The organism is Streptomyces sp. CY-1, from assembly GCF_047218265.1.
GTDB classification, from domain to species: Bacteria; Actinomycetota; Actinomycetes; order Streptomycetales; family Streptomycetaceae; genus Streptomyces; species Streptomyces niphimycinicus.
Genome location: NZ_CP178393.1, coordinates 2572920 through 2630145, shown reverse-complemented (window position 1 = coordinate 2630145; position 57226 = coordinate 2572920). Strand labels below are relative to the sequence as shown.

Below are 57226 nucleotides of genomic sequence, written 5' to 3'. Positions count from 1 at the left end.
GGCGCGATCGGCTGGGAGGGAGACACCATTGTCGACGGGGTCGTCTGCGGCACCGATGTTCCGCAAGGACGGCCCGCGCCGTTCATGATCTTCCGAGCGATGGAACTCGCCGGGGTCTCCGACCGGTCACGGGTCCTCGCCGCCGGCGACACTCCCCGCGACCTCGCGGCCGGCGTCAACGCCGGTGTCGGATATGTTGTCGGCGTCCTCTCCGGCGCCGGCACAGCACAGGAACTCGGATCTCACCAGCACACCCACCTGCTGCGGTCCGTCGCGGACGTCCCCGCGCTCGTCTCGGCGAAGACCTTGGAACAGGCACGATGACGATCGCCAACCCGACAACGCCGCAGGCTGCTCCCGAGGGACGCGTTCCGAACGAGACCACCGCGGTCGTCTGGCGCGGCGGCGACCTGATCGGCCTCGAAACCTTTCCGATCCCAGCGCTCGGCGCCGGCGAGGCGCTCATCCAGATCGACCTGGCAACAGTGTGCGGCAGCGACCGCCACACGGTCAGCGGGCGACGCCAGCAGCCGTGCCCGTCGATCCTCGGACACGAGACCGTCGGAACCGTGGTCGCGAAACACGGCCGGATCGAAACGATCGACGGAACCGAGCTTCACGTCGGCCAACGAGTCATCTGGTCCGTCACGCTGCCGTGCGGCACCTGTGATCGCTGCGCAAGGGGCATCACGGCCAAGTGCCGCCACCTCAAAAAGGCAGGGCATGAAGCGCTGGAGTCGAGGTGGGCGCTCTCTGGCGGATATGCCGCCCACATCCTCCTGCCGCGCGGGATGCCCATCGCCGTCGTCGGCGACGACCTCCCAGACGAGCTCGCCGCGCCGGCGGCGTGCGCTACCGCGACCGTGATGGCCGTGACCGAGCGCGCCGGAGATCTTGCCGGCAAACGGATCGCCGTCATCGGAGCCGGCATGCTCGGGCTGACCGCAGCCGCCGTAGCGGCCGCCGCCGGCGCTGTTGCCGTTACGTCGATCGACATCAGCGCGGATCGGCGCGCCCTCGCCGAACGATTCGGTGCGACGCGCTCCGTTGACAGCGTTCCTGACGCAGGCACGATCGACGTCCTATTCGAATTCTCCGGATCGCGCTCGGCGCTCCAGCAGGGCCTTGCGTTCCTTGACGTCGGCGGCACCGCCGTCCTCGTTGGTACTGTCGCGCCCGACGGCCTGCTGGAGATCGACCCCGAGTCCATCGTCCGCAACCACACATCCATTCACGGGCAGCACAATTACGAACCCCGTCATCTCCTCGCCGCACTCGGATTCCTCTCCGGCAGCGCACAGACGTATCCATGGACGGAGCTTGTCGCTCCCGCGCAGCCAATGAGCGAGCTTCGCGGACTCCTCACCGGACCGCCTGGGCCCGCTCCCCGGGAAGCGGTCAGACCCTCCCGGTGACAGACCAGAGACGTCCCTGATCCATCCGCGCTGGCAGCCGCACAGGAGGTCTATCGGCAAACGCCGAATCCAAGCTGCATTACCAGCCCGGCACATCAGACAACTGGCTGTCCGGGACTACTCAAGGGAGATGATGATATCGATGGACCCAACCGTCGCAGTTGTGGGTCCGGGGGCGATCGGCACCACCGTGGCCGCGGCGCTGCATGAGGCCGGCCGTACGCCGAGGATTTTTGGCCGCACAGCACGTGAACGCCTCGAGCTGCACGTAGGCGAACGTCGCGTCGTCGTGCCGGGGCCTGTGCAGATCGACCCGGCACAGGCTGGCAGAGCGGTCGACCTTGTTTTCCTCGCCGTCAAGTCGACGCAAGTCGAGGCGGCGGCACCATGGTTGACGGCATTGTGCGGTGCAGACACCGTTGTCTGTGTTCTGCAGAACGGAGTCGAGCAAGGACCGATGGTCGCGCCTTACCTCCCCGACGCCCGGGCCATCCCCTCAGTCGTGTGGTTCCCCGCCCAAGCGCAGCCCGACGGTTCGGTATGGCTGCGCGGCGAAGCACGCCTCACCCTGCCGGACACACCAGCGTCTCGTGTGGTGCTCGAGGCTCTGCGTGGCACTCGGTGCTCGGTCGACCTGGCCACGGACTTCAAGTCCGTGGCGTGGCGCAAGCTGCTGCAGAACGCGGCTGCCGGATTGATGGTCCTTACGGGCCGCCGCGCCGGCATATTCGACAGGGACGATATCGTCGAACTGTCTCTGGCCTATCTACGGGAGTGCCTAGAGGTTGCCCGAGCCGAGGGCGCGGCACTGAGCGACGAGGTGCCGCGAGAGATCGTTGACAGCTTCCAGGCTTACCCGGCCGATATGGGCACCTCCATCCTCGCCGACCGCGAAGCCAACCGGCCGCTCGAATGGCACACCCGCAATGGTGTCGTGCTGCGCCGCGGACGGGCCCACGGCATCCCGACGCCGATCAGCGATCTGGTGGTACCACTCCTCGCGGCCGCCAGCGATGGACCCGGCTGACTCCTAGTGGGACGCGCCAGAAAACCCGAGGGTTAGTACTCCAGCAGCGTTTCGCTATCTGGCCTGGTCAGAGGCGTCGTCGGGAGTGTAGTGGGCTGGTGGTGTGTCAGGGGCGGTCTTGCCGGACCGCCCCTCCTACGAGTGGAGTCGTCGGCGGTAGTGGCAGGGGCGGGCGACGGCCTGGCGCTCGCGGTCCTTTGTCCATGACCTGGGCAAGTACAGCTCCCGGTCCACCAACGCCCGTCCGGTGCTGGTGGCGTAGGCGGCGAAGACACCGATCTGGCAGTTCTCGGTGCGGCCGACGGTGCCGGAGTATTGGCGCTGCACTCCGGCCGAGGTGGTGCCCTTCTTGATGAAGCCGGTGTCATCGATGACGAGCACCCCGCTGTCATCGCCGAGGTGCTTGGCGACATATGACTGCAGGTCGTCGCGGACGTCGTCGGCGTCCCAGGTTGCTCCATTCAGCAACCGCTGGAGGCCATCGGGGGTGCGATGCCCGGCGAACTCGGCCAGTTGCCAGCCGTTCGTGCGGCCGACAGGGGCGAGCAGGCTCCGCACATAGTCCCGCATCCGGCGCCGCAGGCCGGCACGGCCAAACCGGTGGCCGATGCAGAGGAAGAGGTCGTCGAGTTCTCGTTCCCCGGCCGCGTCCGCATGTTCGTCGATCACGTTGGGAGGCTGTCCGTATCACAGCCCAGCCATTTCCCCGATCCACTCGTTGGAGGGGCGGTCCGGCAAGACCGCCCCTGACACACCACCGGCCCACTACACTCCCGACAACGCCTCTGACCAGGCCAGATAGCGAAACGCTGCTGGAGTACTAAGCTGGAACCCTCCGACGCGCAAAGCACGTCGCTGACGCCGGAGTACCGTGCGTGGAGCTCCGGCTCTGGCAGCTCTGTCGTCCGCGGCCCGGTCTTGTACTTGGCCAAGGGGTCATGCCGACCCGAAAACTTTGCCAGGGTTGAGAATCCCGGCCGGGTCGAGAGCACGCTTCACCGCGCGATGCATCTCCAGGACGGCCGGGCCGAGTTCACGGGTGAGGCCGGGCCGCTTGAGCAGTCCCACACCGTGCTCACCAGTCACCGTCCCACCCAATTCAAGGGCGTCCGCGATGATGTCGTCGAACGCCGCGCGGGCCCGGACCTGAGCCGCCGCGTCACCGTGTTCCGTCACAAGCAGCGGATGCAAGTTGCCGTCGCCGACGTGCGCGATGTTAGCGATGGTGATCCGGTGCCTCTCCGCGGTCCGGTCGATGCGGGCCAGCATCTCGGCCACCGCCCCGATGGGCACACAGACGTCCTCCGTGAGTACCGGCCCCAGCCGCTCGAGCGCGGGGAAGGCCAGCCGGCGGGCCGCGAAGAGCATCTCGGCCTCTTCCTCTGTCTCCGACCGGTCCGCCCAAGTAGAGCCAGCCCCGCGGAAGCAGTCGACCATCCGGCGGGCGCCCTCCTCGGCCGCGCGGCCATCATCGTCGAAACGGGCCAGGAGGACCACGTCCGCCTCGGCGGAGAGCCCCATGTTCTTCCAGGCATCGACCGCGCGCAGACAGTGCCGGTCGACGAGTTCCAGCGCGGCCGGCCGCAGCCCGGCGGCAGCCGTCGCACGCACCGCGTCACCGGCCTGCCCGACGCTGTCGAAGTAGCCGACGGCGGTCACGCCGACCGGAGGCAGGCGTCGCAGCCGGACCGTGATCTCGGTGACGACACCAAGAGTGCCCTCGGCACCCACCATGAGGCCCACAAGGTCGTAGCCGGCGACCCCCTTCGACGTACGGCGCCCGAGCCGGACCACCTCGCCCGTGCCGGTCACGACCTCCAAACCGAGGACATAGTCGCGAGTGACGCCGTACTTGACACAGCACACTCCGCCAGCGTTCGTCGCGACATTTCCTCCAATGGTCGACCAGGGCGAACTGGCGGGGTCAGGCGGGTACCACAGGCCGAGCGCCGCTACATGGGCGCGCAGGTCGTCGTTGACCACACCGGGCTGCACGACGGCGAGGCGCTCCAGCTCGTCGACCTCCAGCACCCGATCCATGCCGTCCAGCGCGAGGATCACGCCGCCTTCGACGGCATTGGCGCCCCCCGACAATCCAGTACCGGCGCCGCGTGCAACCAACGGGACTCCTTGCTCCAGGCACGCACGAACCACGGTCCGGACCTCGTCGGTGCTCTTGGCGCGCACGACGGCCACCGCTCGGCCAACAGGCGCCCACACCGCCTGGTCGTGGGAGAGACCGGCGACGATGTCCGGATCAGTCACCACCCGGCCAGCGGGCAGCCGTCGCCTGAGTACTTCGGCGATACCCACGGCAGGGGGCGTCGTGCTGACGAAGTCCCGCTCGGCCACCCGCACACCTCCAGAGAAGTTGACTCAAATATGAATGCACCATTGATGGCACCACGCCGCCGGGCAGCCGGTTCATGGACGATACGTACGAAAGACCGATGGAAGTCTTGGGGCGCCTCTTGCTCCGTTCCGTTCCTCCCCCTGGGTGGCGCGCTTCCCGACGCGACCGGCTCGGGCTCGAAACACGTACCGGTCGGGTGCGGCGAGTGGTGCCAGGCACTCGGGGCGGCGGCACTGGCCAGGAGCGCCGCCGCCCAGCGCGGCGGTCAGGCAGAGCCGCGGCGTCCAGGCTTACTGGGCACGGCAGGTCCTGAGGTAGCTGAGGAACGATGCCTGCAGCCCAGTCACGTGCGTTTCGTGCATGAGTGCGCTGGTGACGGATCCGCTGCGTGAGGTGAGGCGGTGAAGGAACGTGGCCGTGTTCTGCGTGAGATTCTGGTAGACCGCCAGGTCTCCGAGGATCTCTCGGTCGTTGAAGGTCACGTGAAGCTTGGCAGCAGGCAGGGTGTCACCCATTGCTTGAAGACGAGCGAAGACCTGACTGTCTGTATTGACAATGCCGGGGCTGCCCGCGCCGATGCTCTCGAAGAAGGTGCTGTTGGTGAGCCAGGCGTAGAGACTGAAGAGTCCGCCGTAGGAATAGCCGAAGAGGCCGTGACCGCTCGGGGCTGTGCCGTAGTCGCGTTCGATCCGCGGGTGTAGGTCGTCGGTAAGGAAGTTCAGGAACATATCCCCGCGGCTGTCGCTCAATTCAGCGAGGAGGGCGTCGGCTTGCTCGCGAGTCGTCGTGCCCGCTTCGACCCCCATCTCCACCGCATCGATGTACTCCTTCGCGATGGGTTCGCCGGGAGGCACGAGGTCGCGGTTGCGCAACCGCTCCCAGTGCTCTGCTTCCTCGCCTGCGTAACCCACGCTGACTTGGATGTAGGGCTGAATCGACTGCATGGGGTCCAGTTGCGTGACGATGAGTGGGGCGGTCATGCCCACGGCCCAGTTGCCGTCGAGCACGTACACGACAGGCGCTTGCGCCGCGGCAGGGTCGTAGCGCGGTGGCGTGGTGACCCAGACGCCGTAGTCGTGCCCACCGCTGGAGCGCATCTCGAAGTAGTCGGTGTGGGCGAGGCAGCCCTGCCACATGGTGCTCATCTGAGGTCCTTCACGATTTGGCCAGCCTGGATTACGAGGACGGCGTTGGTGGGGTCGGAGAACAGTTCTGGGTCTTCGAGCGGGTTGCCGTTCCAAAGAACGAGGTCTGCCTGTGCGCCGGGAGTGATGACACCCACCTGGCCGGACAGGCCGAGGATCTCGGCGTTGGTCTTGGTCGCCGCCACGAGCGCTTCCATCGGCGTCTCGAGGGCTGCGCGCAGGCTGAGTTCTTTGCCGCGACGGTCCTGGGCCGGACCGATGAGGTCGGAACCCAGCCCGATCCGTACTCCTGCGTGCTTGGCGACAGCGAGCGCCTTCGTCATCTGCTCGCGTACGCCCTTGACTCGGTCGCGGGTCGACTCGGCGAGACCGGCTCCGGCGGTTTCGTGCAGCAGTTGCTCGACGACAGCGAACGTGGGCACGAGGGCAACCTGGCGAGCGGCCATCAGGGTCGCTGTGGATTCGTCGAGGCTGGTGCCGTGCTCGACACAGCGCACCCCGGCCTCGACCGCATTTCGTATGCCCTCGTTGTTGTGGGCGTGGACTGTCACGTAGGTGTTCCGTGCCGCAGCTTCTTGAACTGCAACAGCGATCTCTTCGACGGTGAACTGGGTGTCGGTCAGTCGATCATGTGCGCCCACCACTCCGCCGGTCACGCAGAGCTTCAGGAAGGAGGCTCCGCGACGGAAGGCTTCGCGGACGTTGTGTCGCAGCTCGTCCGCGTTGCCCGCCATCATGGAGAGGGCGCACAGGCCCGGGATGTGGTGGCTGCTCCACAGCTCGGTGGGTTCCCATTCGGCTCCGTAGTAGCCGTGCCCGCCGATCTGGCACTGAACAGGTCCGCACGACAGGACGCGCGGCCCTCTGACCTTGCCCTTCGCGATCGCGGTGACGACACCGCCGTCGATCCCGCCGGTGTCGCGAACGGTGGTGAAGCCGGCGTCGAGCGTCGCGCTGGCCGTGGCGAAGATGTCCGCCGCGATCTCGGCGGCGCTTATCTGAAACGAGAAGTGCGGCTGGATCGGGCTCGACAGGCCCAGGTGGACGTGAGCGTCGATCAGGCCGGGCGTCATCGTCAATCCCTCGGCATCGAGACGCTCGCCGTGCGCGCTGGAGGCACCGAGTTGGGTGATGCGGCCGTTCTCGATAGTGATGTCGAGGTTGCTGGGATCGCGCCCCGATCCGTCGATGACCGCCGCCCCGACTACATGAGCAGGTCCCATAGTCGATCCTCCGCCGTTGCGAGCTGACTGCGACCATGTGCGAAGCAACATGGAACCGCCAATCATTCTTTTCCAATGGATAAACTGTGGGAGTGATCCTGTCAACCTCGGAACGCAAGGGCAGCGCGCGCGAGCGACTCCTGGCACGACTTCTCGACGCCTTCGGCGAGGCCCTTCCCCCGCCGGAGATGTCGCTCCGTGAGATCGCCGCCCGGATCGAGACCAGCCACGCCCTGTTGCGATACCATTTCGGGTCACTCCCGGGCGTCTTGGCCGCCATGCTCAAGGCGCAGCGATCCCGTGACAACGAGGCACTTTTGGAGGCCGCCCAGCAGGGCACCTTCGACGATTTCGTTGTGGCGATCTGGCGTACTTACACCCGGCCAGAGCAGCTGTCGCGTGTCCGCGGCTTCTTCTACGTCGTCGGGCTGGCCGCGTACGGCCCCGAGGACTTCCGTGAGTTCGTAGAGTCGATCGGCGACCTGACCGTGATGCTGTCCTCACTCGCGGAACGCGAAGGGCTCGACGCGAAGGAAGCGCGGGATGTGGCCACCGTCACCGTTGCCGCGATTCGCGGCCTCCTCTTGCAGGAAGTCCTGACTCCCGGAACCCGCTCGGAGGACGCGGTCACCTTGATCCTGCGCATGAGAGAGGGCCGATCCGTTCCACGATCACGTCCGGAGCGCTGAGCAGGCCCTCGGCCCTTGCCGCCGCCTCACCTGGTCCTCGGACCCTGTCTGCGGACGCGCTGACAAGCAGCCTCGACCATTGGTTGCTTCACCTTTCCACGTGCTGACCGAATGTTCGGTTTGCACGAAGGGAGGGCTGCTCGTCATAGCTGCAGGGGGCAGTATGTGCGACGAGGACCGTGCTTCGCGACTGCTCGGAATTGACATGCTGGACGTGGGTAAGGCCAGCGCACGGCTGCACATGACCATGACGGCGAGCATGATCAACAGCCCTGGGATGGCGCACGGTGGCTACATCTTCCTGCCGGCAGAGTCGGTCTTCGCTCACGCCTGCAACAGCCACGGCCCCGTAGCTGTCGCGTCCGGAGCCGACCTCACCTTTGTGGCCCCGCCTATGACGGGGATGTCCTCACGGCGACCGCCGAGGAGCGCGCGACTTGGCTCTCGCGCGACAACTGTTGGGTACGACGACAGAAAGTGGCGACAACAGTCGCCGGAACATGGACTCTGACCTGCGTAATGTGCGGACAACGGGCGGAGCGGCGACCCTCCGCGCCGCCAGAGGAACCGTCTGGTCCGGCAACGAGAAGGTGGGTTGGAACATGGCTGAGAGCACAGACGTTGTCGTCGTCGGGGCCGGGGTAATCGGATCCTCTATCGCTCTCGAACTGGTGCGGAGCGGTCTGCGGGTCGTCGTGGTCGACAAGTTCGGCGGCGCAGGCAACGGCTCCACCAGCGCCTCGAGCGCCGTGGTCCGCTTCACCTATCCCACGATCGCGGGCGTCAATGCTGCTTGGGAGTCCCGTCACTGCTGGGAAGCATGGCGCGACCATCTCCAAGCACCCGCCCGTGAACCCCTCGCAGCGTTCAACCGCTGCGGCGTCACCATGCTGGACGTGGACTTCGCACCCTGCGGCATGTTCACGCGACACTTCGACAAGGTCGGTGTCCCGTACGAAAAATGGGGTGCACGAGAGCTGTCCAAGCGGTCGCCCGCCGTGGACACCGGCCGGTGCTTCCCGCCCCGCCCCGTGGATGACGACGAGTTCTTCGCCGACGCGTCCGCTCGGCTCGGTGCTCTCCACACACCCGACGGGGGCTTTATCGACGACCCGCAACTCGCCGCGCACAACCTTGCTACGGCGGCCCAGCGGCACGGAGCCGCCTTCCGGTGGAAGACCCCCGTCACCGCGGTGATGCGGCGCGGGGGACGCGTGCGCGGGGTGCGCCTCAAGGATGGAACCGAACTGTCCGCCGGGGTGGTCGTCAACGCGGCCGGCCCATGGTCGGGACAGCTGAACCGGCTCGCCGAAGTGGGCGGCGACTTCACCGTCGGTCTGCGGCCGCTGCGCCAGGAGGTGCACCACGTAGCGGCGCCCGCCGGCTACCACGACGCCGGCGGCGACGGGCACGCACCGGTGCTGGTCGATATGGACCTCGGCACGTATATACGGCCCGAGGGCAGGGAGTTCCTGCTCGTCGGCGGCACGGAACCCGAGTGCGACCCGCTGGAATGGCTCGACGATCCGGACGACGGGAGTCCCATTCCGACCGTGTCGCAGTTCAGGACGCAGGTGACGCGGGCGGCTCGCCGACTGCCCGGCCTGCGCGTTCCCAACAAGCCTCGTGGTGTGGCAGGCGTATACGACGTGACCGACGACTGGACCCCCGTATACGACCGAACCGAACTTGCCGGCTTCTACGTGGCCATAGGCACCAGCGGCAATCAGTTCAAGAACGCCCCTCTGGTAGGCCGCCTCATGACCACCCTGATCCACGGTGTCGAAGGCGGGCACGACCACGACCGGAGTGCGCTCACGCACACCTGCGAACACACCGGCCAAACCATCGACCTCGGTGCGTTCTCACGTCGACGTCGGCCGGCCCCATCCACGGGCACAGTCCTCGGCTGACGCTGGCCGCTGAGCCGAGTTCCCCGTCGAAGAGGATGGCCTCGTACCCGGCGGTCGACCACCTGTGCAAACCTGGCGAGCCGGAGCTGGGCAACCCCACGCACGGTGCGAAGCGCACATCAGCGTCACCAGCGACGTCTTCGACGAGCTAGCGGATCCTGCTCGCCGTTGCCGCCCCGAAAGCGTCAACAGCGGTTCTCTTCTCTGCTGGAGTCAACGACCGGTGTGGTGGGGGTGTCACCTGTCTCCCGGTCGTGGTCCGGGCCGCCGGGGGGCCGGTCAGGCGCGCTCGCGGCCATCCGGCAGCGCATCAGCCGCCTGACGGGCGAGAAAGCACACCCTGCTGAAGGAGCCCACCCGCATGGAGCACTACATCGTCTCGGCCGACCTGGTGCCGGGTAACCGATCAACGATGCTACGCATCATGGCGACTTTGCACAGCCGCAACGCCGACCTCCACGAGGTGAGCTTCCGGCGCAGGCCCGCAGGCACGTCCGTCTTCAGCGCCGTAGTATGCGCAGCTCCCGAGCGCCTTGACCATCTCGTTGCGGCACTGGGCAGGCTCGTGCACGTCACGGGGGTGACGGCACGGCGAACGCCGCAGGTTCTGCGGCAACCGTAGCAACGTTGCCTAGTGCCGCATCAGGCAACGTTCGCCCTGTTCACGACCTCGCGGAGGCGTTCGTCGGCGGCGTGCTTGTTTCACCAGATGAGGTAGCGACGGATCATGCTGCCCTGCTCAAGTTGTCGAGCACGATCGCGATGCGGATCTCGGGCGGGTAGAGGCTGCGCAGGTAACGGCAGAACTCCAGGAACCTGGTCCGCTTCTTCTTCGGCTTGACGCGGCCCCGTAGAGCTTGCCCTTGGCCAGGTCGTAGGCGGCGAACAGGTGCCGGACCCCGTGCGGGCGGGTGTAGGTCGCCCGCCGGCGGGGCCTCGGTTCCCGGGCGGGGTCCTTGTGGCGGCCGCCGCGTTCGGTCCACTGCCGCCCGGGGTGGGGCTGGAGGTTGAGCGGCCCGAACTCGTCCATGCAGAAGACGACTTCGGGCTCGCCTTCCTCGGGTACGACCTCACCGTCGGCGATCGCGTAGAGATGTTCGACCTGGGCCTTCTTGGCCGCGTAGTCGTGTGAGGTCTTCCAGGTCTTTATGCATTGAAATCAGACGCCTTCCTCGCGGAGCAGGGCCCGAAGGCCCTCGTGGCTGATGTCGTCGAACGCCCCCTCGGCTACCAGGAAACCGGCCAGCTTGGCCGGGCTCCAGGTCGAGCACGGCAGGCCGTGCTCGGCCGGCTTGGGCTTGGCGATCTTCTTGATCTCCCGGCCGGTCCGGGCGAACAGGGTCTGGTCCATGGAAGATTCAACGGAGGCGAGACGGGTCCGGCGGACACGGTGGGAAAGACATTCCGCTCGGCCCGGACCAGGTCGCGGTGAGCATCCGCCAACGCCGCGCGGGTGCGTCGAGGAGATCGCCGTCGCGCCCGCCGGCCGGGAGAGGGTGACGCTCGCCGCGGGCGTGGAGGTGCTGCCGCTGATCACCCAGGGCTGGCAGATATATTTCGTAGCTCGATATATGCTCGATGCATGACCAGACAGAATCCGCCCTTGACGGAATCGCAGTACTTCATCCTTGCTGCACTCATGGATGGTCCGTTGCACGGTTACGGCATCATCAAGGCTGCCGAGCAGGCCACCCACGGGCGGCTCCGGATCGCTGTCGGCACTCTCTACGGCGCGCTGGAGCGGATGGAGCGGGCCGGGCTGGTGGCCGCCGGCCATGAGGAGATCGTGGACGGGCGGGCGCGGCGCTACTACCGGCTCACCGAGGACGGCGCCGAGGCGCTCGGCCGGGAGGCGCTGCGGATGCAGCAGGCGGCGGCCGTCGTCATCGGACACTCGCGGGATGCCGGAGCGGCCCCGGCATGAATCGTCTGCTGCTTGCGGCCTATCCCGAGCCCTACCGTTCCCGGCAGGGAGAGGAGGTGCTGGCCTGCCTGTCCGAGGCGTATCCCGGCCGCTCCTGGCCCCCGCCGCGGGAAGTTGCCGCCCTGGTGTGCGCCGGGGTGCAGGCCCGCGCCCGTGCCGTCGTCGACGACACGGCCCGGCCGTGGTGGCTGGACGGCATCCATCTGGCCGCCCTGGCCCTCGCCGCGCTGGCGCTGGTTCCGTACTTGCAGGATGTGTGGCACTGGGCACTGCACATCGACCCCGGACAGCACGCCATCGCCTTCCACTTCTCCGGCTGGTACCCGTGGGCCGAAGGTCCCACGCGGATACGGCTGCTGCCCTACGGGCTGCTCCCGCTGGGCTGCCTGATCGCCCTGCTGCGCGGCAGACCGTGGATCGCGCTGCCGGCCGCGGCAGCCATGATCTGGGCCGGCGCCACGTCCCACGGCCGCACCCTCTTCGGCGACGAGGGCAAGGCGGGCCTGGGCTACTACGGTCTTGGCGCCCCGATAACGGCCCGTGACCTGGTGCTGTCGGGGGCACTGTGCGCCGCGTGCGCCGTGCTGGCGCTCTGCCGTCCCAGCCGTCTGCGACGCCGCTCGTACCGCTGGCTGGCCCCCGTCGTGCTCGCCATGTTCGTGGCCGGGGGCCTGCACATCATCTCCGTCAGTCCGGCTTTCCAGCGCGGTTTGTTCGTCCTCGAAGTCGCCGCGCTGATCGCCGCGTGGGTGGCGACGGCCGCCACCGGCGACCACCGGTGGCTGATCCCCGTCGCGGCGTTCGCGATCGTCCGCACGCAGGCGATCGTCGTCCGGCCGGACGCGTTCATGCAGTCCTTTCCGGACCTGGTCGTCCTCATCCTGCTGATCGCACCTCTCCCCGCCGTGGCGATCGCCGCCCAGCGCCGACAGGGGCAGGCACTCGCCGAATAGGAGCGGACCCCCGGTGGGCCGGCCGAGCCCGGCGGCCCACGTCGTGCCGGAAGACGTGCGTGACCGAACTCCCCCCAACGGAAGAAACAGAGCGATGACTCAGCACGATTCTCAGTCCCTGCCCGCGCACCGTCCGGGGGCCTCAAGCCAGGCCCCCGAGGCCCCCGACGACCCCAGCCCGTCGCGTACGACACGGCCGTGGATGCCGACTCTGCTGTACACCCTGGGGTTCCTGGCGGTCTACCTGCTCGCCATCTGCACCCCGTGGGGGCAACGAGCTGAGAACCCCTGGTTTTATCTCGGTAAACAGGGCGGCGAAGAAGCATGGATCTACCCCCTGTCAGGAGCGGCCTACGGCTCGACGCCCCTGCCGCCGATGGAATTGAGTGCCAAGCCCACGCTGATGGTGGGCCTGGCCGTCATCGTGGTCCTCACCCTGGTGCGGCGGTGCTGGCGGCAGGGGTGCGCGGCGCTCGGGGTCGTCATTCTCACGGCCGGAGGCAACGATGTGCTCAAATCGACCATCCTGCCCCGCCCCGATCTGGTGGGCGCGCCCGAGAATCTCCTTGATCAGGGTTTCCCCAGCGGGCACTCGGCCATCCCCGCCGCGCTGACCCTCGCCGCCGTCCTCGTGGTGTCCCCCCGCATCCGCCCCTACGTCGCCATGGCCGGTGTGCTGTGGCTCGCCTGCATCGCCGCCGCCAGCGCGACCATGGGCGGCCACCGGCCCAGCGAAGTGCTGGGAGCCACACTGTTGGCCTGTGCCTGTTACGGCCTCGCAACCTGGCTGCTGCCGCCGGCCGCCGTGCCAGGCGCCACGCGGAGCCCCCGTGCGCTGCCCGTCATCACCCTGACGCTGGCACTGGCCGTCGCCCTCGTTTCCGGCGCACGGGACGACACCCTCACAAGGTCACTGGTCTCCGCGGCGACGGGCTTCATATGCGCGGCCCTGGTCTGGTACGCCGCAGTCGGGTGGCCCGCACACACCGCACGCCGCACACGCCCCGCACTGGACTGACCACCCGGCCGGCTCCGGGCGGGAACCGGCATCCTGGCAAAGCGGCGGTCCGACGCCACCGCCCAGTCGTAGAAGCCGTCGACGCCCGAGCGGGGATGCGCTACCGCCCGGCGTGTCCTCCCGTAGTCCGGTCAACAGGCCGGTGTCGCCCGGCGCGGCAACCGGACGGCCAGAATGATCACGTGGCTGAACGAGTGCAGGTCCGGGAGATCGACGATGACGAGGGCCGGCGGACTTCCTGGTCGCAGAGGGGGTGATCGACGACATCAGCCACGAGGGCCTGCGCATCCTGCTCCGCGAGGAAGGCGTCTCCTTTCAACGCCTGAAGACCTGGAAGACCTCCCGCGACCCGGACTACGCGGCCAAGAAGGCCCGCGTCGAGCACCTCTACGCGATCGCCGACGGGGAGGTCCTGCCCGAGGAAGGCGAGCCCGAAGTCATCTTCTGCATGGACGAGTTCGGCCCGCTCAACCTCATGCCCCATCCCGGGAAGCAGTGGGCCGAGCGTGGCGGCAAGCACAAGGACCCCGGCCGTGAGCCGCGCCGCAGGCGGCGGGCGACCTACAACCGCTACGGCGGAGTACGGCACCTGTTCGCCGCCCTGGACCTGGCCAAGGACAAGCTCTACGGCCACATCAAACCGGTCAAGCGGCGGACGCAGTTCCTGGAGTTCCGCCGCTACCTGCGCACCCTCTACCCGGACAAGGCCCGTATCGCGATCGTCTGCGACAACTTCTCCCCGCACCTGACCATGAAGAAGTGCCAGCGGGTCGGCACCTGGGCCGCGGCGAACAACGTCGAGATCGCCTACACCCCGACGAACTCCTCCTGGCTCAACCGCATCGAGGCCCAGTTCACCGCCCTGCGCTACTTCACCCTCGACGGCACCGACCACGCCACCCACAAAGAGCAGGGCAGCATGATCCGCCGCTACATCATCTGGCGAAACCGCCATGCCGAGGACCGGCACCTGCGCGCCGTCCTCGACAGGGCGAACGTTGCCTGATGCGGCACTGGCTGCTGCCCGTGCTCAGAACACCACGTCCGGCGCTTTCATCGATGTCGGCAAGCGGGGGTGCAAATCTCCTATCTTCAGGCCGATATGCGCGGCCAGTCGGTCATCGCCGACGTCCAGTTGCAGTCCAGTGAGCTGCTCAACGCGGTGCAGCCGTTTGTAGAGTGTGGAGCGGTGGATATGTAGGGCGGTGGCGGCATGCTGAGCATCGCCGGCGTGATCGAGATACACCCGCAGGGTTTCAACCAGCCCACGGTGCGCGGGGTTTGAAAGCAGGGAGCGCAGCCCCGGGTGGATGCCCTCGGCAAGCTCGTCGGGGGTGAGCTTGCCCAATAGCGCGTACACGCCCAGCTGTGTATGAGCCACCACTTGACCCAGGGTGCCCGTGATGCGGGCGACCTCGGCAGCGCGGCGGGCCTCCTCGTAGGAAGAGTGGGCCTCCGTGAGGCGTGGGCGTGGCCCGCCTACGCCTACCCAGCACAGGGCGGCCCGGCCCAGGCCGAGTTCTGCGACCAGCTTTTCGCGCAGCACCTCGGCAAGCTCGGCGGCATTGCGCTCGATGACCTGGGAACGTGCCCCAGGCCAGATCGTCAGCAGAAGCGCGTGATCCGGACGCGTCAGGGCCAATCCGCGCGAGGGGGGAAGCCGTCGTCGACAGCGGTCGACGGCGAGCTCCAGGGCCAGACGGCGTTCTTCAGCCAGAGGCTCGCCCTCTTCGCGCGCCACCATGGCTACCAGGACGGTGACCGGGCCGGCCACGGCGTGTTCCTCCTCGACGAGCGCGGCACCCGCCTCCGTCCGGAGTGCCTGGTCCGGGGCGATCAGGTCGCGGACTAGCTCCCTAACGTGGCTGCGAGTCACTTCGACGCCAAGGTGGCCGCGGTGCAGGACCAGGGCGGCTTGCGTAGCCGCCTCGCGCAGCAACTCGACGGCCCGGTCGCCGATAGGGCCATCGGAGCCGATCAGCCATACGTAGCCGAGCAGGGCATCGTCGTAGCGGATCGGCATGCCGACCCGTTCCATCGTGATGCCGATCTGGGGGCACGGCGGAAGAGTGAAGACATCGGAAGCCTGGGCAGCGCCCTGCTCGCAGACGTGCGCGACCAGCGCGGCCGACACACCACGGTGCATGACCGATTCGATCCGGGCGTCGTCCACGTCGCCAGTGTGCGCGTTGTACGCGAGCAGCTTGAGTCGCGTGTCGTCGATGGCGATCGACCGACCAAGGCGGGCACCGAACGCGTCGACAAGTCGCTGCAGCTCCGAAACCATCTCGGCACTGTATAGGGGGCATGAACTTTCCACAGATCGACATACGGCGCCAGCCATCCATCAGGGACGCGACATACGAAGCGGGGCATCAGGACCGCGTGTTCCTAAAGTCTTGAACGACAGCCCGCCGATCGGTGGAGGCGGGCCCCTGTGGGTGCCGGATTTATGTCACCTGGGCTGACCTGCTGATTCGGATCTGCCAGACCTCAGGAGCAACGAGCCGTTCTGAGGGAGCATGCCGGTCGTGGTGATACGCCTCATCTACCTGCTCGCCTGCCAAGCCTTCCGATGGCTTGCCCTACTCGCCCGTTCGGATGCCTCGAAGGACACAGAGATCTTGATGCTCCGGCATCAACTGGCCATCGCACGCCGTGCCCAGCCACGGCCCCGCTTCTCCTGGAGCGACAGGGCCGTCATGGCGGCACTGCTCCCACTCGTCAGCGCAAAGCGGCGATCACAACTGGCCTTGCTCCAGGTCAGCCGACGATGGCCTCCATCGATGCCGTGACGAAGCGACCGTGTGCCCCGGCGGCGGTCCACCACCGACCCAGGTGCTGCCGACGGGGAACGCTCACTCAGGGCGCAGCACGGGCCGCAGCGCGTCCAGCACCGACGGGTCCTCGATCGTCGACGGCACCGGTTCGTCGCGCCCGTCGGCGATCCCGCGCCTCGTAGCGCCGGACCGCACCCGTCACCGGGGAATCGTAGATCAGCGCGGTCCGGTCGCCGTGGCCGTTCTCGACATGCCGGTCCAACGCGTTGTACGAGGTGTTGAGTTCACCGTCGGGAAACCACCGCACAAGCGGCGCACGGGAGTCGTCCAGCGCCCGGGTCGGCGTCCGGGTCCAGTCGATCGCCGCCGCGTCCAGCCAGAACCCTTCGACCTCCTCCAGGCTGCGGTGGTAAGTCTCGTCGTACGCGCCCATCAGCGCCCCTTGCGTCACTCGGCCTTGCAAAACTGTGAGCAGTGTGGCCCATCGACCGGACGGCGGCCAGCCCCGCCAGTGTGGTGCCCTTCACCTGGACACCAGAGGTCATCGGCGTGGCGTGGCGAGTGCACAGGTGAACCACACGCGCTTCCCCCGGCCGTGTCGACCGTTCACCGGCGACCAGCCCCAGGAGTGCGTGCAGGCGGCGACCAACGAGAGCCCGCGGCCGTTTTCGCGCTCGTTCGGCGGCTCGCAGGAAGTCGGCGGCCTTGCCCGGCAGGCCTGCCAACTCCGAGCGGTTGACCGTTTCCCGCGACATGCCGCAGGGCACAGGGGTGGCGGACAACAACATCTGACGGCCACGGCAGGCACGGGATAGGGCGACGTGATCGTTGATCAACACGTAGAGTGCCACCAGAAGGGTGTTCAGTTCTTCGTTCACACGTCAACCTTGAACGCCCTCCTCCCACGCCTGCGGACCGACCTCAGTTCACGCGATCTTCACGCGATCAACCGCCTAGTTCGACCTTGAGCGCACGTGGTTCGCGATCGCCGCGTCGTCGTTCGCGCCGTACATGTCGTCGATCAACGTGGCGAACGAGCTCACGACGGCATTGCGCTTGATCTTGCCGTTCGCGGTCCGTTCGCCGCGCTCGACTTCCAGGGACCGCGGCAGAACGCGAAAGTCCTTCAACTGCTCCACCCGCGCGAGGTCCGCGTTGACCCGAGCGACCTCCGCCCGCAGGCGTTCGGCCAGCACCTCTGCCGACCGGGCGGCTGCGGTTGTGCTCGGCTCGAGCAGGACGGTGAGGTACTTACGGGAGTCGCCGACGATGATCGCTTCGTTGATCAGTGAGCTCTCCTTCAATCGGGTTTCGATGGGCTGAGGATTGATCGTTTTGCCGCCTCGGGTGATGATCACGTCCTTCTTCCGGCCGATGAGCCGGATGTCGCCGCGGGGTGTGCGCTCTATCAGGTCACCGGTGCGGAACCAGCCATCCTGGTAAGCAGCCTCGGTCTCCGCCGGGTTGCGCCAGTATCCGTCGAAGAGCAACGGCGCGCGGAGCAGCATTTCGCCATCGTCCGCGACTTTCACCTGGAACCGTGGGTCCGGGAATTCCCTGCCGATGGAGCCCGGACGGGGGAACGGATGGTTGAAATGAGCTATCGGACACCCGGCGGTCTCGGTGAGACCGTAGTTCTCGCGAAGATCGAGCCCCCAGATCTGCCAAATCGCGATGACGCTTTCGGGCATCGCGGCAGACGCGGTGTAGGCAACCCGGATGCGATCCATTCCGACGGTTGCCCGCAGTGGCAAGAACACCCAACGAAGTGCGGCAGCGTACGCGATCCGCAGCGGTACCGAGGGCCGGCGGTGGGACCAACGGCGTTCGGCTACTCTGCGGCCGACCCACATGGCGGCGCCATAGGCGTAGCGACGAAGTCGCGGCCAGACCTCCGTCTGTGCGATCAGTTCGCTGGCGATCTTCTCGTAGAACCGCGGCGGCCAGAGCACTGCTGTCGGCCGCACCGAGCGCAACACGTCTTCGTAGTCACCAATGGGGCAGTATGTGACCACCAGCCGTGAGAGCAGTGGCGCGAACACCGACACCAACGCCGGCGCCACATGGGCCAACGGCAGGAAGCCCACGGCATCGTGCTCGTGGCGGAGGAGCTGCGGGTAGAGGCCGACGAAGGTCTGAACCGCGTGCTGAAGCGTGCGGTGCGAGTGGGTGACGCCTTTCGGAGCTCCCGTGGATCCCGACGTGTAGAACAGCACGGCGGCATCGTCGAGGGAGCCGCCGTCGACCAGCTCGGACAGAGGATCGGCGCTGTCGTCGGCGTACTGTGTTCCTTCTTCGCACAGCGCTTCCCACGGTGTCCCTCTGATCACCTCGGGTAGCTCCGGCGGAGTGGCGTCGATTCCGACCACGAGCCGCAGCTTCGGCGTGTGTGCGGCGACCTTCGCCACCTTGCTGAGCTCCGTCGTCGTCTCGCCGATGAAGGCGACGGCCTCGCTGTGTACGAGGAGTTGCTCGATCTCGGCAGGTGAGTTGGTCGGATAGACGCCGATCACGACGCCGCCGACACTCTGCACGGCCAGCGCGGCGAACACCCACTCCGGGCGTGCGCTGCTCATCACCGCGACGCGATCGCCGTGCCGCACACCTCGCGCGACAAGGCCGAGCGCGAGATCTTGCACGCGATCCCGGTACGTCCGCCACGTGATCGTCTGCATCACCCCGTCACGCCAGTAGCGCAGCGCGAGGGCGTCGGGTTCCTTGTTCGCGCGATCGAGCAGCAGCCCCGGTAGCGTCCGGGTTGGCTCGAAACTGGTCAGATCCATGACACGGCCTCTCTTCCAGAGCCGACAATCCCGGGCCCGATGAGATTCATGCGGCACTCTCCCCGAGATGCAGGAAGCCACCTCGGTACCACGTCACCGGCTTGCCGCTACCTGTCCGCGCGTCGTGTACACGGCCGATGAGGATGACGTGATCTCCGCCGGGTGCGACGTTCTCCAGTTCACAATGGATGACTGCCGCCGCATCGGGCAGTAGCGGGTGACCGCTTTCGTCGAATTCGAAGGCTCCGTTCGCGAACTTGTTTTCACCCTTTGTCGCGAACTTGATCGCCAACTCGGCGTGCCCGGGAGTCACGATGTTGACGATGAACCGCTCGGCCGCAGTGAAGACGGGGGAGCAGTCCGCTCCTCGGTCCAGGCACACCAGGACGAGCGGTGGATCGAGCGACAGCGCGGCGAAGGAACTCGCGGTGAACCCGTGCAGCGTGCCTGACGCGCTTCGCGTCGTCACGATCGTCACGCCTGAGGGGAAGCGGGCCAACGCCGAACGGAAGGCGTCCGGGTCCAGCCCTTGAAATCGATCAACCATGAAATCCCTCGCGGGCGGCTCGGGCGGCAGGGTCGTCGAAGACCGTGCGCGCGTCGGCGACCGTGACGCGGAGCTGCTCTTCGACCGGCCAACGGGAAGTTCCTGAGTGCAGGGCCCGTTTCAGCGCCGCGAACACGGCAGGTGGTTTCGCCGCTGCCGCCCGCGCGTCCGCCATCGCGATCGCGAGCAGGTCGCCCTGCTCGACCACCTGGTCGACGATGCCCATCCGCTCCGCGTCGAACGCGTCGACGGGCTCTCCGCCCAGCAGGAGGCGCCGGGCCGCGCGGTCGCCCAGGACCCCGCGCACCCGAGTGATCCCCTTCACGGCCGGCAGCATCCCGTGGTTGATCTCGGGGAAGACGAAACGCGCCTCAGTCGACGCGTACACCGTGTCGGCGAACAGGGCCATTTCGATGCCGCCACCGACGCACCAGCCGTTGACCGCACACACCAGCGGCCGGGGAAAGTCCTCCAGAGCGCAGAGCAGCGCGTGAAACGACGCCATCCGTTCGACCATCGAATCGGCGCCGAAGCCGATGGCTTCCTTGATGTCGCCACCCGCGCAGAAGAAGCGCTCACCAGCTCCCGTCAAGACCACTGCGGGGGTGCCGGGGCCGCTGGCAAGGGTTTCCAGCGTCGTTGTCAGCTCGCTGACGAGCGAGTTGCTGAGCGCGTTCGCCGGCGGGTGGTTCAGAGTGAGTACAACCACGCCGTCCACTTCGTCGGACGCGTGCACAGCGCTGGGCGCTGTGTTGTGCGAGGCAATGCTCATGCTCGCCTTCCCTCAGTTCGCCGGTCCGCCGGCGGTGCGAGCGGAGGGGAAGTCCACGGGGCGCTTCTCCCGGAAAGCCTGGCGTGCTTCGGCGTAGTCGGCACCGGCGAAGTCGAGGATCTCGAGTGCCGCGGACAGCTCGTGCTGAGGCACCGCGTTGGTGAGCCAGGAGTTGAGCGCACGCTTGGTGAAACGGAGCGCCTGCTGGGAACCGCGGGCCAGATGGGACGCGACCTCGAGCGCGCGGGGCAGCACCTGCTCGCGGGGAACGGACAGGCTCACGAGCCCGATCCGCTCGGCCTCGGCGCCCGTCAGCTTCTCGGAGGTGAGCACGTAGTACTTGGTCTTGGCCATGCCGACAAGCAACGGCCAGATGAGCGCGGCGTGGTCGCCGGCGGTCACGCCGACCTTGGTATGGCCTTCGATCAGCACCGCGTCGTCCGCGGCGATGCTGATGTCGGCGAGAAGCGCGGTCGACAGCCCGTAGCCGACCGCGGGGCCGTTGATCGCGGAGATGATCGGCTTCTCGATGCGCAACATCGTCGCGACCCGCTTGCGTTCGGTCTCCAGCATCGCGAGCGCGTCCTGGGGCGTGGGATCGGGCTGAGCGACGTCCATCCCGGTACAGAAGGCCTTGCCGGCCCCGGTGATGACGACGACCCGGGTCTGGTCGTCGCGCTCGACGTCGGCCCAGATCCGGTTCATCTCCTCGAACATCGGCAGGGTGAGCGAGTTGTACCGGTGGGGTCGATTGATCGTGATCTGGAGGATGCCATTGTCGTGGCGTTCGGTGAGGATGTCGCCGGTGCCGTGGTTGTAGAGGTCGGTCATCGGCTGGTCTCCTTGTGGTGTGTGGGGTTGTGCTGGGAGTGGAACTGGTGAAGTGCTTCTTGGTGGGCGGGGCGTGCGGCTCGGATGTCGGCGAGTACGTCGTCGGCGGGGCGGACGACGTTGCGGGGGTTTTTGAAGTGGGGGATGACGTACTTGCCGAAGAGTTCGATCGAGCGCAGTAGCTGGTGGTGGGGGAGGCTGTCGACGCGTAGGACGAGTGCGTCGACGCCCATGTCGGCGTATCGCTGTACGTGTTCGATGCAGTGGTCCGGGTCGCCGACCATGAAGCCTTGGGAGCGTTCGAACATGTACTCCTCGTCGTTGAAGTCGATGTCTTTGACGGCGCCCATGTAGGCGTAGTCCTGTGAGAGCTTGGACAGCCGTTCGTAGGCGTCGGTGGAGAGTTTGGCCATGTCGAAGAGGGGTTTGGCCTCGGTGCGGGCCTGTGCTGTTGTCTCGGCGCAGTGCATGCCGCCTGAGATCGCGACCATCTTGCGTGGTGTGATCGGGTAGGGGTGGTCGGTGGCGGCGAGTGTCTTGTCGTAGAGCTTCACCATGTTCTCGACGAGGTCGAATCCGAGGTAGAGGCCGCCCATGATGGCGCCGATGCCCATGGTGGCCGCGGTTTCGACCGAGCTGGGGCTGCCGGCGGCGGCCGAGATGGGCGGGTAGGGCGTTTGGAGGGGCTTGGGGACCAGGCTGCGCGGCGGAACCTTGTAGTGCTCGCCCACGTACGAGAATACGTCGTTGAGGAACGCGCTCCGGATCAGCTCGATGCCCTCACGCCACTGAGCCTTGTTCTCGGAAGGGTCCACCTCAAACGCGCGCAGGGCGAGGGTGGTGTTGCCGCGTCCGGTGCCGAGTTCGACGCGGCCGTTGGAGAGGATGTCCTCGGTCGCGACGCGCTCGGCCACGCGCAGTGCGTGGTTCATCCGTGTCGGCAGCAGTGTCACCAGGTGGATGAAGCGGATCCGGCTGGTGAGAGCCATCAGGTACGGGTAGAGCACCTCCGGAGCCGAGACCGAGGCCGTCCCGAGGGCGACGTGCTGCTCGGAACTGCCGAAGGCGTCGAAGCCGACGCGCTCGGCGAGCAGTACCTCCTCGACCAGTTCCCGGTAGCGGTGCTCATGTGTGAGCCCGACCGGGGTGTCCCCCTCGGTCATGAGGATGAAGTCCATACCGACCCTTCCGTCGAATGTTATTCGCCGATAACGTAGGACCTAGCCCAGCCCAGGTCAAGGCCCCAGAAAGAGCAACAGGCGTTAGTTTCAATTAACGTGCGCGGGCTTGGGCTGCGGGCCGTCCGTCGAGTAGTGACGCATCCGCGAGGTACTGGCCGAGCAGGCACAGAAGGAGGAGTGACCACACGTGAGCGAGTTGCGGATTGAGCGTTTGACCTCGCCCGACATCGCGAGCGCCATCGCGAGCGGTATGCGTACGGCGGTCTTGCCGCTGGGCGCCACGGAGCAGCATGGCGCGCACCTGCCGATGTCGGTCGACAGTGATCACGCCGATCGACTAGGTGTTCTTGTCGCCGAGCGGCTTGGCGACGCGCTCGTGCTACCGACGGTGCGGATCGGCTGCTCGTCGCACCACCTCGGCTTCGCCGGAACGCTCTCGGTGCAGGCCGAGACGCTCGAGGCGATCTGCGCCGACTGCTGCGCGAGCCTTGCTGCGCACGGCTTCCGCCGGGTGCTGATCTTCTCGGCGCATATCGGCAACTACCCGGTGCTCAGTGACATCGAGCCGAAGCTCGCCGCGCGGCTTCCCTCCGACCTGGATGTCATCGCGTTCGCAGACTCGGCAGCGGTCCTCCGCGCGTGGCGCGATGCTGCTCAACGCGTCGCCGGCCTCGCGGACCACGTCGGGGGCCATGCCGACGTCGCCGAAAGTTCGATCATGCTAGCCGTGCGGCCGGACGCCGTGCGGAACGATCGCGCCGCCGCGGGTTTCACCGGGTCCATGGATGACGCGTTGCTGGCCCGCGTATTCACTGACGGTGTCAAGGCAGTCGCACCCAGCGGGGTGCTCGGTGATCCGCGCGGCATGTCGTCTGAGCTGGGCTTCGCCTGTCTGTCCGCGGTGGCCGACCTGCTCGCGGAACACGCAATGGCACGTTATCGGCCGCTCACCTAGACTAGACTTTACATGTGTCGAGCTCACCTACCCCCCGTACCGCGTCTCCCCGCGCCACCCGTCGGCAGGTGCTGATCAAGGTCGCCGGAGAGTTGTTCAACGAGCGTGCCTTCGATGCGGTCACCACTGAGATGATCGGCGCGCGTGCCGGCGTGACCGGCCCCGCGCTCTACCGGCACTTCCCGAGCAAGCAGGCGTTGTTGATCGCCGTGCTCGAGGATCCGCTGAACGAGCTGCTGGCTCATGCCCGGAAGACGGCAGCCGAGGTGACGGATCCACGCAAGGCACTCGAGGAGATGATCGATTACCACGTCAAACGCAGTCTCCAGAACGTTCCGTCCACGCTGGTGTTCCTGAAGAACGAACACAACGTCCCCGAGGACGAACGCCATCGTATGCGACGCATGATGCGCCTCTACGCCGAAGAGTGGAGCGGACTGGTCACCCGGCTGCGGCCCGACCTGTCAGACGCGCAGACCCGCGTTCTCACCCACGCCGTCTTCTCGATGATCAACGCGCTACCCCAGTTCAACAGCGGCCTTGATCCCGACATCGTCGCGACGACCATCCGCACCGCCGCGATCAACGCGCTGCTCATCCCCGCGGACGCGATCTGACAAGAAAAGCGGTCTTCAAGGGCGCGGCTCGTAGCCGCTGACCTGATCCAGGCCGGGGCTGGTGCCCGGGAGGTGACCCGGCGCTTCGGGGTGACCCGGATGTCGGCGAACCGCTGGCGGCGAGCGTTGGCTCCGCGTCGTCGGCGGCGGTCCAGGGTGGACCGCGTGCCGGTGCAGGGAGAAGTTGTCCAGGACCGCGAACAGCATCTCCCCAAGCCAACGCTCGCGCAGTGTCGTGGGTGAGGTGATGTCCTTGACCGCCTAGGCCTGGGCAGACTCGGCCGGATGTCGAAGGATCCGGTGTGCTGCGGAGGGCGATCGAGCCGTACTCTTCTTGTCAGATCGCGTCCGCGGGGATGAGCAGCGCGTTGATCGCGGCGGTGCGGATGGTCGTCGCGACGATGTCGGGATCAAGGCCGCTGTTGAACTCTGCGAGCCGATGACGTGGTACCGCGGTGATTTCCTCCACCTCGGGCAGGGTGTTACATGGATGACATCACCTGGCTCGTCAGCTCTCGTGGATCTGCGGAGAGGCCGTGTGATGGATCTGATGAATTTTGAACCGATCCGGACGCATCCGCAGCTCTTGCTTGATCGTGCGCGCTCTGAGCCCAACATCGTTGCGCTGCGCCACTGGCGCGATGGGGTTGTGCACGCGATCACGTGGCGGACGTACCGAGATCGAGTACGCGAGATCGCGCTCGGCCTTGTCGAGCACGGTGTGCAGCACGGCGATCACGTCGCGGTGATGAGCAGCGCACGCCCGGAATGGGCCTTCGTCGCACTGGCCGTGCAGAGTGTCGGCGGCGTGGTGGTCGGCGTCTACCCCACCAACTCGCCCGCCGAGATCGAGCAGATCCTGGCGCACAGCGAGGCAGTGGCCTTTATGGGCGAGACAACCACGGAGCTCAACAAGGTGGCGAAGATCGCAGCCCGCGCACCGAAGCTGCGGCTCGTCGTCGGCATGGACACCGCCCCGCCGGCGCTACCTGAGGCAATCACCGGGACAACGTGGGAGGAGCTGCGCACAGAAGGAGCGCGGCATCCAAGCGCCGTATCCGACTGTCTGGTCGAGATGGTCGCTGCCACGACACTCGACGACCCCGCCGTTGTCTTCTACACGTCGGGCTCCACAGGAGCTCCGAAAGGCGTCACGCACTCGCACCGTACGCTTCAGCACTCGGTCCAGACCGTCGTCGGCCTCTATCCGGAACTCGACAGCCGTGAGCACGACATCGTCGGCTTCCTGCCGCTGGCCCACGTGGCGCCGGCGCTGCTGCTGATCTTCACTCCGCTGCTCTCACGTCTCGTGGTGACGTACTGCCGCATCGAGGACTACGAGGACGCGTTGCGCACCGTGCGACCGACGGCACTGCTGTGGCCCCCGCGCTTCTACGAGAAGGTCGCCGGCGAGCTGATCGCACGAACGCAGGCTTGGCCCCGGGTGCGCCGGTACGCCTACAAAGGCGCGATGTGGGTCGGTCGCCGAATGGCCGAGCGCCGTTGGTCCAGTGGTCAGCCCTCGGTATTGCTGCGGATCGCATACACCACTGCGCTTCACCGCGTCTTCCTGCCGTTGCGGGCAAGCGTCGGATTGGACCGCCTTCGCGTCGCTTTCACCGCCTCTGCCGCGACGCCCGAGAACGTCATTGCGCTGTGGCAGATCTGGGGGCTGGATCTACGCGAAAGCTACGGCCTCACCGAAACAGCTGGCTGCCCCGTCGCTCATTTCGACCAGACGTTTCCTCGCCCGGGATATATTGGTCGCGAATTCCCGGACCCACGCTTCGAGGTCGAGGTCGCGCATGATGGTGAGATGCTGGTCCGCGCACCACTGCTGTTCCGCGGATACTTGCGCAACCCGGAAGAGACTGATGCCGTTCTGCAGGACGGTTGGCTCCGTACCGGCGACCTGATTGAGCGTACCGCGCACGGTGAGATCCGCCTCATCGGCCGAAAGAAGGACCTGATCATCACCAGCGGCGGCAAAACGATCAATCCGCAGCCGATCGAAACCCGGCTGAAGGAGAGCTCGCTGATCAGCGAAGCGATCGTCGTGGGCGACGCGCGCAAGTGCCTCACCGTGCTGCTCGAGCCGAGCGCGCAGGCCAAGGCGCTGACTACGACGGCGCTGTCCGAACGCCTGCGAGCTGAGCTCGGGCGAGTCAACACGGACCTCGCGCGCGCGCAACAGCTGAAGGACTTCCGCGTGCTGCCTCGGCCCCTCGAGGCCGAACGCGGCGAGCGGACCGCGAACGGCAAGGTCAAGCGGAACGCGGTAGTGAGTTCATTCGCCACGTTGATCGATGAAATGTACGGCGGGAATGACGACACAGTGATCGCGAACCACCTACGGTAGCGGTCGCATTAGCGAAGAACCTTGATGGGTTGGCCATGGCCCCTACGTCTGCCGACGCGTGTACAGCAATGGGTGGACTCATGCAGCTCCCGACCTGACACGGCAACAGATCCAAGCAGCGCGAGTCGGCGCCGCGACGCAGACTCGGTGAGCGCGCCAAAGACACGACGACCACAGATCATCTCGGGCTTCTGTCCTGGGCCGAGCAGCTCGGTTCCCCGGACCGCCCTGCGGCTTGAGTCGTTCGGCAATGCTGACCTAATTCCATTCCTGCGCGCCACTCCCGGACCATGTCGCTTCTGCATCCATGCTTGTGGAATTTGAATTAGTCCAGTCGTATCAGTGCATTGCGCGTCTGTGTACGACGGGTCAGAGTCAGCACATGCGAAGTGCATCGAGTGTGTGCGTACGCAGTTCTTGCTGACCCACGAGGTATGGCATGCGATCGGCGGCGCTCCATCAATGCGCCCCATCATCCGATGGTCATCCCGCAGTCGTCGAATCAGCAGTCACCGACGAGGGAGCCCTGACGACTGCGCGGCTCGAACCCAGAGAGATGGGGGCTTCAGCCCCCTGAGGCAGCACCGGGCACCGGCAACTATCGACCTCGCCACAGTGCCTCGGAGCCTGACCCGACGGAAGGGTCCAGTCAGGACCCACCCCCTGATCGCGCCGAGCAACGTGACGGAGCCGACCTCGCGCGGCGAGGGCGGCCGAACGGCGCATCTCCCATCCTGGTGTGACAAGGAGAGCCAATGACGACGGCACAACATTCCGAAAAGACGATCAGCTTGAGGTCCGCCCGGCGTGCATCGCTGGCGGGCGGCGTCGGGACACTGATCGAGTACTACGACTTCAGTGTCTATGGGTTTCTGACGCTCACCATCGGACCGTTGTTCTTCCCCAGCGACAATCCGACGGTCTCAACCCTGTCCGCGCTCGCGGTGTTCGCGTCGTCCTACCTCATCCGTCCGCTCGGTGGCTGGTTCTTCAGTCGCCTCGGCGACCGCCGCGGCCGCCGGACAGCCCTCGTCGCGACGATCGTGATGATGGGCGTGGCGTGCGGCGTGATGGGCCTGCTGCCCACCTACGGACAGATTGGAGTCGCCGGGACGATCGCAATCATCGTTGTGCGACTCGCCCAAGGGTTCGCTGCCGGTGGTGAGATCGGTGGCGCTGCCACCTACATCGCCGAGCTGGCGCCGCCCGGCAAGCGGGGCTTCTACGGATCGACGGTTTCCATGGGGTCTACTCTCGGGTTCGCCGTGGCCGCTGGCGTCGTAGGGCTGGTCCGGCTGCTGGTTCCGGCCGACCAGATGGCAACGTGGGGCTGGCGGATTCCGTTCCTCCTCTCGCTGGTCCTCACTGTGGTGTGTCTGCAGGCTCGGCTGCGGGTCGAGGAGTCGCCTCAATTCCAAGAGCTGAAGGAGAAGGCCGCGATCGTACGCAGCCCGATGCTGGCCGCTCTGCGTAGCCACCCGCTGTCGGTTGCCCGTGTGGCGGGCCTGGCTATCGCGTTCAACGGCACCGGCTACTTCGGCGTTGCCTACTTCGCCATCTTCCTGCAGGAGGAAGGATTCTCCGCCACAGGCGTCGCCTGGACCTCAGCGTTGTGCATCGCCCTGGCCACCTTCACCTACCCATGGGCGGGCAAGTTGACGGATCGCTACGACCGCAAGCCCATCCTGCTGGCGTCCTACATCATCTTCGCCGTCATCGCCTGGCCGGTCTTCGCACTCCTCATCGCGGCAACCAACCTCTGGGCCGTCGGGGCCGTCTATCTGGTCTTCATGTTCTTCACCGGGTGGGCGCAGGTGCCTACGTGGCCGTTGGCCACCGAGCTGTTTCCGGCAAGCGTGCGCTACTCAGGTATCGCGATCGGCTACAACCTGGGCGTGATCATCGGCGGCATCACGCCACTCGTCGCCGCTGCCCTCGTGGCCGGTACCGGAAGCAGAACCAGTCCCGTCTACTGGATCCTCGCCGTAACGCTCATCGGAGTGATCACCGTCGCGCGACTGCCGAAGACCGCGTCGAAGCCGCTACCCGCCTAAGCGGACGGCCAGATCCACGATCTCCTGCACCCGCGCGGAAGCCGCCCGGGTGCAGGAGATCGTCGAGCCTGCGGATACCACGACCGCGGCGAATCAGCCCGCATGCCGACCGCGTGCTGTCCGCGGGCGGGCTGTGCTCCTCCGCCCGACGTCCTTTCCCGTCGTACGCACCGCACCGGCGACCGGTTGAGAACTCTCTGGTGAGGTGAGGCTGCCGATCCACCCGAGGAAGAGTGCCGCCGGCACGGACACCATGCCCGCGTTGTAGTACGGATACCAGTTGAGACTCAACTCCGGCCATAGTGAGTTCTCGGTACCGGTGACGACGGGTGAGGAGGCCGTGAGCACGAGGGACAGCAGCAGTCCCCCGTAGACGGACCAGAGAAGCCCCCGGCGATTGAACTTGGGCCAGAAGAAAGTGTAGGTCAGCGCCGGGAACACACTCGAGGCGGCAACGCAGAGAGCGAGGATGACCAGGGACTCGACCGGGTACCGGCTGATGGCTGTGGACAGCGACAGGCTCACGGCGACCAGGACGACGAGGGTCAGACGCAGTACTCGCGCTTCTCCGGTTCGGGTGCGCGGGCCCTTGCCCTGAGGGAACACATCACGCGCGAAGGTGACAGCGGCAGCGAAGGCCACACTTGACACGGTCGTGAGCGCGGTGAGGAAGGCCACGGACGCCATGGCCGTGATGAGTGCGACGCGCGCCACTGAGCCGTGCGGGAGTACTTCCGAAGCCAGCAGAATCGGGGACCCCTGCCCAACGTCGTCAACCGCTCGGATGACGTCGCCTCCCACCACGGCCGCGGCCGCGAAGCCCGCCGCGCTCAGGAGGACGACAAAGGCTGCACCCAGTCCCGAGGCAATGCTCATGGACCGGCGTGCCGAGCGCCCGGTGCGGGAGGCGCTCACCCGCAGGATCAGGTTCGGTAGCACGGCCGTACCGAGGATGACGACGATGTGTTCGCCGATCGCGTTGAGCGATCCGAGGTTCGCGATGCGCGGCCAGAGTCCGGGGCTCAGATATCCGCTCGGCGACACGCTCTTCTCCGCCGCCGCGGAGAGCAGATACCCCGGGTTCCACTCGAATCTGCTGAGGGCCAGCAGCGTGATCAGCGAAAGCGTGATCAGGGTGACGACCACCTTGACGACCTGCATGAAACTGGTGCCTCGCAGATCTGCCACGACGGCGAAGAAGCCGACGAGAAGCCCCATCAGCACCGTGCAGACCACTTGGGTTCCATGGTTCGACCGGCCGATCAGGAGGGCCACGCTGATGCCGGTGGCCCGCAGTTGGACCATGAGAAGGGGAATGGCGATCGCGAGTGTCACCAGAGCCGCGGCAGTCCGCGACGCGCGCCCCGCGGCACGCACGGAGAAGAGGTCACCGAGCGTATAAAGCCCGCTGTCGCGTATTTTTTGCGCAAGGAGCAGCAGTACACCGAGGGCGAGCATGAGGTCGATGGCGATGCTGAATCCGTCGTAGCCGTACAGAGCGATGAACCCGGACATCACCAGCAGGGTGACGACCGTGATCTGCTCGCCCGCCATGGCGAATCCGTTGAAGACCGGAGAGAGTGACCGATCCGCGAGGTAGAGCCTCTCCGGCTCGTGTTCCTGACTCGAGGCAAGCGTGAAAAGCCACAGCAGAGACAGCCCGATGAAGACCAGGAAGGCGACGATCACGGGGCCTCTGGCGTCTGAACCGATCGGGTCGAGTACACCTGCTCCCACGATGTGCACGGTCACCGCTTCACCGCCAGGGATCATCGAAGGGGGGCGCACCCGGCGCCTCGGCCTGGGGTACGCCGGAGGTCCGGGGCCGCTCGACGGGATCGCAGGCTGTGCATCGCGTCTCGTACACCCACACGGTGGCGACGAAGAGGCCGCATTGCAGGATGCCCCAGACGAGGCCGAGGGTGATGTGCCCGTACACATGAACTGCGGGAAGGGCGGTCAGCAAGGACAGCGCGATGCCGACGGCAAAAGGGACGGCGTTGGCGGCGACGAACGCACGCCGGGCACGACGCGTGGTTCCGCGGAGACCTTCACCGTGTCGCGGTCGGAGGGTGTCGAGCGATGGGTCCGGTGCCGGTGGGTGATCCGGTGAGGGCGAGGAGAAGGCGGGGCGCACGGAATCCTTCCGGGCTTCGAGGGCGGGTGACTCGGCCGACGCGTTTTGGTGCCTCGGACACGCGGCTTGTTCCGGCGCGCGAAAGGCTGAGGATCTGGCCGACGGCCGGGAGGGACACGAACAGGAATCTCATGGGCATCAGACGGCGTCTCGGTCCGGGACACGGCGGAGGCCGACCCGCTACCGGACTGACCGCTACCGCGGCCCGTAGATCACTACGGTGTTGCCCCATGGGTCCCGGGCCACGGCCCGGACCTCGTGCGGGCCCTGCTCGGCCTCCCGGACCACGGATCCGCCGCCTTGTACGAGGGCGGTGAGCGCCGAGGCCACGTCGGGGACCTTGAACGATGCCGCGGGCACCCCACCGGTGACGTCCTCGGCCGGGCCGGTCAGGGCCAACGTGGTGCTGCCGGCGTCGAGGGCGGCGTAGCGGTCGCCATCGACGAACTTCGTCGCCAGGCCAAAGGTGTCGGCGTAGAAGCGCACGGCGGCGTCGATGTCGGCCACCGGGTGCAGCACGTTTCCGATCTTCACGAGGTCGACCTCCACGGAATCACTCACCGGACGGCCCCGCAGTACGGCCCGAGCGGAGGGTTCCACCACACCGCGCGCCGCGCGTGGATGAACCACTCGTGCGATCCACCGGAGCTGACGAGCCGGGTCCGATGTCAGTCATGTGACGCTCTGCCCGAGGTGGAGGAAATCACCGCGGTACCACATCACCGGATTGCCGCTGCCAGCGCGCGCGTCGTGCACACGACCGATGAGAATGACGTGATCTCCGCCGGGGATGGCTTGCTCCAGCTCGCAGCGGATGACCGCCGCGGCGTCGGGCAGTATCGGGTGCCCGCCCTCGTCGTACTCGAAGCTTCCGTGTGCGAACTTGTCCTCGCCCTTCGTGGCGAACCTCATGGCCAACTTCGCATGCGCGGGCGTCACGATGTTCACGACGAACCGCTCAGCCGCTATAAAAGCTGGGAAGCAGTCCGCTCCTTGGTCCAGGCACACCAGAACAAGTGGTGGATCGAGCGACAGCGACGCGAAGGAACTCGCGGTGAACCCATGCGGGGTGCCCCCGGCACTTCGGGTCGTCACGATCGTCACGCCGGCAGGGAATTGGGCCAACGCCGAACGGAAGGCAGCGGCGTCCAGCCCCTGGACTTGATCAGCCATTCCACACCTCGCGGACAGCTCGGACTGCGGGGTCGTGGTAGCCGCCGAAGGCATCCACGTCGACGTGCGCCGCGAGTGGCGCCTCCTCGACCGGCCCTCGGTAACGGTGCTCACGTGCGAGCCCGGTCGGGATGTCCCCCTCAGTCATGACGATGACGTCCATGTCGATCCTCCCTCGAATGTTATTGACGAATAACATATGGCGTGGCTTGGGCGCGGTCAAGTCCCCGGATGGAGAGGTGAATTCGTTAGTGCGCAGTAACGAAGCGGGAGTCGCGTCAGTCCGCGGCCGCCTGTGCGACCCTGTGTGGCTGTCGGTCGCGATGTGACCGGGGCGGCTCTGGTCGCGGCCCCTCCCGTGCGCGCCCGGTCAACCTCTGTTGTTATCACAAAGTAACGCCCGTCGCTCTTCCTGGGGCCTTGACCTGGGCTGAGCCACGTCCTACGTTATCGCTCACTAACATTCGACGGAAGGGTCGGTATGGACTTCATCCTCATGACCGAGGGGGACACCCCGGTCGGGCTCACGCATGAGCACCGCTACCGGGAACTGGTCGAGGAGGTTCTGCTCGCGGAGCGCGTCGGCTTCGACGCCTTCGGCAGTTCCGAGCAGCACGTCGCCCTCGGGACGGCCTCGGTCTCGGCTCCGGAGGTGCTCTACCCGTACCTGATGGCTCTCACCAGCCGGATCCGCTTCATCCACCTGGTGACACTGCTGCCGACACGGATGAACCACGCACTGCGCGTGGCCGAGCGCGTCGCGACCGAGGACATCCTCTCCAACGGCCGCGTCGAACTCGGCACCGGACGCGGCAACACCACCCTCGCCCTGCGCGCGTTTGAGGTGGACCCTTCCGAGAACAAGGCTCAGTGGCGTGAGGGCATCGAGCTGATCCGGAGCGCGTTCCTCAACGACGTATTCTCGTACGTGGGCGAGCACTACAAGGTTCCGCCGCGCAGCCTGGTCCCCAAGCCCCTCCAAACGCCCTACCCGCCCATCTCGGCCGCCGCCGGCAGCCCCAGCTCGGTCGAAACCGCGGCCACCATGGGCATCGGCGCCATCATGGGCGGCCTCTACCTCGGATTCGACCTCGTCGAGAACATGGTCAAGCTCTACGACGACACTCTCGCCGCCACCAACCACCCCTACCCGATCACGCCGCGCAAGATGGTCGCGGTCGCCGGTGGTATGCACTGCGCCGAGACCACCGCCCAGGCCCGCCTCGAGGCGAAGCCCCTGTTCGAGATGGCCAAGCTGTCCACCGACGCATATGAGCGCCTGTCGAAGCTGTCGAAGGACTACGCCTACATGGGCGCTGTCAAGGACATCGACTTCAACGACGAAGAGTACATGTTCGAACGCTCCCAGGGCTTCATGGTCGGCGACCCCGAGCACTGCATCGAACACGTACAGCGCTACGCGGACATGGGCGTCGACGCACTCGTCCTGCGTGTCGACAGCCTCCCCCACGACCAGCTGATGCGCTCGATCGAACTCTTCGGCAAGTACGTCATCCCCCGCTTCAAGCACCCCCGCAACGTCGTGCGCTCGGCCGACGACGTACTCGCCGAGATCCGAGCCGCCCGCCCCGCCCACGAAGAAGCACTCCGCCAGTTCCAGTCCCAGCACACCCCCACCCACCACTAAGGAGACCAACCGATGACCAACCTCTACCACCACGGAACCGGCGACACCCTCACCGAACGCCACCCCAACGGCGTCCTCCAGATCACGATCGGCGTCCCGCCACACGGAGCGGTGCGATGACCCGCGACCCGGGGTCCTTGTCCTTCGAGCCGTTGACTCCGACGTCGTATCTGGATCGTGCGGCGGCGGCGCACGGAGATCGGGTCGCGGTGGTGGATGGGCGGTCCCGGTGGACCTACGCGGAGCTGCGTGATCGGTGTCAGCGGTTGGCGGGCGGGCTGGCCTCGTTGGCCGGAGGGCGTCCGGTGGCGGTGCTGGCGCCGAACACGCATGTGTCGCTGGAGGCGCACTACGGGGTGCCGTGGGCGGGGGTGCCGCTGGTCGCGGTGAACACCCGGCTGTCGGTGGGCGAGGTCGCCTACATCCTGGAGCACTCCAAGGCGTCCGTGCTGGTCCACGACCCGTCGTTCGACGCGTTGGTGGACGAGGCCCTCGCCCGGCTGGACGCCCCACCGCACCGGATCAGGGCGGGGCGGGAATACGAGGATCTGCTGGCCGCGGCGGAGCCGCTGCACCTGACCCCGGCCGACGAACGGGCGCTGCTGTCGATCAACTACACCTCGGGGACCACGGGCCGCCCGAAGGGCGTGATGTACCACCACCGGGGCGCGTTCCTCCAGGCCGTGGCGATGGTGGGGCACACCGGACTGACGCCGTCGAGCGTGCACCTGTGGACGCTGCCGATGTTCCACTGCAACGGATGGACGTTCCCGTGGGCGGTGACCGCGGCGGCTGGGACGCACGTCTGTCTGCCGAAGGCGGATCCGGTGGAGATCTGGCGACTGCTCCGGGAGGAGGGCGTCACGCACCTCAACGGGGCGCCGACGGTGCTGTCGATGATCGCCTACGCCCAGGAGGCCGCGCCACTGGACCGCACGGTGCGGATCGCCACCGGTGGGGCGCCGCCGTCGCCGGCGATCCTGCGGCGGACGGCGGAGCTGGGGTTCGAGGTCACGCACCTGTACGGGCTGACCGAGACTTACGGCCCAGCGATGCTGTGCGACTGGCGCCCGGAGTGGGACGACCGCGACGCCGCGGCACAAGCGCGGCTCAAGGCGCGCCAGGGCGTCGGGAACATGATCTCGTGCGTGCCGCGGGTGATCGCGGACGACGGCACGGACGTCCCCGCGGACGGTGTCACCACGGGGCAGATCGCGTTGCGCGGCAACAACCTCATGCTCGGCTACCTCGACGATCCGGAGGCCACCCAGGCAGCGGTGCCGGACGGATGGTTCCGGACCGGGGACATCGGCATCCTGCACCCCGACGGGTACGTGGAGCTGCGTGACCGCTCGAAGGACGTGATCATCTCGGGTGGGGAGAACATCGCGTCGGTCGAGGTGGAGCAGGCGATCATGGATCATCCGGCGGTACTGGAGGCGGCGGTGATCGCGGTGCCGGACGAGCGCTGGGGTGAGGTCCCCGCCGCCTATGTGAGCCTGCGGGAAGGCGCTACGGCCACCGAGGCGGAGATCATCGAGCATGTGCGGGGCAGGCTGGCCCGGTTCAAAGCGCCGAAGACGGTCACGTTCACCGAGTTGCCGAAGACCTCCACCGGGAAGATCCAGAAGTTCGTGTTGCGGGACAAGGCATGGGCCGGGAGCGAGAGCCGCATCCGGTGAACGACGCCGAACGGACCGGTGGCACGCGAGGTCGTCGGCAGGGAGTGCCATGCCGCGTGCTTCCACGCGGCAGGGCGTCCGGCGGGTGTTCGGGAACACCAAGAGCTCCTGCTCGCACGGGGACTTTTCCTTGGCCAGGCCGTCGCATGAAGGAGGCACCAGATGAAGAAGCGCGTCGGGTCCTCCCCGGGTGTCCGTACCGAAGGCGGTGGTCGCGGGGTGGTCTCCCGGGATTCACCAGGGGCCCAGGCCCCGAAGGAGCCCGGTCGCCCCGGGTCTCAGGGCCCGCGGCAGGTAGTCGCTGTCATCCTCATGTGGCGGGGGCGCATCGGGTTGTTCAAGCGCAGTGGATCTGTCCAGCATGATGCGGGCTTGTGGCACTGCATCACCGGATACCTGGACGCTGACAGCGACCCGGTACGGCAAGCCATCCAGGAGATCTGGGAGGAGACTCTGCTCCCCGCCCGCGCTCTGGAGCGGCTGGCTGCGGGCCCCACGCTGCGTCTGGCCGACCCTCGTGGCGGGCCGGACTGGACCGTGCACACTTTTTTGGCCTGCACCAGTCAACGCCGGCTCACTCTCAACTGGGAGCACAAGGCATACCGGTGGGTACGGCCCTGGAAGCTGTCACAGTTCGACGGGCAGGTCGCATGGCTGACAGATGTCCTGCGAGCAGTCGCCTCTCTGCCGTCGGCCAAGGCGTGTGGGTCGCGTCTTGAGGCCGGTGCGAACCGGCCCAGCGCCCCGGGCCGGCCGACCAGGTAGTCCGAATCCGGGCAGAACGCTCGATCTATAAGAAACATCTTGTGTAGCCGCAGAGATACCCGTCTTCTGGCGGAGCATAACGCGAAATTCCTCAGGCATGGTGCCGAAAGCGGAGGTGGTCTGTGATGAACGCGGAACTGAGGTCGGCCGGCGGCAACGGCGGTCCTGCCCAGGCGGAGGAGCTTGCCGCGCTGGAGTCGGTCGAACAGCGGGTGCTGTGGCTCTCCACCGCGATCATCGACCACGCCAACCGGGTGCGGCCGAACCCTTCGGGGCTGAAGGTGGGCGGTCACCAGGCATCCAGTGCCTCGATGACCTCGATCATGACGGCGCTGTGGTTTCATGCGCTGACTGCCGAGGACCGGGTGTCGGTCAAGCCTCACGCCTCGCCGGTGTTGCATGCGATCAACTACTTGCTGGACGAGTTGGACGAGTCCTATCTGACCACGCTGCGTGCCTTCGGCGGTCTGCAGAGCTACCCCAGTCGTTCCAAGGACCCCGACCCGGTCGACTACTCCACCGGTTCGGTCGGTATCGGCGCCACCGCTCCCCTGTGGGGCGCTCTCGCCCGGCGCTACGTGGAGGGGCGCTTCGGTGGCGCCGGGAGGGGGCGCCAGTACTCCCTGCTCGGCGACGCCGAGCTGGACGAAGGCGCGATCTGGGAAGCCATCCAGGATCCGACGGTGCCGGGTCTGGGCGAAGTGGTGTGGGTCGTCGACCTCAACCGGCAGTCTCTCGACCGAGTCATCCCCGGCATCGCCGCGGACAAGCTGCAGGGCATGTTCGCCGCGGCCGGCTGGCAGGTGATCTCCCTCAAGTACGGGCGTCTCCTGCAGGAGTTGTTCACCCGGCCCGGCGGAGAGGCCCTGCGCGCTCGTATCGATGCCATGGGCAACCCCGAATACCAGCGCCTGCTGCGCTGCTCCGCCGACGAGCTGCGCGAGCGCTTGCCCGGCACCGGCTCGACCGCCGGGCCGATCGCCGGCCTCATCGCCCCCCTGGACGACGCCTCGCTCCTGGCGGCGCTGCGCAACCTGGGCGGCCACGACATCGGCGCGCTGTCGGATGCGTTCGCCGGTGTCGACGACACCCGCCCGACCGTGATCTTCGCCTACACGGTCAAGGGCTACGGGCTCCCCACCGAGGGTCACCCGCAAAACCACTCCTCGCTCCTGACGGCCGACCAGATGAGTGCACTGGCCGACCGCCTGGGAACCGATCTCGACCACCCGTGGACGCGTTTCGGTGAGGGTTCGGCGGAAGCGGCCCTGTGCGCGGCGGCCGCCCAGCGGCTGCGCCGCCCCGAACAGGCGCCCCAAGAGCCCCCTGCGGTCCCCGCCGACCTAGCGCGCCCGGCCCCTTCCGGCATCGGGAACACTCAGCAGGCTCTCGGCCGCGTCCTGCTGGATCTCACCCGGCGGGCGCCGGAGGCGGCCGCCCGGATCGTCACCGTCAGCCCGGACGTCAGCTCCTCCACCAACCTGGGCGGCTGGCTCAACAAGGTGGGCGTGTGGTCGCCCACCGAGCGCACCGACTGGTTCGCCGACGACGCCGAGACCATCCTGCACTGGCGCGAGCAGCCGGCCGGTCAGCACGTGGAGCTGGGCATCGCGGAGACCAACCTGGTCGGTCTCCTCGGCGAGCTGGGCGCCACCTGGAGCCGCTGGGGCCAGCCGCTGCTGCCGATCGGCGTCGTCTACGATCCCTTCGTCAACCGGGCACTGGAGCCTTGGTCGTTCGGCATCTATGCCGGTGGCCAGTCGATCCTGGTCGGCACCCCTTCCGGTGTCACCCTCGCCCCGGAAGGCGGTGCGCATCAGTCGATCACCACCCCCTCGCTGGGCATTGAACAGCCCGGCTGCGTCACCTATGAGCCGGCGTTCGCCATCGACACCGAATGGTGCCTGCTCGCCGCACTCGGCAACTTGGCCAGTCCAGGGGGCAGTTCGGCGTATCTGCGGCTGTCGACCCGACCCATCGACCAGTCGACAGCCGCCGTGCCCAGCGACCCGGCCGCTCGCGAACGCCGTCGCCGACAGGTGACCGCCGGGGCCTACCGGCTGCGGCAGCACGAGAAGCCCGTGGTGACACTCGCCGCGATGGGCGCTTTGGTCCCGGAGGCACTGGCCGCCGCCGACCGGCTCGCCGCCCTCGGGTATGGCGCCGACGTTGTGTGCGTGACCAGCCCGGACCTCCTCTTCCGTGCGCTCCAGGCCCGTCGCGGCCTGTCGGACGACCCGGCCTGGATCCTCGACCAGGTCTTCCCCCCAGGCCGGGCCACCCCGCTGGTCACCGTCCTGGACGGGCATCCCCACACCTTGGCTTTCCTGAGCACGATCCAGAACGTTCCCGTCAGCACCCTCGGCGTGACCCGGTTCGGCCAGTCCGGGGCGATCGAGGACGTCTACCGCTACCACCGCATCGACACAGACAGCATCGTCACCACCGCCCTCGACCTCATCGATTGAGCGAGAACTCGGCAGCCTCTGCGTGCAGGGGCCGGTACAAAAGAGCAAACCGCACTCACCGTGCGCGCCGGCCGCGTCCCACATCATCGACGTCGCCCCTCGACAACACCGTGCTGGGTCGCACCAGGAGTTGACTGCGGCAGCCACCATGCACAACCGTCCGCCGCGCCGTCCCCTCGCCGGGGATTCGCCTCTCATACCCCGTCCGGCGGCACGCCCCTGTCCTGCCGAAAAGACGTACCGCCGGACGGTCCCGGCGCAGCCGACCCGTACCACCACCCCATGGGGCAACAGCTCCCCATCCACTCCGTCCAGCGGCACGGCGCGGCACCCGCCCTGACAAGCCGCGCCGTGCCGCTGGACGGTCGCAACCAACCTGTCCGCCCTTCCCACGGCGAGCCGAGCAGACGCACCACCCAGACGATTGGACATGTGATGAAGGCTCTGAGCGGAATCGAACGAAAGTGGTCCGGGGCTCCGGCCGTTCCCCGACCAGCCGCACCGTCAGCCAGTCGTCCGCATCTGGCCGTGGGTGGCAGGATCGGCGAGGTCGTCTCCAAGCCGTCGGCAAGCGCCTCCGCCGCCGATGAGCTCCAGCAGCGCAAGGACGAAGGGTTCCTCCGCTGATGCGCATCATCCTCGTCGGGCCGCCGGGTGCTGGAAAGGGCACTCAGGCCACACGCCTGGCCGGGAAGCTGTCGATCCCGCACATCTCTACGGGCGATCTGTTCCGGGCCAACATCAGTCGGCAGACCGAGCTCGGGAAACTCGCGAAGGTCTCCATGGACGCCGGCAACCTCGTCCCCGACGAGCTCACCATCGCGATGGCGAAGGACCGCATGCAACAGCAGGATGCCGAGAACGGCTTCCTGCTCGACGGTTTCCCGCGCAACGTCTCGCAGGCCGAGGCGCTCGACGAGCTGCTGAAGACCGAGGCCATCAAGCTGGACGCGGTTCTTGACCTCGAAGTTCCCGAGGGAGAGGTCATCAAGCGCATCGCCGGCCGGCGCATCTGCCGCAGCCGGTCGGCACACGTGTTCCACGTGTCGTACAGCCCGCCGAAGAAGCAGGGCGTGTGCGACGTCTGCGGCGGTGAGCTCTACCAGCGCGACGACGACTCCGAGGAGACCGTCCGCAAGCGGCTCGAGGTCTACCACACGCAGACCGAGCCGATCATCGAGTACTACAAGACGCAGGGCCTTGCGGTCACGATCTCCTCCCTGGGCCCGGTGGACGAGGTCACGCGGCAGGCGCTGGAAGCCCTCGAGCACGAGGACGACGGCAAGTAGCCGCCAGCACGTCTTCCACCACCACAATGGCGACGGCGGGCGTATGACCAGAGCGGAGTGCCCTTTGACGTCCGAGGAGACCTGACCGGCAAGAACGTCGCAAAGCATCCATCGAGGGGAGGACCGGGTGTGGTCCAGCGTCTTCATCTTGGCGGCGAAGCCGGTGCCCTCCTCACCGATCACGCGGTCCGCGGGGATGCGGACGTTGTCCAGGTAGACCTCGTACGTCGGGGAGCCCTTGATGCCGAGCTTCTTCTCCGGGGCGCCGAAGGAGACGCCCTCGTCGGACTTCTCGACGACGAATGCGCTGATGTCCTTGGAGCGCTTGGTGGGGTCGGTGACGGCCATCACCGTGTAGTACTCGGAGACGCCCGCGTAGGTGATCCAGCGCTTGACGCCGTTGAGCACCCAGTGGTCGCCGTCGCGGACCGCCTTGGTCTTCATGCCGGCCACGTCGGAGCCGGCGTCCACGATCACGGTGGCGAGGGCGTCCGCGCACGCCCCGCCGTACTCCTCGGGCACGTGCACCGCGTGCAGGTCATTCGCGACGAGGGCCTCAAGGGCCTCCTCGTCCACCGCGGCGGCGTCTGAGACCCCTCCTCCGCACCTGGGGTGATACGGGGGAATCGCTCATCCTGGTCGGCAGAAGCAGCACGCCGATGTGGCAGATCGTCCAACGCATCGAAGATGCCCGGGTGGAAGCGCCTACCGATGGTCTCTAGGAGGGAACTGAGCTCCCTGGTATCTGATAATCAGTACCCTCCCAGGACGTGCTTCCTTCGAGTGCCTCGCCATCACGGACTGTCCGCATGGGTGACGATGGCTCGCTAGACGAGTTGTTCCGAATATCGGCGTGTCAGGTCATACACGTCATGCTCGAAGGGCGGCGTGAGCGTGCGATAGTTGGGCCGCTACTGTCGGGGTTATCTGAAGTTGGTTCAGGCACGTCTTGCGGGACATGGCGGAGCGTCATGCTCCGGGCTTCGTCATCTATGTGTGACAACCCGGTGCTTTGCCGACTTACGAGGCCGGATGAGGCGCCGCCAGCGGCTCCAGCATGGTTTCCAGGTTCTTCCGGGCGATCTGCTTGCGGAACTCCCCCTCGTAGTTGGGGTCACCGGAGTCGTGCATGGCCTGGGTCATCGAGACCGCGGAAGCCTGGCGCTCCCATGTGTGGTTCAGGCAGGCGTCGGAGTAGCCGGCGAGCAGGTATGAGTCGTTCTTCTCCACGTGCTGGATGATCCCGCGGGCGAGTACATCGGCGTCGTGGAGGGCGAGGCTCATGCCTTGCGCGCTCATCGGAGAGATGAGGTGGGCCGCGTCTCCGAGAAGGTAGAGCCGACCGTAGCTCATGGGGCTGAAGACCACCCCGCGCAGCGGCACGACCTGCTTGCTCGTGATCGGGCCCTTGGGGTCTACGGGGTCACCGAAACGTGCTTCCAGCTCGTTCCAGACGCGCTCGTCAGGCCACTGCTCGACGGTGTCGGTGAGCGGGCACTGCAGGTAGAGGCGACTGGCGTTCGGGCCGCGCGTGATCTGCGCGGCGAAGCCGCGTGAGTGCACGGCCAGCACCGCCAGGGGATCCGCCGGTGCTTCCGTCATCACGGTCAGCCAGGCGTAGCCGAACTCATGAGTGGAGCAAGTGAGGATGTCCTCGGGGATGGCCGTCCTGCTGACGCCACGGTAGCCGTCAGCTCCTGCGACGAAGTCGCACGTGACCGTCCGTGTCGAGCCGTTGGCGTCCCGGTAGCGAACCAGCGGCTGCTCGGTGTCGATGTCGTGCAGCGATATGTCCTGCGCCTCGAAGCGCAGGTCACCGCCATCGCGCAGGAAGACCCTGATCAGGTTGCGAACGAGGACCTGCTGCGGGCAGAACGCTCCGTCGACATCGTCCTCGTCGTCATCGCCCATCTTCCACTGCCGTTTCACTCCGTCTATCAGCAGCGGCATCCCCGAGTCGGAGTCGCCGTGGCTGTAGCCCTCCACAGCCTCGCCCACCCCCCACTCGTTCAGCACCCGCACGCCGCCGGCATCGAGAGCGCCCGCCCTCTGCCGCTGCTCCACGTATTCACGGCTGTGCTTTTCGAGGACGATGCACCCGACCCCCTTCTGCAGGAGGAAATTGCCAAGCGCGAGTCCAGCGACTCCGCCCCCTACGATCACGACGGTCGTGTCCTTGCCGGTGTCGGTCATGTCTTCGAGCTCCTTGCAGAAAGTGGGGCCGCACGTGCCAGAGCGTGAATGGCCCATGCCGTTCGGATGGCGCAGCGTCGTACTGACACCACTGTGGAACCCGCCCCTAGCTGCCGCCAACCGGTGAATGGACAGGCAATACCGAAAACCCGCCAAATAAGAGCTGCTTAGCGTGGGCCTCGGGCGAGGCTGCTACGGCGCTGCAGGGCTGTTGCGCAAGTCCGCCTGGTAGCTGCCCGGGGTCTGGCCGACGACGTCATTGAACGCGTCGATGAAGCTGGACGGGTTCGACCAGCCGCACGCCATCGCGGTATCGGTGACCGACATGCCGGACGTCAGGCAGGCCAGAGCGTGGTGGATACGCAAGACGGTGCGCCACCGGTGGAAGCTCATACCGAGCTCGGTGTGGAACAGCCGGCTCAGGGTGCGCTCGCTGGCCCCTGCGGCGCGTCCGAGATCCGCCAGGGTCGCGGGCCGGGCGGGATCGGTGTGCAGGAGGTCGGTGACGGCGCGCAGCCGGTCGTCCTTGGGTTCGGGCAGATGCAGGGACTGTTCAGGGGTGTCGGACAGCTCGTCGATGACTACGGCGAGCAGTCGCTGGTGGGCACCGGGACGCCGCTCGGGCCGGTCGCCAGTCAGGGCCAGTACGGCCTCGCGCAGCAGCGGGCTGACCGCGAACACGCTGGGACGTTCGCTGAGTTCGCCGCACAGTTCGACCGGAATCGTCAGCAGGCGCGCGTCAGTGCGGCCGTAGAAGCGGTGGGAGTGGGCGAAGCCGGGAGGTGTCCAGGTCACACGGTTTGCCGGGGCAACCCAGGTGCCTCGCTCCGTTGTTGTGGCCAGTGTTCCGGCTGCTGCGTAGACGAGCTGACCCGCCACGTGAGCGTGGGGGTCCAGCGAGTAGCCGTGCGGCATCCACCCAGCACCGCTGGGCACGTCCTGCGGCTCCGAGGGCCCCGATGAACGTTGGCGGCTTTTCAGCATCACGCGTCAGCTTACCGGTGGTGCGCGAGTCGGTGCAGGCCGGACAGTACTCGCATGAGCACCGAAACCCCGGCGCCGAGCGGAGGAGACCGACAGCGAGGGCACCCGCAGCCCAGCGCCCACATCAGCGGCGGATGCTGGCCCTCACCGTCCAGGCCAACGAACAGGTCAGCCGCACTTTCAGCGCGTCTCGCTGGGCGGCGGCGACGTCCAGTACCTGGAACAGTCCGGCTTCGACCAGTCCGGCCGCCTGTTCTTCGCCGATCCCGGCAACGAAACGACGTCGTCCTGCCGATGGCCAGCTCAGTCGTTGGTGTGGTTATGGGTGGGGACCTTGCTGATGTCAGGTTGTGGGCCGGGGAACTGAGGTTGGTGCACGAGCGGTTCATGCACCGGCTCTGATCGTCGATGACACCGGCTTCCTCAAGAAGGGCATCCGCTCGGCCGGCGTGCAAAGGCAGTACTCCGGCACCGCCGGACGCACCGAGAACAGCCAGATCGGTGTGTTCCTCGCTTACGCCGCCGACCGCGGACGCACGCTGATCGACCGCCGCTTGTATCTGCCTACGTCATGGACGGACGACGGGGAAAGGTGCCGGCGGGCCGGCATCGATGACAGCGTTCGTATTCGAGACGAAGGTGACCATGGCCAAGGCGATGATCAGGCGAGCGATCAGGGACAAGATCCCGTTCGGACCCCATCTGAGCTCGCCAGCTTCTACGAGAGCCTGCTGTCGCTGCCACGAGTGGAGGACTCGTCTGACTATGTGGTGCTCGCCAACACGACGGGCACGGAGACCGTGACCTTTCAGCGTGTCGGCGGCTTCCGGCCGCCCCAGTGGTCCGATCCCGATCGTCCGGCCCAGATGCATGTTGATGTGATGGTCGATGACCTGGATGTGGCAGAGGCGAAGGTACTCGATCTGGGAGCCACGTTGCTTGAAGGATCGGACAAGCCAATCAGCTACCGCGTGTACGCCGACTCAGTTGGACACCCCTTCTGCCTCATCACACGCGAAAGTCTGACGCCCAGCAAGTAGTAGCGGCGACCACGGGGCCTCCGGCCGCCGCACACGGGCCAGAGGCTGATTCTGAAACGAGCAGTTAGTCGCATCGGTCGCTGACGGGGGAGGAGGGTGCCTGCTGAGCTGCAGCTTTCCCGCAGCGGCTCAGGGAGGCTGACTCCGAGTCCTCTGCATCCGGTCCGATGCGTTCTGGACGGCGTTAGTCTGTTTCGTGGTCAGGCCGGGTGCGAACGTGGCGGTCGCGTCCAGCGCCATAACCGGCAGCGGCCATGACCAGGCTCAATGCGGTGAGGAGAAGGAGAGCACCAGTCCAGCTGCCGGTGGTGTCGTGGAGGACGCCCAGAAGAAGGGGTCCGGCTGCGGCGACGAGATAGCCGATGGACTGAGCCATCCCGGCCAGGGCTGTGGTCTCGCTGGGACCAGTGGCACGTTGGCTTTGGAAGCTCAGGGCGAGCACGAGACAGACACCGGCGCCCAACCCGAGAAGAGTGCACGCCGCGAGTGCGAGCGCTGGAAAGAGGAGCAGAAGCGCGAAGCCTGCGGCGACGATCGCTGAGCCCGCGGCCGCAGCGAAGCGCTGGTCGTGGCGGCCTCGAGTGATCAAAGGCAGCAACATGCTCGTGACCAGTGCGACGAGCTGGTAGTAGAACAGCATCCAGCCGGCGGCTGTGGTGCTCGTGCCCTGCTGACTGAGGATGCTGGGCAGCCAAGCGACGGCGGTGTAGAAGGCAAGGGATTGCAGGCCCATGAAGAAGGACACCTGCCACGCCAGCCAGGATCGCCATGGGGTTCGAGCGTGTGTCCCATGAGACCGCACGCTGCCGTCCGGCCGGGACCCGCGTAGCCGAGGCAGCCACACGGCGAGAGCGGCGACGGCGACGACTACTCCCCAGGCCAGGGCGGAATGCCAGGTTCCGGGTAGGGTCTCGGCAAGCGGGACGGAGATGCCGGACGACAGAGCAGCGACTACTCCCATAGCGGTGACGTAGAGAGCGCTGACGGTATGAACCCGCGAGCCGGGCACGTGGGTGCGAATCACCGTAGGCAGCAGGACGTTGCCAACTGCGATCGCCACCGAGAGGATCACGGTTCCGACGAACAAACAGGCAAGCGAAGGCAAGGACCGGATCACGGTGCCCGCTGCCAGCACTGCGAGGGCGGCCACGAGGAGGCGGGTGGTGCCGACCCGGTGCGAGGTGCGCCCGACAAAGGGCGAAGTCACAGCAAACACAAACAGCGGCAGGGTGCTCAGTACGCCACCCTGTGACGCAGTCAACCCGGTGTCGTGCTCGATGGCCGGCAGCAGTGTGCCCACACCCGTCAAGGTCACGCGTAGGTTGGCCGCCACCAAAAGGATCGCGATCAAGAGGCCCGCCGAAAGGGTGGGCGTAGTAACCGGCGTCTTCGGGGTTGCGATCCGGTCGGCCTTCGTAGCCGCGGTGAGACCGGCCCGGGAGTTCATCGAGGTGGTCACTTCTGTCGTTCCGTTCCGGTCTCGGTGAGCTTCACGATCTCGGTGGCGCAGTAGCGTGCACCGACCTCGTCCTGGGCGGCGATCGCCTCAACGAGACGCCTGTGCAGAAGGCTGTGCTCCGCGGCCGTCGCGCTGGGCCAGAGTGTGCCGCCGATCTGTTCGGTGACCGCGGTGCTGAGGACGTCGTACACCTCGGTAAGAAGGGTGTTCCCGCTGGCACTCACCACAGCCTGGTGGAAGCGGGTATCGATCTCCGCGATGGCGGCCATCTCCGGTGAATCCGCTTTCGCCGCGGCCTCGTCGAGGAGGTGCCGCAGGTGATTCAGGTCGTCTTCGGTACGCCGCAACGCGGCCAAGCCCGAGGCGTACTCTTCCAGCACTGCGCGCAGTTCCAGCACGTCGCTCCACCTCGAGGTGTTGGCACGTCTCATCAGTACCGAGTGCATTTCGCTCGATGTCCGGACGTACGTCCCGTCACCCTTCCGAGCCTCCAGCAGGCCCAGATGCACCAGCGCGCCGAGCGCCTCGCGCACCGTCGTACGCCCGACACCGAGTTGCTCGACCAGATCATGTTCGGGCGGAATCCGCATCCCTACAGGCCATGCGCCGGATGTGATCTGCTCACGAAGGGTGTCCACCAGTTGCGCCGACAAGCTCGCGACGCGGCGCGGCGCACGAAGATCTTTCATAAGGCGACCCTAACACCGAATGTCTGACATCTGTACGTGATGTAGATCGCCACCCGCCTTGGTCCTCTCGTCGTGCATGGGCCCTGGACGCAGCGAATGCGTTGATCGCGGTGGCGCGGATGGGCGTCTTGACGACTCGGCCTAGGTGAGCAGCCGATAACATGCCGTTGCGTGTTCCGCGAGTAGGTCGGCTGCGGCGTTCAGAGAGGCGAAGCCCAGCTCAGGTGACATGCCATGTGGGTCGCCGAGCACTCCACGGGATGCGACTGCCTTGACGTCGACAGCGAATACGCGGGCCAGTGGTTCGTCGTCCATGGGCGTGGTCGCATCCTCCCCGGCACTTGATCAGCCGGTACGTCCTCCCTGGTTGTGCCGCTGGCTGGCAGCCGCGCGCATAGGTGGCAGACCGAAGCCTGATACCACGGCCACATTACTGTGCATTAACCTTTTTCCTTTTCGCTCACGTCTTGACTCCGCCGATATCAGGACATACGTTGAATGTGAATCATCCATAACGTTAGCTGTCGATAACAACGGTACGGACGTCACCGTCATGACCGAGGGGCCAACCCCGCCGGATCCCCGGTGGCCTGGCGCCGCCACACCGCGCCCGGGAGGTTCCTCTTCGGCCTCGTCGTCCCCAGCCCCACCGGGAGCACCCCCCAGGACAGCACCATGACTCACAACCTGCCCGTGAAGCTCAGCAGCAACCTTGAGACAGTCTCATCTGCTCGGACAGATGTGGTCTTCCCTCTGCCTCACATTCCAGAAGGTCTTGTCGCCGTCCGCCGACGCGCCGCCCGCGCTATGCAACAGTGGCGCATCCCCTCGGACCTTGCGGACGATGCGCTTCTGGTCGTCTCCGAACTGATCACCAATGCGGTCGTTCACGCCCTTCCCCCTGCGTCGCTGTGCTTGTCCCGGCAGGGTGGCCGGGCTGCGTGCGCTGTCCGCATCGAGGTCACTGACGCAGGCCCGGCGCCGCTGCGCCACCACGGCGGCAGCCCTCGGCAGCCCGAGGAGAGCGGCCGCGGGAGCGCCATCATCGCCGCATTGTCCGCCCGCTCCGGAACTACGACCTATCAAGGCGGGACCACTCGATGGGCGGAAATCCAATAGCGCACGCCCTGGCCAGGCCTCCGGCGTCCACCCCGCGCGGCAGCGTGCGGTCGCGCGGCAGACGTGTTCACCCTCGGCTGCTGGAGGCGGTCAAGGGGGAGCTCGCGAGCTCTGGCGGCACGTACTCGGAAGTCACAGATGTCTGGCGACGCGTTGTGGCCCCGCCGGGCGGTCGGCCAATCCTGCCGAGGACGGCGGAAACGCCAGTCAGTCCTGGGGCTTACCTCCGAGTGGAGCCACAGCGATCATTACTGTCAGTCCTTGATCTCGCAGATGACCGCGCCCGAGGTGATGGACGCGCCGACCTCGGCGGCCAGGCCCTTGACGGTGCCCGCGCGGTGGGCGTTGAGGGGCTGTTCCATCTTCATGGCCTCCAGGACGACGATGAGGTCGCCTTCGGCCACGGTGTCGCCCTCGCTCACGGCGACCTTGACGATGGTGCCCTGCATGGGGGAGGCCAGGGCGTCGCCGGAGGCGGCGGAGCCTGACTTCTTGACCGCCTTGCGCTTGGGCTTCTTGGTCCCCGCGGCCTCCCCGGGCGACACCGCCAGGCCGAGGACCGCCGGAAGCGAGATCTCCAGCCGCTTGCCGCCGACCTCGACCACGACGGTCTCACGGGCGGTGGGCTCGTCGGTCTCATCCATCCCGGTCGGCGCGAACGGGGCGATCGTGTTGTTGAACTCGGTCTCGATCCAGCGGGTGTGGATCGTGAACGGCTCGCTGGTGAACGCCGGGTCCACGACCACCGCCTGGTGGAAGGGGATCGCGGTGGCCATGCCCTCGACCTGGAACTCGGCCAGCGCGCGGGCGGCGCGCTGGAGGGCCTGGGTGCGGGTGGCGCCGGTGACGATCAGCTTGGCCAGCAGCGAGTCCCACGCCGGGCCGATGACGCTGCCGGACTCCACGCCCGCGTCCAGCCGGACACCGGGGCCGGCGGGCGGGACGAAGGAGGTCACCGTGCCGGGGGCGGGCAGGAAGTTGCGGCCCGGGTCCTCGCCGTTGATGCGGAACTCGAAGGAGTGGCCGCGCATCGGAGGATCGTCGTAGCCGATGGCCTCGCCGTCGGCGATGCGGAACATCTCGCGGACCAGGTCGATGCCGGTGACCTCTTCGGTGACCGGGTGCTCCACCTGGAGCCGGGTGTTGACCTCGAGGAACGAGATGGTGCCGTCGTTGCCGACGAGGAACTCCACCGTCCCCGCCCCCACATAGCCGGCTTCCTTGAGGATGGCTTTGGAGGCGGCGTAGAGCTGGTCGTTCTGTTCCTGGGTCAGGAACGGGGCCGGGGCCTCCTCGACCAGCTTCTGGTGGCGGCGCTGGAGGGAGCAGTCACGGGTGGAGACGACCACGACGTTGCCGTGGGTGTCGGCCAGGCACTGGGTCTCCACATGGCGGGGTTTGTCGAGGTAGCGCTCGACGAAGCACTCGCCGCGGCCGAACGCCGCGACGGCCTCGCGGACGGCGGAGTCGTAGAGCTCGGGGACTTCTTCCATGGTGCGGGCGACCTTGAGGCCGCGTCCGCCGCCGCCGAAGGCGGCCTTGATGGCGATCGGCAGGCCGTGCTGTTCGGCGAAGGCCACGACCTCGTCCGCCCCGGAGACCGGGTCGGGGGTGCCGGCGACCAGCGGGGCGCCGGCGCGCTGGGCGATATGGCGGGCGGCGACCTTGTCGCCCAGATCGCGGATGGCGTGCGGCGGGGGGCCGATCCAGGTCAGGCCCGCGTCGAGGACGGCCTGGGCGAATTCGGCGTTCTCGGAGAGGAATCCGTAGCCGGGGTGGACGGCGTCGGCGCCGGATTCGGCGGCCGCGGCAAGGACCTTGGCCTGGTCGAGATAGCTGGCCGCCGGGGTGTCACCGCCCAGCGCATAGGCTTCATCGGCCGCGCGCACATGACATGCGTCCCGGTCCGGATCGGCATAGACGGCTACGCTCGCGATCCCGGCATCCCGGCAGGCACGGGCAACACGGACAGCGATCTCGCCACGGTTGGCGATGAGCACCTTCGTCAGCATGTCGGCTCCAGGGTCCGGTTCGGGGCGGTGTCGAGTTGGTCGATGGTTTCGAGCGTCAGGTTGCCGCCGGAAAGTACGGAGAGACCCGGGAGTGCCGCATCCTCGGCGACGACAGTGGCGACGATCTGTTCCGGGGCCTGGTGCGGGCCGGTGTCGATGACCTCGTAGCCGGTGTCGCGCAGGCCCCGGGCGATGACGTTGGCGCCGCGGTCGTGGCCGTCAAGCCCGGGCTCGGCGATACGAGTGCCCGGCACCGGCGCGGCACCGGCACGAGCTGTCCGCTGTTGCGGAGTCTTCATGGTCTCTCCGTTCGAATAGTCAGCCGGGCGGGAGGGCCCCACCGGCCGTCGGGGCCAGGGACTACCCCGTGCTTGTGCGACGACGTCGCGGATGCGGGCCCCGTGGGTTCCTCAGCGTGGCCAGTAGGAGCCGCGCCACGCCGCCGGGCCCGGCTGGGGAGGGGCGCTGCATGAGATGTTGCGGGTTTTGACCGTCCACTCGTCCAGTCGCTGCGGCGTCGCAGGGACGGCTGAGGCCGCTGCGGCGCGGGCCTGGATCACCGCGAGCGCGGCGGCCAGCTCTTCGTGAGTGGGGTTGCCCCGTACGACCGTGAACACCATTGGCCGCCCTTTCCGAAGTCCGTGAGGTCAGTGGGGTCAGAGGGGGATGTTGCCGTGTTTCTTCGGGGGCAGCGACTCGCGCTTGTTCCGCAGGGTGCGCAGTCCGCGGATGATGTGGCGGCGGGTCTCGGAGGGCATGATCACAGCGTCGACGTAGCCTCGCTCGGCCGCGATATACGGATTCAGCAGGGTGTCCTCGTAGTCCGCGATCAGCTCGGTGCGGGTCGTCTCGGGGTCGTCGGAGGCGGCGATGGTGCGCCGGTGGAGGATGTTGACCGCGCCCTGGGCGCCCATGACCGCGATCTGGGCGGTCGGCCAGGCCAGGTTGAGGTCCGCGCCCAGATGCTTGGAGCCCATCACGTCGTACGCGCCGCCGAACGCCTTGCGGGTGATGACCGTGATCAGCGGGACGGTGGCCTCCGCGTAGGCGAAGATCAGCTTGGCGCCGCGCCGGATGATGCCGTTGTACTCCTGGTCGGTGCCGGGCAGGAAGCCGGGCACGTCCACGAAGGTCAGCACGGGCACGTTGAACGCGTCGCAGGTGCGCACGAAGCGTGCGGCCTTCTCGGAGGCGTCGATGTCCAGACAGCCGGCGAGCTGCATCGGCTGGTTGGCCACGATGCCCACCGGATGGCCCTCCACCCGGCCGAAGCCGGTGATGATGTTGGGCGCGAAGAGCGCCTGCGTCTCCAGGAACTCGTTGTCGTCCAGGACGTGCTCGATGGCCTTGTGCACGTCGTACGGCTGGTTCGCCGAGTCCGGGATGAGCGTGTCCATCTCCCGGTCCTCGTCCGAGACCTCCAGATCGGCCTCGTCGGCGAAGGCCGGGGGCTCGGAGAGGTTGTTGGAGGGGAGGTAGGACAGCAGGGTCTTGACGTATTCGATGCCGTCCTTCTCGTCCCCGGCCATGTAGTGGGCGACACCGGAGGTGGTGTTGTGCGTCCGGGCGCCGCCCAGCTCCTCGAAGCCGACGTCCTCACCGGTGACGGTCTTGATCACATCGGGGCCGGTGATGAACATATGCGAGGTCTGGTCGATCATCACCGTGAAGTCGGTGATCGCCGGGGAGTAGACCGCCCCGCCCGCGCACGGGCCCACGACCAGGCTGATCTGCGGGATCACTCCGGAGGCATGGGTGTTGCGGCGGAAGATCTCGCCGTACATGCCGAGCGAGACCACGCCCTCCTGGATGCGGGCGCCGCCGGAGTCGTTGATGCCGATGACCGGGCAGCCGGTCTTCAGCGCGAAGTCCATGACCTTGACGATCTTCTCGCCGAACACCTCCCCGAGCGCCCCGCCGAAGACCGTGAAGTCCTGGGAGAAGACGGCCACCGGGCGGCCGTCGACCGTGCCGTAGCCGGTGACGACCCCGTCGCCGTAGGGGCGGTTCTGCTCGATGCCGAAGTTGGTCGAGCGGTGCCGGGCGAACTCGTCGAGCTCGGTGAAGGACCCCTCGTCCAGGAGGAGGTCGATGCGCTCGCGCGCGGTCAGCTTGCCCTTGGCGTGCTGCTTCTCCACCGCGCGCGCGGACCCCGCATGGGTCGCCTCTTCGATACGGCGCTTCAGATCCGCGAGCTTCCCCGCGGTGGTGTGAATATCGATGTCGGCCGGCTGCGCGGGCTCGGTGCTCACTGCTTGGCTCCCTTCCGAGCGTTGGCGTTGGTGGCGTGCCAGGTGGTGAGCAAGAGCCCGGTTGCCGAGGCAGATGTGAATGAGTTTCCGAGCGGGAACGGCACTGCCATCCGCACCGGGGAACCCGGAATGGGGGTGTCCGGTTGGTGAGGCGGGGCCGTCAGACCGGCGCCTGGGGGCACCGTTGCATCACTGCGTCTCAGCGTTCTTGGCAGGAACGAATCGGTCGGCATTGGGGGGCGGCGTGGTAGGCGGCAGCCAGGAGGGATCATTGGAGGCACTCCAGAGGTGATGGGCAATGGCCTGCGGGGCCGAACTCAAAGTCAGAAGGTGTCGTGGGGGACGTACACACCCCAGACGTCGCTGGAGCAAATGGGCGTGCTGCCTCGACCTTCATCGCCACGGAGGCCGCGAAGGCTGTGGAGGCTCGCAGAGGCGGAAGAGGAGTGCCTGAGGGCCGGACTCGATGCCTTCTGTCAGACACACCGGAGCCCCGACTCGCACGGTGAGCGGCGGCACGCCGATGACCCTGGAGCACAGCCAGAATCCCTCGTTCATGTTGATGGTGGCGAGTGCGCACTGTCTCCCGGGGCTCCGGCCCATGGCCAGGACATGACGGATGACCCCGGTGCCGCAACTGAGCTCCCAGGCGAGATCGGTGGAGGCGCAGACGGGACACAACAGACGGCGGAAGACTGCGGTCCGACACCAGCGGCAGCGCTGGAAGTACAGCTCTCCACCCCCCACTCCACCCAGCGGCACCTGCGTGGGGCAGTCCGCCTCCGGGAGTGGGCTCGCGCTTGGATCGACCTCCCGTTCGACGGGGGCGCTATCCGTGGTTTCGATCGTTGCATGGAGCACGGTGTTCTTCTCCGTCCCCTCCCGAAATGACCCGCGACGGGAGGCGAGAGCTCACCGATCACGGCTGTAGGACATCGGCACCGCTGTGGCGGCGTGTTTCACAAGCTATGGAACTCAGTCCCGAAAGTAAAGTACTTAGTTCCAAAGCGGCTCTGTGATGGAAGCCTCGCCGCGTCACTCGGCGCCCGATGCCCGCAATGCGGTGTTCGATCCCATCGAAGGGAGGCAAGTGGCGTCTGCGCGGTGGGACGGGGAAGGATGGGCGGTCATGAGCAAGCCACCTGCACGGATCCGACTGGCAGACGCCGCATTCGCGCTCTTCGACGAGCGCGGATACGAGCAGACGACCGTCGATGACATCGCCGAGCGAGCGGGACTCGGGCGCACGACGTTCTTCCGGAACTACCGATCCAAGGAAGACGTCATCTTTCCGGACCACGATCGGCTCCTGGAGTTGATCAGAGATCGGCTGGCGACCTCCAGCCACAGCACCGCTCTGGTCGCCGTGTCGGACGCGGTTCGACTCGTACTGCTGCACTACGTGGAGGAGGGCGACCTGGCGAGGCGGCGATATGCCCTCACCAGCAAGGTGGCTGCCCTGCGTGACCGGGAGATCGCCAGTGTGGGCCGCTATCAGCGACTGTTCCGGGAGTTCATCGCCGACTGGATGGGGGGCCCGACGGAACCGGCATCGCTGAGGGCCGAACTCATGGCCGCCGCGGTGGTCGCCGCCCACAACCATGTGCTGCGTCGCTGGCTTCGGGGCGAATCGTCCGACCCGGTCGCCGAGGTGGACGAGGCGATGCGTGAGGTGCTCGCCCTCTTTCCGGCGCCCGGCTCCTCACCGCAGCCCGGCGGTGGCACCACCGTCGTCGCGTTCAGGACCGGGCAGGACATCGACACGCTGCTCCCCTCGCTGCGACGTCTCGTCGAGGACGGCGCCGAGCGCTGAAGCCCACTCCGTTTGATCGAGTGATGCCGCGCACAGCGGAGACAGGGGCGCGCTTGGGCGTGTTAGCTTCCGGCCGTGGCTTCCCCGGTCCCGCACACCTTCCCGTCCCATAGCGGAACCGCCGGGACCAGCCCAGGAGGCTGCCCGGCGGTGCTCGGCATCCGTGCCCCGCTCAACCCGCTCGATCTCTTCGGCGACGGCTTCGTCCGAGACCCATACCCCTGGCTCGACCGGCTTCGGGCCGAGGCCCCCGTGCGCTACGACCCCGGCACCGGGTTGTGGCTGGTCAGCCGATACGACGATGTGCGCCGAGTACTGCTCGACCCGACCCTGTTCCGCCCCGACAACGCTCTGCACGCAGTCACCCCCCTACCGGTGGCGGCGCTGCGGATTCTCGCGCGTGCCGGCTTCACCCTCCCACCCGCGCTCGCCAACAACGGCACTCCCAGCCACCTCGGACTGCGCCGCGTGGTGACCCGATTCTTCAACGCCGAGCGCGTCGCCGCGGCGATACCGGTCATCGAGCGCGTCGCGGGGGACTTGCTCGACGCCGCGTGGTCGGAGATCGAGGCCACCGGTCGCTGCGAGCTGTTCAGCTCGTTCGCGCAGGTGCTGCCCTGCCGGGTACTGATGGAGCTCCTCGGCATCCGGGGAGTCACTCCGGCCACCTTGATTCGCTGGAGCGATGCCTCACTGGAGCTGTTCTGGGGCAGGCCCACCCCCGACAGGCAACGGGAGCTGGCGGAGCTCGTCGGCGAGTTCCACCAGTGGCTGACCGACACGGTGCGCGGCGATGCTGCCCCGCCCACCTCGTTCATCGGTGCGTTGGCTTCCCACCGTCTGCCCGACGGCGAGCCGCTGGACATCGGGACAGCGGTGGCCGCGTGCTTCTTCGTGTTCATCGCGGGACAGTCCACCACCGGGCAGCTCATAGCCACGGTGCTGCGGCGAGCGCTCACCGAGCCGGGTCTCTGGCAGCACGTGCCGGGGCGGACAGGGCTGGCCGAGGCATGGGTGGAGGAGGTGCTACGCCGTGAACCGCCGGTCACTACGTGGCGCCGGGTCACCGTCCGCTCCGCCGAACTGGGCGGGGTGAGCATCCCTGACGGCGCGCAGTTGCTGCTGATGTTGTTGGGCAGCGGATCCGACCCGGAGGTCTTCCCCCACCCGGAGCGGATGCGCCCGTACCGGACGAACGTCCGTCACCACCTCGCGTTCGGCGTCGGCCGTCATCGCTGCCCGGGCGCGTCCCTGGCGCGCACAGAAGCGGCCGTGGCCTTGCGCGTAGCGGCCAGTCGCCTGTCCGGAGTGCGGCTGGAGGAAGATGGGACCGAGCCCCCGATGCTGGATCTGCTGTCCTTCCGGGCTCCCCTCGGCGTCACCGTCAGTCGATGAACCGTGGCCTGCCGTGTGGTCGGCTGCACGACCGTCCAGTGAGCTCGGTTTTCCTCGTCAAGGGGTTGAGTCTCATCTCCGCGCGCAAGGGTGCCGGACGGAGTGACTGCTCGCCGAGCGTGGACTCGATCCCGCGGACGACGCGCCACATCGGCGCCTTCCGCTCGGCGATCAGGACGACGTCGTCGGTGTCCTCCTCGTCGGCGCTCCTGGCCTCGCCTTCCGGTCCCCATGAGCTCTGTACGAACCGCAGAGCGTGATCCATCTGGGCGGAGGGGCCCTCCTGACCGGCGGAGCGGAGCCATGTTCGGAGCGCGTTGTTGTGGGCGGCCACCACGGAGGCGGCGATCACATCGGCGCGCAGGGTTGGTCGGGCCGGTGCGCGAAGCGTCGGCGCGGGTAGTCGGCGAGGGTGCGCTCGTAGCGCCATACCACGGACGACCTGCGGCCCGGTGATCGGCCGGAACTGCCGCCGACGGCTGTCACGCACGTTCGGTATCCCCTCGCGGACGGAGGTATGGCTCCGTGCGGGGCCGTACTGTCGGCTGCAGCCTGGTCGGATCGTCGCGAAGAGTCGTCGCACCGCTGGGGGCAAGACATCCGATGCGGATGATCTGTCAAGCGGCGGCTTCGCGAGCGGGGCTTGTTGGTGCGGGGAATGCGGTTGTTTCGTCGTAGTGGATGTCATGGGTCAGGCAGTGGTGGAGGCATCCGAGTAGTCGGTTGAAGAGGTTGCGCTGGGCGGCGGTGTGGCGGTCCTTGGTCTTGCGTCGTCGGTCGTAGTGGGCTCGGGCGCCAGGTGAGGCGGTCAGGGCGGAGAAGGCCCAGACGTAGCCGGCGGAGGCCAGGCGTTGGTTCTTGACCCGGCGGACGAGGACGGCGACGCTTCTTCCGGACGCCCGGGTGACGGGTGCGGTCCCGGCGAAGGCTTTGAGGCCTTTGGCGTCGGTGAAGCGGGATCGGTCGTCGCCGATCTCGGCGAGCGCCCGGGTGCCGGTGAGTGAGCCGAGCCCTGGGAAGCTGGTGATGATCTCGGCGTCCGGGTGTGTGTTAAAAGATTCCACCGTGGCTTGGGCGAGGTCATCGGCGCTGGTGCAGGTGGCTTCCAGTTGGCGTAGCAGGGCGGTGGTCTGGCGTCCCATGGCCTGTTCGACCAGGGGGAGTTGTCGCATCCTCCGATGTTGCGCGGACCGCGTGGAGCGACCGCCACGGCATTGCCGAGACGACGGTCGCCAGCCTGCCGCGCATCACCGCGGAAGGACTGTGGGCCCGCTTCATCGCGCGGCCGTATCGCCGACCTGACCACGATCCGCGCCGCCCTGGTCACCGCCGTCGACGCCGGGTGTGACGACCTGACCGCGTGCGCGTCGATGCCCGGCTGCCCCGTCCCCTTTACCGACCTTGCCGAGGAGAACCGCCATGCCGGACCCTGCTGCTGACCCCCGCCCCAGGCGCGCGACCGAAGGAGCTCGGGGGCTGGCCGCGCTGGCCTGTGCTGCGTGCTGCGCGCTGCCCGTCCATCGCGGGGGCCGTCGTCGGTGCCGGCACCGGAGCTGTGGTGGGCTGCCTGCCCGGCCTCGCCGTCGTCCTGGCCCTGCTCGCCGCCGGAACCCGGTGGCTCGGCCAGCGACGCCGCTCCTGCACGTGTGCACCTCTCGCTACTGCTGGGATGACAAGAAGGAGACAACCACCCCATATGGTGCCCCTGCTGAAAGCCGCAGCTGCTGCCCTGGCATCAGCGCTGCTGATCACCGCGACGACGACCACCGCGACCGCCGACAGCGGCAGCCCAGGGGCGCAGAGGTGGAAGCCGACCGTACGGCCGCACGCCACGATCACCCCAGGACAGATGCGGTCCGACGGCGAACCATTGCCCAAGGGGCGGCGGAGCAGGTCGCGGTGCCAGCGCAGGAAAGTGTCCGGAGAGACGATCAGCCGGAGCTGGCGGAGCCGTGCTCGGGGGAAGCGGTGTAGCAGGGCCGCTAAGAGCGCCCGGTCGGGCCAGGTCAACTGCGGACGGTCTACCGTGCGCTGCTGCACGGCGACTTGGTGGCGCAGCACCAGAATCTCCAAGTCCTTCTCGCGATCGCTCATCGGCACGAGCCGTATGAACGCGAACGTGGTTGACAGGGCGGGACACAGGAATCGCAGCAGCACAGTCAATCATCTCGCTGGTCAAGATCTTAGCGGCCTGGGATTGACCGAGAGCCCCACCAAAGATCCGTAAGTCGTGGGGATATACGTAGACGGTGCGCCCGTCCACCGCTCCCCATCCCGTGACACGCCATCGGTATAAGGCTTCTTCTCCAGATCGAATCCGCTGGCTTGGTGCTGCAGCAGGGGCTCCATCTCGGTGAAAGAGCCCTCGTCCAGCAAGAGCCCGTTAACGTGCTTCGGCTGCTTGCCACGCGACAGCCTCGTTCTCGCCACTCTTCGGAGACACGCTCACTGCAGTCACGCAACAGCGGCTCGGCGCCTGGGTATTCCGACGGTTCCAATACCCGACTCCACCGTCAGCCCGCGGCCGCGGCGGCATCCACGAGCTACTCGACATCGAAACCGCCCGGGC

46 protein-coding genes and 9 pseudogenes (1 of these 55 running past the window's edge) are annotated in these 57226 nt (G+C 67.2%); 25 read left to right on the top strand and 30 right to left on the bottom strand.

The features are described from left to right. From ACK1X7_RS11180 to ACK1X7_RS11170, 3 genes are all read left to right on the top strand, one after another. Positions 1-324 carry the end of a phosphonatase-like hydrolase gene (locus tag ACK1X7_RS11180; protein ID WP_398161232.1) on the top strand. The gene continues 384 nt to the left of window position 1, outside the view, so only the last 324 of its 708 coding nucleotides appear in the window; the start codon falls outside the window, past its left edge; the stop codon is at positions 322-324. Continuing rightward, a complete protein-coding gene (locus tag ACK1X7_RS11175; RefSeq protein WP_413115036.1) occupies positions 321-1415 on the top strand; it encodes a zinc-binding dehydrogenase in 1095 nt (364 codons plus the stop codon). Before ACK1X7_RS11180 ends, ACK1X7_RS11175 begins: the two co-directional genes overlap by 4 nt. 142 nt (positions 1416-1557) lie before the next feature. Continuing rightward, on the top strand, positions 1558-2442 hold the full coding sequence (locus tag ACK1X7_RS11170; RefSeq protein ID WP_413115035.1) for an oxidoreductase: 885 nt from the start codon (positions 1558-1560) through the stop codon (positions 2440-2442). Between the two features lie 183 nt (positions 2443-2625). Here the strand turns inward: ACK1X7_RS11170 and ACK1X7_RS11165 are convergent. The 4 genes and pseudogenes from ACK1X7_RS11165 to ACK1X7_RS11150 all read right to left on the bottom strand — a co-directional run. Continuing rightward, positions 2626-3108, bottom strand: a pseudogene (locus tag ACK1X7_RS11165) (IS701 family transposase); the annotation flags it as partial. Positions 3109-3378: 270 nt separating this feature from the next. Beyond that, positions 3379-4749, bottom strand: a complete 1371-nt coding sequence (locus ACK1X7_RS11160; RefSeq protein ID WP_413116869.1) for an FAD-binding oxidoreductase — start codon at positions 4747-4749, stop codon at positions 3379-3381. Between the two features lie 336 nt (positions 4750-5085). Further along, positions 5086-5940: an alpha/beta hydrolase gene (locus ACK1X7_RS11155; RefSeq protein WP_398161226.1), complete on the bottom strand. Its 855-nt coding sequence runs from the start codon at positions 5938-5940 to the stop codon at positions 5086-5088. After that, positions 5937-7163, bottom strand: coding sequence for a metal-dependent hydrolase family protein (locus ACK1X7_RS11150; protein WP_413115034.1), 1227 nt, complete (start codon positions 7161-7163; stop codon positions 5937-5939). The genes ACK1X7_RS11155 and ACK1X7_RS11150 overlap by 4 nt, the downstream gene beginning before the upstream one ends. 86 nt (positions 7164-7249) lie before the next feature. Between ACK1X7_RS11150 and ACK1X7_RS11145 the strand changes: the two genes are divergently transcribed. The 3 genes from ACK1X7_RS11145 (at position 7250) to ACK1X7_RS11135 (ending at position 10387) form a co-directional block, all read left to right on the top strand. Then, on the top strand, positions 7250-7852 hold the full coding sequence (locus tag ACK1X7_RS11145) for a TetR/AcrR family transcriptional regulator (protein WP_208522654.1): 603 nt from the start codon (positions 7250-7252) through the stop codon (positions 7850-7852). A gap of 437 nt (positions 7853-8289) precedes the next feature. Beyond that, on the top strand, positions 8290-9765 hold the full coding sequence (locus ACK1X7_RS11140) for an NAD(P)/FAD-dependent oxidoreductase (protein WP_385153042.1): 1476 nt from the start codon (positions 8290-8292) through the stop codon (positions 9763-9765). A gap of 361 nt (positions 9766-10126) precedes the next feature. Beyond that, positions 10127-10387 carry a hypothetical protein gene (locus tag ACK1X7_RS11135; RefSeq protein WP_385153045.1) on the top strand — a complete coding sequence of 87 codons (261 nt, stop codon included), beginning with the start codon at positions 10127-10129 and terminating at the stop codon, positions 10385-10387. A gap of 80 nt (positions 10388-10467) precedes the next feature. Here the strand turns inward: ACK1X7_RS11135 and ACK1X7_RS11130 are convergent. Then, positions 10468-11086: pseudogene (locus ACK1X7_RS11130) on the bottom strand (IS630 family transposase); the annotation flags it as partial. 261 nt (positions 11087-11347) lie between these two features. Here ACK1X7_RS11130 and ACK1X7_RS11125 point away from each other — a divergent pair. The 4 genes and pseudogenes from ACK1X7_RS11125 to ACK1X7_RS11110 form a co-directional block, all read left to right on the top strand. Further along, positions 11348-11689, top strand: a complete 342-nt coding sequence (locus ACK1X7_RS11125) for a PadR family transcriptional regulator (protein WP_390795661.1) — start codon at positions 11348-11350, stop codon at positions 11687-11689. After that, complete coding sequence (locus ACK1X7_RS11120; RefSeq protein WP_385153051.1) at positions 11686-12642, top strand: hypothetical protein; 957 nt, start codon at positions 11686-11688, stop codon at positions 12640-12642. Before ACK1X7_RS11125 ends, ACK1X7_RS11120 begins: the two co-directional genes overlap by 4 nt. Positions 12643-12736: 94 nt before the next feature. Beyond that, positions 12737-13660 (top strand): phosphatase PAP2 family protein, encoded by a 924-nt coding sequence (locus ACK1X7_RS11115; RefSeq protein ID WP_413115033.1) that lies wholly within the window; start codon positions 12737-12739, stop codon positions 13658-13660. A 229-nt stretch (positions 13661-13889) separates the two neighbouring features. Beyond that, a pseudogene (locus ACK1X7_RS11110) lies at positions 13890-14666 on the top strand (transposase); the annotation flags it as partial. A gap of 24 nt (positions 14667-14690) precedes the next feature. Here the strand turns inward: ACK1X7_RS11110 and ACK1X7_RS11105 are convergent. From ACK1X7_RS11105 to ACK1X7_RS11075, 7 genes are all read right to left on the bottom strand, one after another. Continuing rightward, positions 14691-15947 (bottom strand): PucR family transcriptional regulator, encoded by a 1257-nt coding sequence (locus ACK1X7_RS11105; protein ID WP_413115032.1) that lies wholly within the window; start codon positions 15945-15947, stop codon positions 14691-14693. Positions 15948-16522: 575 nt separating this feature from the next. After that, positions 16523-16873, bottom strand: coding sequence for an acetyl-coenzyme A synthetase N-terminal domain-containing protein (locus ACK1X7_RS11100; protein ID WP_398161220.1), 351 nt, complete (start codon positions 16871-16873; stop codon positions 16523-16525). Between the two features lie 520 nt (positions 16874-17393). Then, a complete protein-coding gene (locus ACK1X7_RS11095) occupies positions 17394-19223 on the bottom strand; it encodes an AMP-dependent synthetase/ligase (RefSeq protein ID WP_413115031.1) in 1830 nt (609 codons plus the stop codon). A gap of 46 nt (positions 19224-19269) precedes the next feature. Then, the gene (locus ACK1X7_RS11090) at positions 19270-19770 is read right to left on the bottom strand and encodes a flavin reductase family protein (RefSeq protein WP_385155039.1); all 501 of its coding nucleotides are present in this window, start codon (positions 19768-19770) and stop codon (positions 19270-19272) included. After that, positions 19763-20542 (bottom strand): enoyl-CoA hydratase/isomerase family protein, encoded by a 780-nt coding sequence (locus ACK1X7_RS11085; RefSeq protein ID WP_385118722.1) that lies wholly within the window; start codon positions 20540-20542, stop codon positions 19763-19765. The genes ACK1X7_RS11090 and ACK1X7_RS11085 overlap by 8 nt, the downstream gene beginning before the upstream one ends. 12 nt (positions 20543-20554) lie before the next feature. Further along, positions 20555-21373, bottom strand: coding sequence for an enoyl-CoA hydratase/isomerase family protein (locus tag ACK1X7_RS11080; protein ID WP_413115030.1), 819 nt, complete (start codon positions 21371-21373; stop codon positions 20555-20557). Next, positions 21370-22551, bottom strand: coding sequence for an LLM class flavin-dependent oxidoreductase (locus ACK1X7_RS11075; RefSeq protein WP_413115029.1), 1182 nt, complete (start codon positions 22549-22551; stop codon positions 21370-21372). The genes ACK1X7_RS11080 and ACK1X7_RS11075 overlap by 4 nt, the downstream gene beginning before the upstream one ends. Positions 22552-22741: 190 nt before the next feature. On the opposite strand from ACK1X7_RS11075, the gene ACK1X7_RS11070 reads away from it, so the two are divergent. The 3 genes and pseudogenes from ACK1X7_RS11070 to ACK1X7_RS48305 all read left to right on the top strand — a co-directional run. After that, on the top strand, positions 22742-23509 hold the full coding sequence (locus ACK1X7_RS11070; RefSeq protein ID WP_385155031.1) for a creatininase family protein: 768 nt from the start codon (positions 22742-22744) through the stop codon (positions 23507-23509). Positions 23510-23577: 68 nt separating this feature from the next. Next, a complete protein-coding gene (locus ACK1X7_RS11065) occupies positions 23578-24126 on the top strand; it encodes a TetR/AcrR family transcriptional regulator (RefSeq protein WP_385155028.1) in 549 nt (182 codons plus the stop codon). Positions 24127-24150: 24 nt separating this feature from the next. Further along, a pseudogene (locus ACK1X7_RS48305) lies at positions 24151-24273 on the top strand (IS630 family transposase); the annotation flags it as partial. A gap of 190 nt (positions 24274-24463) precedes the next feature. Here ACK1X7_RS48305 and ACK1X7_RS11060 read toward each other — a convergent pair. After that, a complete protein-coding gene (locus ACK1X7_RS11060; protein WP_386954247.1) occupies positions 24464-24595 on the bottom strand; it encodes a hypothetical protein in 132 nt (43 codons plus the stop codon). A 72-nt stretch (positions 24596-24667) separates the two neighbouring features. On the opposite strand from ACK1X7_RS11060, the gene ACK1X7_RS11055 reads away from it, so the two are divergent. Together ACK1X7_RS11055 and ACK1X7_RS11050 are read left to right on the top strand one after the other, a co-directional pair. Beyond that, on the top strand, positions 24668-26485 hold the full coding sequence (locus tag ACK1X7_RS11055; protein WP_390795656.1) for an AMP-dependent synthetase/ligase: 1818 nt from the start codon (positions 24668-24670) through the stop codon (positions 26483-26485). A 755-nt stretch (positions 26486-27240) separates the two neighbouring features. After that, complete coding sequence (locus tag ACK1X7_RS11050; RefSeq protein WP_385155019.1) at positions 27241-28539, top strand: MFS transporter; 1299 nt, start codon at positions 27241-27243, stop codon at positions 28537-28539. A gap of 93 nt (positions 28540-28632) precedes the next feature. Here ACK1X7_RS11050 and ACK1X7_RS11045 read toward each other — a convergent pair whose 3' ends face one another. The 4 genes from ACK1X7_RS11045 to ACK1X7_RS11030 all read right to left on the bottom strand — a co-directional run bounded on the left by ACK1X7_RS11045 (position 28633) and on the right by ACK1X7_RS11030 (position 32012). After that, complete coding sequence (locus tag ACK1X7_RS11045; protein ID WP_413115028.1) at positions 28633-30291, bottom strand: sodium:solute symporter family transporter; 1659 nt, start codon at positions 30289-30291, stop codon at positions 28633-28635. A gap of 580 nt (positions 30292-30871) precedes the next feature. Further along, positions 30872-31237, bottom strand: coding sequence for a VOC family protein (locus ACK1X7_RS11040; RefSeq protein WP_055558311.1), 366 nt, complete (start codon positions 31235-31237; stop codon positions 30872-30874). A gap of 111 nt (positions 31238-31348) precedes the next feature. Then, positions 31349-31849: a flavin reductase family protein gene (locus tag ACK1X7_RS11035; RefSeq protein WP_055558310.1), complete on the bottom strand. Its 501-nt coding sequence runs from the start codon at positions 31847-31849 to the stop codon at positions 31349-31351. Beyond that, on the bottom strand, positions 31842-32012 hold the full coding sequence (locus ACK1X7_RS11030) for a hypothetical protein (protein WP_020867429.1): 171 nt from the start codon (positions 32010-32012) through the stop codon (positions 31842-31844). The genes ACK1X7_RS11035 and ACK1X7_RS11030 overlap by 8 nt, the downstream gene beginning before the upstream one ends. A gap of 318 nt (positions 32013-32330) precedes the next feature. On the opposite strand from ACK1X7_RS11030, the gene ACK1X7_RS11025 reads away from it, so the two are divergent. From ACK1X7_RS11025 to ACK1X7_RS11005, 5 genes are all read left to right on the top strand, one after another. After that, positions 32331-33497: an LLM class flavin-dependent oxidoreductase gene (locus ACK1X7_RS11025; protein WP_413115027.1), complete on the top strand. Its 1167-nt coding sequence runs from the start codon at positions 32331-32333 to the stop codon at positions 33495-33497. Positions 33498-33613: 116 nt separating this feature from the next. Then, complete coding sequence (locus ACK1X7_RS11020; RefSeq protein ID WP_385155529.1) at positions 33614-35179, top strand: acyl--CoA ligase family protein; 1566 nt, start codon at positions 33614-33616, stop codon at positions 35177-35179. Positions 35180-35341: 162 nt separating this feature from the next. Then, positions 35342-35944 carry an NUDIX domain-containing protein gene (locus ACK1X7_RS11015; protein WP_385155526.1) on the top strand — a complete coding sequence of 201 codons (603 nt, stop codon included), beginning with the start codon at positions 35342-35344 and terminating at the stop codon, positions 35942-35944. A 125-nt stretch (positions 35945-36069) separates the two neighbouring features. After that, positions 36070-38412 (top strand): transketolase-like TK C-terminal-containing protein, encoded by a 2343-nt coding sequence (locus tag ACK1X7_RS11010; RefSeq protein WP_390795652.1) that lies wholly within the window; start codon positions 36070-36072, stop codon positions 38410-38412. Between the two features lie 626 nt (positions 38413-39038). Next, the gene (locus ACK1X7_RS11005; protein ID WP_385157706.1) at positions 39039-39701 is read left to right on the top strand and encodes an adenylate kinase; all 663 of its coding nucleotides are present in this window, start codon (positions 39039-39041) and stop codon (positions 39699-39701) included. A 123-nt stretch (positions 39702-39824) separates the two neighbouring features. On the opposite strand, the pseudogene ACK1X7_RS11000 reads toward ACK1X7_RS11005, so the two are convergent. The 3 genes and pseudogenes from ACK1X7_RS11000 to ACK1X7_RS10990 form a co-directional block, all read right to left on the bottom strand. Further along, positions 39825-40286 (bottom strand): annotated as a pseudogene (locus ACK1X7_RS11000) (acyl-CoA dehydrogenase family protein); the annotation flags it as partial. Positions 40287-40721: 435 nt separating this feature from the next. Then, positions 40722-41894 (bottom strand): 4-hydroxybenzoate 3-monooxygenase, encoded by a 1173-nt coding sequence (locus ACK1X7_RS10995; RefSeq protein ID WP_385157703.1) that lies wholly within the window; start codon positions 41892-41894, stop codon positions 40722-40724. Positions 41895-42086: 192 nt separating this feature from the next. After that, complete coding sequence (locus ACK1X7_RS10990) at positions 42087-42878, bottom strand: helix-turn-helix transcriptional regulator (protein ID WP_413115026.1); 792 nt, start codon at positions 42876-42878, stop codon at positions 42087-42089. Positions 42879-43276: 398 nt separating this feature from the next. On the opposite strand from ACK1X7_RS10990, the pseudogene ACK1X7_RS10985 reads away from it, so the two are divergent. After that, positions 43277-43571, top strand: a pseudogene (locus tag ACK1X7_RS10985) (transposase); the annotation flags it as partial. A 53-nt stretch (positions 43572-43624) separates the two neighbouring features. Continuing rightward, positions 43625-43918, top strand: a complete 294-nt coding sequence (locus ACK1X7_RS10980) for a VOC family protein (RefSeq protein WP_390795650.1) — start codon at positions 43625-43627, stop codon at positions 43916-43918. Between the two features lie 184 nt (positions 43919-44102). On the opposite strand, the gene ACK1X7_RS10975 is transcribed toward ACK1X7_RS10980, so the two are convergent. Beyond that, positions 44103-45377: an MFS transporter gene (locus ACK1X7_RS10975; protein ID WP_385158111.1), complete on the bottom strand. Its 1275-nt coding sequence runs from the start codon at positions 45375-45377 to the stop codon at positions 44103-44105. Then, positions 45374-46066, bottom strand: a complete 693-nt coding sequence (locus tag ACK1X7_RS10970; RefSeq protein WP_390795649.1) for a FadR/GntR family transcriptional regulator — start codon at positions 46064-46066, stop codon at positions 45374-45376. The genes ACK1X7_RS10975 and ACK1X7_RS10970 overlap by 4 nt, the downstream gene beginning before the upstream one ends. A 675-nt stretch (positions 46067-46741) precedes the next feature. Here ACK1X7_RS10970 and ACK1X7_RS10965 point away from each other — a divergent pair. Continuing rightward, the gene (locus ACK1X7_RS10965; RefSeq protein WP_413115025.1) at positions 46742-47185 is read left to right on the top strand and encodes an ATP-binding protein; all 444 of its coding nucleotides are present in this window, start codon (positions 46742-46744) and stop codon (positions 47183-47185) included. Between the two features lie 254 nt (positions 47186-47439). Here ACK1X7_RS10965 and ACK1X7_RS10960 read toward each other — a convergent pair whose 3' ends face one another. The 5 genes and pseudogenes from ACK1X7_RS10960 to ACK1X7_RS10940 all read right to left on the bottom strand — a co-directional run bounded on the left by ACK1X7_RS10960 (position 47440) and on the right by ACK1X7_RS10940 (position 52196). After that, a complete protein-coding gene (locus tag ACK1X7_RS10960) occupies positions 47440-49194 on the bottom strand; it encodes an acetyl/propionyl/methylcrotonyl-CoA carboxylase subunit alpha (RefSeq protein ID WP_413116868.1) in 1755 nt (584 codons plus the stop codon). Positions 49195-49247: 53 nt separating this feature from the next. Continuing rightward, positions 49248-49496 (bottom strand): annotated as a pseudogene (locus tag ACK1X7_RS10955) (cobalamin-dependent protein); the annotation flags it as partial. 111 nt (positions 49497-49607) lie between these two features. After that, complete coding sequence (locus ACK1X7_RS10950; protein ID WP_390796180.1) at positions 49608-49817, bottom strand: acyl-CoA carboxylase subunit epsilon; 210 nt, start codon at positions 49815-49817, stop codon at positions 49608-49610. Between the two features lie 36 nt (positions 49818-49853). Then, on the bottom strand, positions 49854-51449 hold the full coding sequence (locus ACK1X7_RS10945) for an acyl-CoA carboxylase subunit beta (RefSeq protein ID WP_413115024.1): 1596 nt from the start codon (positions 51447-51449) through the stop codon (positions 49854-49856). Positions 51450-51842: 393 nt separating this feature from the next. Continuing rightward, entirely contained in the window at positions 51843-52196 is a 354-nt protein-coding gene (locus ACK1X7_RS10940; protein ID WP_382962533.1) for a Zn-ribbon domain-containing OB-fold protein, read from the bottom strand. A 382-nt stretch (positions 52197-52578) separates the two neighbouring features. Here ACK1X7_RS10940 and ACK1X7_RS10935 point away from each other — a divergent pair, with 382 nt between their 5' ends. Together ACK1X7_RS10935 and ACK1X7_RS10930 are read left to right on the top strand one after the other, a co-directional pair. After that, entirely contained in the window at positions 52579-53262 is a 684-nt protein-coding gene (locus ACK1X7_RS10935; RefSeq protein WP_385157276.1) for a TetR/AcrR family transcriptional regulator, read from the top strand. Positions 53263-53337: 75 nt separating this feature from the next. After that, positions 53338-54657 carry a cytochrome P450 gene (locus tag ACK1X7_RS10930; RefSeq protein ID WP_413115023.1) on the top strand — a complete coding sequence of 440 codons (1320 nt, stop codon included), beginning with the start codon at positions 53338-53340 and terminating at the stop codon, positions 54655-54657. Here ACK1X7_RS10930 and ACK1X7_RS10925 read toward each other — a convergent pair. The 3 genes and pseudogenes from ACK1X7_RS10925 to ACK1X7_RS10915 all read right to left on the bottom strand — a co-directional run. Continuing rightward, complete coding sequence (locus tag ACK1X7_RS10925; protein WP_398162161.1) at positions 54647-55147, bottom strand: hypothetical protein; 501 nt, start codon at positions 55145-55147, stop codon at positions 54647-54649. The genes ACK1X7_RS10930 and ACK1X7_RS10925 overlap by 11 nt on opposite strands. Before the next feature lie 127 nt (positions 55148-55274). Further along, positions 55275-55826 (bottom strand): annotated as a pseudogene (locus tag ACK1X7_RS10920) (transposase); the annotation flags it as partial. Between the two features lie 1010 nt (positions 55827-56836). After that, positions 56837-57036, bottom strand: a pseudogene (locus ACK1X7_RS10915) (carboxyl transferase domain-containing protein); the annotation flags it as partial. Positions 57037-57226: the final 190 nt, after the last annotated feature.

Bases quoted from the DNA above. Each gene is read 5' to 3' on its own strand.
- ACK1X7_RS11025 (WP_413115027.1), top strand. From the start codon at position 32,331: ATGGACTTCATCCTCATGACCGAGGGGGACACCCCGGTCGGGCTCACG.
- ACK1X7_RS11170 (WP_413115035.1), top strand. From the start codon at position 1,558: ATGGACCCAACCGTCGCAGTTGTGGGTCCGGGGGCGATCGGCACCACC.
- ACK1X7_RS11135 (WP_385153045.1), top strand. From the start codon at position 10,127: ATGGAGCACTACATCGTCTCGGCCGACCTGGTGCCGGGTAACCGATCA.
- ACK1X7_RS11090 (WP_385155039.1), bottom strand. From the start codon at position 19,770: ATGGTTGATCGATTTCAAGGGCTGGACCCGGACGCCTTCCGTTCGGCG.
- ACK1X7_RS11100 (WP_398161220.1), bottom strand. From the start codon at position 16,873: ATGGGCGCGTACGACGAGACTTACCACCGCAGCCTGGAGGAGGTCGAA.
- ACK1X7_RS10970 (WP_390795649.1), bottom strand. From the start codon at position 46,066: ATGAAAGATCTTCGTGCGCCGCGCCGCGTCGCGAGCTTGTCGGCGCAA.
- ACK1X7_RS11005 (WP_385157706.1), top strand. From the start codon at position 39,039: ATGCGCATCATCCTCGTCGGGCCGCCGGGTGCTGGAAAGGGCACTCAG.
- ACK1X7_RS11075 (WP_413115029.1), bottom strand. From the start codon at position 22,551: ATGGACTTCATCCTCATGACCGAGGGGGACACCCCGGTCGGGCTCACA.
- ACK1X7_RS11015 (WP_385155526.1), top strand. From the start codon at position 35,342: ATGAAGAAGCGCGTCGGGTCCTCCCCGGGTGTCCGTACCGAAGGCGGT.
- ACK1X7_RS10935 (WP_385157276.1), top strand. From the start codon at position 52,579: ATGAGCAAGCCACCTGCACGGATCCGACTGGCAGACGCCGCATTCGCG.
- ACK1X7_RS10990 (WP_413115026.1), bottom strand. From the start codon at position 42,878: ATGCTGAAAAGCCGCCAACGTTCATCGGGGCCCTCGGAGCCGCAGGAC.
- ACK1X7_RS11095 (WP_413115031.1), bottom strand. From the start codon at position 19,223: ATGGATCTGACCAGTTTCGAGCCAACCCGGACGCTACCGGGGCTGCTG.
- ACK1X7_RS11155 (WP_398161226.1), bottom strand. From the start codon at position 5,940: ATGAGCACCATGTGGCAGGGCTGCCTCGCCCACACCGACTACTTCGAG.
- ACK1X7_RS11120 (WP_385153051.1), top strand. From the start codon at position 11,686: ATGAATCGTCTGCTGCTTGCGGCCTATCCCGAGCCCTACCGTTCCCGG.
- ACK1X7_RS10965 (WP_413115025.1), top strand. From the start codon at position 46,742: ATGACTCACAACCTGCCCGTGAAGCTCAGCAGCAACCTTGAGACAGTC.
- ACK1X7_RS10995 (WP_385157703.1), bottom strand. From the start codon at position 41,894: ATGACCGACACCGGCAAGGACACGACCGTCGTGATCGTAGGGGGCGGA.
- ACK1X7_RS11150 (WP_413115034.1), bottom strand. From the start codon at position 7,163: ATGGGACCTGCTCATGTAGTCGGGGCGGCGGTCATCGACGGATCGGGG.
- ACK1X7_RS11055 (WP_390795656.1), top strand. From the start codon at position 24,668: ATGGATCTGATGAATTTTGAACCGATCCGGACGCATCCGCAGCTCTTG.
- ACK1X7_RS11115 (WP_413115033.1), top strand. From the start codon at position 12,737: ATGACTCAGCACGATTCTCAGTCCCTGCCCGCGCACCGTCCGGGGGCC.
- ACK1X7_RS11125 (WP_390795661.1), top strand. From the start codon at position 11,348: ATGACCAGACAGAATCCGCCCTTGACGGAATCGCAGTACTTCATCCTT.
- ACK1X7_RS10950 (WP_390796180.1), bottom strand. From the start codon at position 49,817: ATGGTGTTCACGGTCGTACGGGGCAACCCCACTCACGAAGAGCTGGCC.
- ACK1X7_RS11175 (WP_413115036.1), top strand. From the start codon at position 321: ATGACGATCGCCAACCCGACAACGCCGCAGGCTGCTCCCGAGGGACGC.
- ACK1X7_RS11020 (WP_385155529.1), top strand. From the start codon at position 33,614: ATGACCCGCGACCCGGGGTCCTTGTCCTTCGAGCCGTTGACTCCGACG.
- ACK1X7_RS11080 (WP_413115030.1), bottom strand. From the start codon at position 21,373: ATGACCGACCTCTACAACCACGGCACCGGCGACATCCTCACCGAACGC.
- ACK1X7_RS11085 (WP_385118722.1), bottom strand. From the start codon at position 20,542: ATGAGCATTGCCTCGCACAACACAGCGCCCAGCGCTGTGCACGCGTCC.
- ACK1X7_RS11030 (WP_020867429.1), bottom strand. From the start codon at position 32,012: ATGGACGTCATCGTCATGACTGAGGGGGACATCCCGACCGGGCTCGCA.
- ACK1X7_RS11105 (WP_413115032.1), bottom strand. From the start codon at position 15,947: ATGGTTTCGGAGCTGCAGCGACTTGTCGACGCGTTCGGTGCCCGCCTT.
- ACK1X7_RS11050 (WP_385155019.1), top strand. From the start codon at position 27,241: ATGACGACGGCACAACATTCCGAAAAGACGATCAGCTTGAGGTCCGCC.
- ACK1X7_RS11010 (WP_390795652.1), top strand. From the start codon at position 36,070: ATGAACGCGGAACTGAGGTCGGCCGGCGGCAACGGCGGTCCTGCCCAG.
- ACK1X7_RS11035 (WP_055558310.1), bottom strand. From the start codon at position 31,849: ATGGCTGATCAAGTCCAGGGGCTGGACGCCGCTGCCTTCCGTTCGGCG.